Origin of the sequence: Halomonas fontilapidosi (genome assembly GCF_014192285.1) — a bacterium.
GTDB lineage: Bacteria > Pseudomonadota > Gammaproteobacteria > Pseudomonadales > Halomonadaceae > Halomonas > Halomonas fontilapidosi.
Genome location: NZ_JACHXQ010000010.1, coordinates 56439 through 112691, shown reverse-complemented (window position 1 = coordinate 112691; position 56253 = coordinate 56439). Strand labels below are relative to the sequence as shown.

General features: G+C 65.7%; 55 protein-coding genes (3 of these 55 only partly in view). 24 read left to right on the top strand and 31 right to left on the bottom strand.

Going from position 1 to position 56253, the window contains the following annotated elements; all coding sequences use genetic code 11:
- A protein-coding gene (locus FHR95_RS13990) for a sigma-54 interaction domain-containing protein (protein WP_221199338.1) crosses the window boundary here: on the bottom strand, positions 1-334 show its beginning. It extends 1046 nt beyond the left edge of the window; 334 of the gene's 1380 nt are visible here — the first part of the coding sequence; the start codon lies at positions 332-334; the stop codon falls past the left edge of the window.
- 227 nt (positions 335-561) lie between these two features.
- Positions 562-1695: a GNAT family N-acetyltransferase gene (locus FHR95_RS13985; protein WP_183314875.1), complete on the bottom strand. Its 1134-nt coding sequence runs from the start codon at positions 1693-1695 to the stop codon at positions 562-564.
- A 182-nt stretch (positions 1696-1877) separates the two neighbouring features.
- On the opposite strand from FHR95_RS13985, the gene FHR95_RS13980 reads away from it, so the two are divergent.
- From FHR95_RS13980 to FHR95_RS13960, 5 genes are all read left to right on the top strand, one after another.
- Positions 1878-3272, top strand: a complete 1395-nt coding sequence (locus tag FHR95_RS13980) for a coniferyl aldehyde dehydrogenase (protein ID WP_183314874.1) — start codon at positions 1878-1880, stop codon at positions 3270-3272.
- A 132-nt stretch (positions 3273-3404) separates the two neighbouring features.
- On the top strand, positions 3405-5291 hold the full coding sequence (gene edd, locus FHR95_RS13975) for a phosphogluconate dehydratase (protein ID WP_183314873.1): 1887 nt from the start codon (positions 3405-3407) through the stop codon (positions 5289-5291).
- Positions 5292-6260, top strand: coding sequence for a glucokinase (gene glk, locus FHR95_RS13970; RefSeq protein WP_183314872.1), 969 nt, complete (start codon positions 5292-5294; stop codon positions 6258-6260).
- A 40-nt stretch (positions 6261-6300) separates the two neighbouring features.
- Positions 6301-7245, top strand: a complete 945-nt coding sequence (locus tag FHR95_RS13965) for an aldose epimerase family protein (RefSeq protein ID WP_183314871.1) — start codon at positions 6301-6303, stop codon at positions 7243-7245.
- The gene (locus FHR95_RS13960; protein ID WP_183314870.1) at positions 7242-8225 is read left to right on the top strand and encodes a carbohydrate kinase family protein; all 984 of its coding nucleotides are present in this window, start codon (positions 7242-7244) and stop codon (positions 8223-8225) included. Before FHR95_RS13965 ends, FHR95_RS13960 begins: the two co-directional genes overlap by 4 nt.
- A 186-nt stretch (positions 8226-8411) precedes the next feature.
- On the opposite strand, the gene FHR95_RS13955 is transcribed toward FHR95_RS13960, so the two are convergent.
- From FHR95_RS13955 to zwf, 3 genes are read right to left on the bottom strand one after another with little or no spacing between them, the layout of a single operon-like run.
- On the bottom strand, positions 8412-9074 hold the full coding sequence (locus FHR95_RS13955; RefSeq protein WP_040184617.1) for a bifunctional 4-hydroxy-2-oxoglutarate aldolase/2-dehydro-3-deoxy-phosphogluconate aldolase: 663 nt from the start codon (positions 9072-9074) through the stop codon (positions 8412-8414).
- Positions 9075-9090: 16 nt separating this feature from the next.
- Positions 9091-9759 carry a 6-phosphogluconolactonase gene (pgl, locus tag FHR95_RS13950; RefSeq protein ID WP_183314869.1) on the bottom strand — a complete coding sequence of 223 codons (669 nt, stop codon included), beginning with the start codon at positions 9757-9759 and terminating at the stop codon, positions 9091-9093.
- 16 nt (positions 9760-9775) lie between these two features.
- Complete coding sequence (zwf, locus tag FHR95_RS13945; RefSeq protein WP_183314868.1) at positions 9776-11287, bottom strand: glucose-6-phosphate dehydrogenase; 1512 nt, start codon at positions 11285-11287, stop codon at positions 9776-9778.
- 229 nt (positions 11288-11516) lie between these two features.
- Here zwf and FHR95_RS13940 point away from each other — a divergent pair, with 229 nt between their 5' ends.
- The 4 genes from FHR95_RS13940 (at position 11517) to FHR95_RS13925 (ending at position 15598) form a co-directional block, all read left to right on the top strand.
- Positions 11517-12389, top strand: a complete 873-nt coding sequence (locus tag FHR95_RS13940) for a MurR/RpiR family transcriptional regulator (protein WP_040184614.1) — start codon at positions 11517-11519, stop codon at positions 12387-12389.
- A 73-nt stretch (positions 12390-12462) separates the two neighbouring features.
- Positions 12463-13317, top strand: a complete 855-nt coding sequence (locus FHR95_RS13935) for a putative selenate ABC transporter substrate-binding protein (RefSeq protein WP_183314867.1) — start codon at positions 12463-12465, stop codon at positions 13315-13317.
- Positions 13317-14078, top strand: coding sequence for an ATP-binding cassette domain-containing protein (locus FHR95_RS13930; RefSeq protein WP_183314866.1), 762 nt, complete (start codon positions 13317-13319; stop codon positions 14076-14078). The genes FHR95_RS13935 and FHR95_RS13930 overlap by 1 nt, the downstream gene beginning before the upstream one ends.
- Positions 14075-15598 carry an ABC transporter permease subunit gene (locus FHR95_RS13925; protein WP_343065221.1) on the top strand — a complete coding sequence of 508 codons (1524 nt, stop codon included), beginning with the start codon at positions 14075-14077 and terminating at the stop codon, positions 15596-15598. The genes FHR95_RS13930 and FHR95_RS13925 overlap by 4 nt, the downstream gene beginning before the upstream one ends.
- Before the next feature lie 33 nt (positions 15599-15631).
- Here the strand turns inward: FHR95_RS13925 and FHR95_RS13920 are convergent, their stop codons facing one another.
- From FHR95_RS13920 to FHR95_RS13890, 7 genes are all read right to left on the bottom strand, one after another.
- Entirely contained in the window at positions 15632-15994 is a 363-nt protein-coding gene (locus tag FHR95_RS13920; protein WP_183314865.1) for a RidA family protein, read from the bottom strand.
- Positions 15995-16042: 48 nt separating this feature from the next.
- Entirely contained in the window at positions 16043-16384 is a 342-nt protein-coding gene (locus FHR95_RS13915; RefSeq protein WP_183314864.1) for a TraR/DksA family transcriptional regulator, read from the bottom strand.
- 187 nt (positions 16385-16571) lie between these two features.
- Complete coding sequence (locus tag FHR95_RS13910; protein WP_183314863.1) at positions 16572-17426, bottom strand: universal stress protein; 855 nt, start codon at positions 17424-17426, stop codon at positions 16572-16574.
- Between the two features lie 64 nt (positions 17427-17490).
- The gene (locus tag FHR95_RS13905) at positions 17491-18981 is read right to left on the bottom strand and encodes a SulP family inorganic anion transporter (RefSeq protein ID WP_183314862.1); all 1491 of its coding nucleotides are present in this window, start codon (positions 18979-18981) and stop codon (positions 17491-17493) included.
- A gap of 416 nt (positions 18982-19397) precedes the next feature.
- Positions 19398-20201 carry a slipin family protein gene (locus tag FHR95_RS13900; protein WP_040184607.1) on the bottom strand — a complete coding sequence of 268 codons (804 nt, stop codon included), beginning with the start codon at positions 20199-20201 and terminating at the stop codon, positions 19398-19400.
- 63 nt (positions 20202-20264) lie between these two features.
- Positions 20265-21704 (bottom strand): NfeD family protein, encoded by a 1440-nt coding sequence (locus FHR95_RS13895; protein WP_183314861.1) that lies wholly within the window; start codon positions 21702-21704, stop codon positions 20265-20267.
- 228 nt (positions 21705-21932) lie between these two features.
- Positions 21933-22682, bottom strand: coding sequence for a c-type cytochrome (locus tag FHR95_RS13890; protein WP_183314860.1), 750 nt, complete (start codon positions 22680-22682; stop codon positions 21933-21935).
- A gap of 182 nt (positions 22683-22864) precedes the next feature.
- Between FHR95_RS13890 and FHR95_RS13885 the strand changes: the two genes are divergently transcribed.
- The 4 genes from FHR95_RS13885 to FHR95_RS13870 all read left to right on the top strand — a co-directional run bounded on the left by FHR95_RS13885 (position 22865) and on the right by FHR95_RS13870 (position 27617).
- A complete protein-coding gene (locus FHR95_RS13885; RefSeq protein WP_183314859.1) occupies positions 22865-23965 on the top strand; it encodes an aminoglycoside phosphotransferase family protein in 1101 nt (366 codons plus the stop codon).
- 66 nt (positions 23966-24031) lie between these two features.
- On the top strand, positions 24032-25270 hold the full coding sequence (locus FHR95_RS13880; RefSeq protein WP_183314858.1) for an ABC transporter substrate-binding protein: 1239 nt from the start codon (positions 24032-24034) through the stop codon (positions 25268-25270).
- A complete protein-coding gene (locus tag FHR95_RS13875; protein ID WP_246378603.1) occupies positions 25270-26985 on the top strand; it encodes an ABC transporter permease in 1716 nt (571 codons plus the stop codon). The genes FHR95_RS13880 and FHR95_RS13875 overlap by 1 nt, the downstream gene beginning before the upstream one ends.
- The gene (locus FHR95_RS13870; protein ID WP_183314857.1) at positions 26982-27617 is read left to right on the top strand and encodes an ATP-binding cassette domain-containing protein; all 636 of its coding nucleotides are present in this window, start codon (positions 26982-26984) and stop codon (positions 27615-27617) included. Before FHR95_RS13875 ends, FHR95_RS13870 begins: the two co-directional genes overlap by 4 nt.
- A 29-nt stretch (positions 27618-27646) precedes the next feature.
- Here FHR95_RS13870 and FHR95_RS13865 read toward each other — a convergent pair whose 3' ends face one another.
- On the bottom strand, positions 27647-28381 hold the full coding sequence (locus tag FHR95_RS13865; protein WP_183314856.1) for a C40 family peptidase: 735 nt from the start codon (positions 28379-28381) through the stop codon (positions 27647-27649).
- Positions 28382-28620: 239 nt separating this feature from the next.
- Here FHR95_RS13865 and FHR95_RS13860 point away from each other — a divergent pair, with 239 nt between their 5' ends.
- The 4 genes from FHR95_RS13860 to FHR95_RS13845 all read left to right on the top strand — a co-directional run bounded on the left by FHR95_RS13860 (position 28621) and on the right by FHR95_RS13845 (position 31128).
- A complete protein-coding gene (locus FHR95_RS13860; protein ID WP_040184600.1) occupies positions 28621-29313 on the top strand; it encodes a TIGR04283 family arsenosugar biosynthesis glycosyltransferase in 693 nt (230 codons plus the stop codon).
- Positions 29303-29950: a TIGR04282 family arsenosugar biosynthesis glycosyltransferase gene (locus tag FHR95_RS13855; protein WP_183314855.1), complete on the top strand. Its 648-nt coding sequence runs from the start codon at positions 29303-29305 to the stop codon at positions 29948-29950. The genes FHR95_RS13860 and FHR95_RS13855 overlap by 11 nt, the downstream gene beginning before the upstream one ends.
- A gap of 399 nt (positions 29951-30349) precedes the next feature.
- Positions 30350-30928, top strand: a complete 579-nt coding sequence (locus FHR95_RS13850; protein ID WP_183314854.1) for a sigma-70 family RNA polymerase sigma factor — start codon at positions 30350-30352, stop codon at positions 30926-30928.
- Entirely contained in the window at positions 30925-31128 is a 204-nt protein-coding gene (locus tag FHR95_RS13845; protein WP_040184597.1) for a zf-HC2 domain-containing protein, read from the top strand. Before FHR95_RS13850 ends, FHR95_RS13845 begins: the two co-directional genes overlap by 4 nt.
- A gap of 27 nt (positions 31129-31155) precedes the next feature.
- On the opposite strand, the gene FHR95_RS13840 is transcribed toward FHR95_RS13845, so the two are convergent.
- Positions 31156-31614: a DUF302 domain-containing protein gene (locus FHR95_RS13840; protein WP_183314853.1), complete on the bottom strand. Its 459-nt coding sequence runs from the start codon at positions 31612-31614 to the stop codon at positions 31156-31158.
- Positions 31615-31730: 116 nt separating this feature from the next.
- Positions 31731-31997 (bottom strand): hypothetical protein, encoded by a 267-nt coding sequence (locus tag FHR95_RS13835; protein WP_040184595.1) that lies wholly within the window; start codon positions 31995-31997, stop codon positions 31731-31733.
- A 139-nt stretch (positions 31998-32136) separates the two neighbouring features.
- Between FHR95_RS13835 and FHR95_RS13830 the strand changes: the two genes are divergently transcribed.
- On the top strand, positions 32137-32802 hold the full coding sequence (locus FHR95_RS13830) for a DUF3047 domain-containing protein (RefSeq protein ID WP_183314852.1): 666 nt from the start codon (positions 32137-32139) through the stop codon (positions 32800-32802).
- 22 nt (positions 32803-32824) lie between these two features.
- Here the strand turns inward: FHR95_RS13830 and FHR95_RS13825 are convergent, their stop codons facing one another.
- The 5 genes from FHR95_RS13825 to FHR95_RS13805 form a co-directional block, all read right to left on the bottom strand.
- Positions 32825-33187 carry a hypothetical protein gene (locus FHR95_RS13825; protein ID WP_040184593.1) on the bottom strand — a complete coding sequence of 121 codons (363 nt, stop codon included), beginning with the start codon at positions 33185-33187 and terminating at the stop codon, positions 32825-32827.
- 37 nt (positions 33188-33224) lie between these two features.
- Positions 33225-33710 carry a DUF302 domain-containing protein gene (locus tag FHR95_RS13820; RefSeq protein WP_183314851.1) on the bottom strand — a complete coding sequence of 162 codons (486 nt, stop codon included), beginning with the start codon at positions 33708-33710 and terminating at the stop codon, positions 33225-33227.
- The gene (locus FHR95_RS13815) at positions 33710-34285 is read right to left on the bottom strand and encodes a DinB family protein (RefSeq protein WP_052448639.1); all 576 of its coding nucleotides are present in this window, start codon (positions 34283-34285) and stop codon (positions 33710-33712) included. The genes FHR95_RS13820 and FHR95_RS13815 overlap by 1 nt, the downstream gene beginning before the upstream one ends.
- Before the next feature lie 129 nt (positions 34286-34414).
- Positions 34415-34702, bottom strand: coding sequence for a hypothetical protein (locus FHR95_RS13810; RefSeq protein ID WP_183314850.1), 288 nt, complete (start codon positions 34700-34702; stop codon positions 34415-34417).
- A 2-nt stretch (positions 34703-34704) separates the two neighbouring features.
- The gene (locus tag FHR95_RS13805) at positions 34705-37215 is read right to left on the bottom strand and encodes a PqqD family peptide modification chaperone (RefSeq protein ID WP_183314849.1); all 2511 of its coding nucleotides are present in this window, start codon (positions 37213-37215) and stop codon (positions 34705-34707) included.
- A gap of 157 nt (positions 37216-37372) precedes the next feature.
- On the opposite strand from FHR95_RS13805, the gene FHR95_RS13800 reads away from it, so the two are divergent.
- From FHR95_RS13800 to FHR95_RS13790, 3 genes are all read left to right on the top strand, one after another.
- Positions 37373-37963 (top strand): TetR/AcrR family transcriptional regulator, encoded by a 591-nt coding sequence (locus FHR95_RS13800; RefSeq protein WP_183314848.1) that lies wholly within the window; start codon positions 37373-37375, stop codon positions 37961-37963.
- An 82-nt stretch (positions 37964-38045) separates the two neighbouring features.
- Complete coding sequence (locus FHR95_RS13795; protein ID WP_183314847.1) at positions 38046-38621, top strand: carboxymuconolactone decarboxylase family protein; 576 nt, start codon at positions 38046-38048, stop codon at positions 38619-38621.
- Between the two features lie 158 nt (positions 38622-38779).
- A complete protein-coding gene (locus FHR95_RS13790) occupies positions 38780-39736 on the top strand; it encodes a sulfurtransferase (protein ID WP_183314846.1) in 957 nt (318 codons plus the stop codon).
- A gap of 80 nt (positions 39737-39816) precedes the next feature.
- Here the strand turns inward: FHR95_RS13790 and FHR95_RS13785 are convergent, their stop codons facing one another.
- The 11 genes from FHR95_RS13785 to doeA form a co-directional block, all read right to left on the bottom strand.
- Entirely contained in the window at positions 39817-40500 is a 684-nt protein-coding gene (locus FHR95_RS13785) for a haloacid dehalogenase type II (RefSeq protein WP_183314845.1), read from the bottom strand.
- 105 nt (positions 40501-40605) lie between these two features.
- Positions 40606-41598, bottom strand: coding sequence for a hydroxyectoine utilization dehydratase EutB (gene eutB / locus FHR95_RS13780; RefSeq protein ID WP_183314844.1), 993 nt, complete (start codon positions 41596-41598; stop codon positions 40606-40608).
- Between the two features lie 89 nt (positions 41599-41687).
- The gene (locus FHR95_RS13775; protein ID WP_183314843.1) at positions 41688-43115 is read right to left on the bottom strand and encodes an aspartate aminotransferase family protein; all 1428 of its coding nucleotides are present in this window, start codon (positions 43113-43115) and stop codon (positions 41688-41690) included.
- Positions 43116-43184: 69 nt separating this feature from the next.
- A complete protein-coding gene (locus tag FHR95_RS13770; protein ID WP_040184585.1) occupies positions 43185-44681 on the bottom strand; it encodes an NAD-dependent succinate-semialdehyde dehydrogenase in 1497 nt (498 codons plus the stop codon).
- Positions 44682-44930: 249 nt separating this feature from the next.
- On the bottom strand, positions 44931-47714 hold the full coding sequence (locus tag FHR95_RS13765) for an aminotransferase class I/II-fold pyridoxal phosphate-dependent enzyme (RefSeq protein WP_183314842.1): 2784 nt from the start codon (positions 47712-47714) through the stop codon (positions 44931-44933).
- A gap of 58 nt (positions 47715-47772) precedes the next feature.
- A complete protein-coding gene (locus FHR95_RS13760) occupies positions 47773-48771 on the bottom strand; it encodes a C45 family autoproteolytic acyltransferase/hydrolase (protein WP_246378600.1) in 999 nt (332 codons plus the stop codon).
- 47 nt (positions 48772-48818) lie between these two features.
- On the bottom strand, positions 48819-50291 hold the full coding sequence (locus FHR95_RS13755; protein ID WP_040184629.1) for a biotin carboxylase: 1473 nt from the start codon (positions 50289-50291) through the stop codon (positions 48819-48821).
- 149 nt (positions 50292-50440) lie between these two features.
- Positions 50441-51310, bottom strand: coding sequence for a carbon-nitrogen hydrolase family protein (locus tag FHR95_RS13750; RefSeq protein WP_179862011.1), 870 nt, complete (start codon positions 51308-51310; stop codon positions 50441-50443).
- A gap of 198 nt (positions 51311-51508) precedes the next feature.
- A complete protein-coding gene (locus FHR95_RS13745) occupies positions 51509-51982 on the bottom strand; it encodes an Lrp/AsnC family transcriptional regulator (RefSeq protein ID WP_040184582.1) in 474 nt (157 codons plus the stop codon).
- A 16-nt stretch (positions 51983-51998) separates the two neighbouring features.
- Positions 51999-53012, bottom strand: a complete 1014-nt coding sequence (gene doeB / locus FHR95_RS13740; RefSeq protein WP_183314841.1) for a N(2)-acetyl-L-2,4-diaminobutanoate deacetylase DoeB — start codon at positions 53010-53012, stop codon at positions 51999-52001.
- Positions 53013-53213: 201 nt separating this feature from the next.
- The gene (gene doeA / locus FHR95_RS13735) at positions 53214-54413 is read right to left on the bottom strand and encodes an ectoine hydrolase DoeA (protein WP_040184628.1); all 1200 of its coding nucleotides are present in this window, start codon (positions 54411-54413) and stop codon (positions 53214-53216) included.
- A gap of 259 nt (positions 54414-54672) precedes the next feature.
- On the opposite strand from doeA, the gene FHR95_RS13730 reads away from it, so the two are divergent.
- Positions 54673-55611 carry a 2-hydroxyacid dehydrogenase gene (locus tag FHR95_RS13730; RefSeq protein WP_183314840.1) on the top strand — a complete coding sequence of 313 codons (939 nt, stop codon included), beginning with the start codon at positions 54673-54675 and terminating at the stop codon, positions 55609-55611.
- A gap of 77 nt (positions 55612-55688) precedes the next feature.
- On the top strand, positions 55689-56253 hold the 5' portion of the coding sequence (locus FHR95_RS13725) for a nicotinamidase (RefSeq protein ID WP_040184579.1). The gene runs 2 nt beyond the window's last position; 565 of the gene's 567 nt are visible here — the first part of the coding sequence; the start codon lies at positions 55689-55691; the stop codon is cut by the window's right edge — 1 of its three bases falls inside, at position 56253.
- A protein-coding gene (locus FHR95_RS13720) for a nicotinate phosphoribosyltransferase (protein WP_183314839.1) crosses the window boundary here: on the top strand, positions 56252-56253 show a 2-nt sliver of it. 1345 nt of this gene lie beyond the right edge of the window; just 2 of its 1347 coding nucleotides fall inside the window; its start codon straddles the right edge of the window (only 2 of its three bases are visible, at positions 56252-56253); its stop codon lies beyond the right edge, outside the window. Before FHR95_RS13725 ends, FHR95_RS13720 begins: the two co-directional genes overlap by 4 nt.

Here is a 56253-nt window from a genome sequence, read left to right as displayed (position 1 = left end):
CGGCGAGGTCGATGGTCGGTGCCACCACGGCATGACACAGCGTGGCGACCAGTTGTCGCCTGCTGGCGTCCTCGACCGCATCGTCTGCCGCGACCACCATCCAGGGGCAGTGGCTCTCGAGCAGCATTGCCTCCAGCTGAGCTAGCCGGGCATCCGCCATGCCATCGAGCAGAACCAGTCCGACCCCGCACTCTCTGTCCTCCTCCAGGCGAGAGCTGAAAAGAGGCGGAGATAGTCGCCTTACTTTCCAGCCGATCGAGTCGATCTTGGCTTCCAACTGCTCTGCTGCTGCCGGATCCTCCGCCACCAGCCAGCAACGTTGCTTCATTTCCATGGCGACTCACCTCATCCCTGCGGCAGCGAGATAAATTCAACCTGCAGACGACCAGTTCCCCGACAACGGTAACCTGGAGCCGGGAACGAGACCTTTCAGGACGATCACTGCCACTCGCTGATCGTTGACTTGAATGTATCGAGCGAACGAAGTCACCGATTTGGTGCTGAAGTATGAGATACATACTGATTACATTCCTCAGGGAGAGTGTAGCAGTCGTCACTCGGTCAACTCCGGTAGGGCAGCGCCGCCTCGGCTGCCCGACAGTAGGCTTCGACGTGGGTACGCTCCTCGGCACAGAAGCGCGCCACGGCATCGCGAAGCCGCGGGTCGGCGATATGGTGCAGCGAGGTGAGCCGGCGTGGCGCGAACCCCCGCGCGAGCTTGTGTTCGCCCTGGGTCCCGGGATCGAAGAGCGTCAGGCCGCGCGCCAGGCAGTGCTCGATGCCTTGGTAGTAGCAGGCCTCGAAGTGCAGGCAGTCGGCCAGTACCTCGCTGCCCCAGTAACGCCCATAGAGGGTGCGTGCCCCCTGCAGACAGAGCGCGGCGGCCACCGGAACGCCGTCGCGACGGGCCTGGATCAGCAGCAGTGACTCGGGCAGGGTTCGGCGCAGGCGCTCGAAGAAGTCGAGGCCAAGGTAGCCATGGCGGCCGCGCTCGAGGTAGGTGATCTCGTAGCAGCGGAAGAAGTGCGCCATCGCCGCGGCGTCGATGGCCTCGCCCTCCAGGCGATGCAGGGTCAGCCTCTGCTCGGCCACCAGGCGCCGCTCGCGGCGAATTGCCTTGCGCCGCTTCGCGGTCAGGGCGGCCAGAAAACCCTCGAAGTCGCCAAAGCCGGCGTCGTGCCACTGAAACTGCACGCCGTGGCGGGCCAGCAGCAACGGACAGGCCGCCTGCCAGGCATCGACCTCGGCCGGTTCGGCGAACAGCAGGTGCCAGCTCGACAGCGCACTGGCCTCCCAGGCCTCGGCCAGCACTCGGCGCGCCGCCAGCGGATCGATATGTGGGGCCAGGGCCAGCCGCGGCCCGGGTGCCGGGGTGAAGGGGATCGCCGAGAGCCCTTTGGGATAGTAGCGACCTCCCGCGCGCTCCCAGGCATCGGCCCAGCCCCAGTCGAAGACGTATTCGCCGAAAGAGTGGTGCTTGTGGTAATGCGGCAGGATGCCGACCAGCGCCGCGTCCTGCCACAGGGTCAGGTGGCGCGGTACCCAGCCGGTAGCGGGACTCACCGCGCCGCTGGCTTCCAGGGCATGCAGGAACTCATGGCGCAGAAAGGGATGATCGTCGCCGACCAGGGCATTCCAGGCCGCGGCGGGTACCGCCTCGATGGCGGGCAGTTCGTGCAGCACGAGCGAGGTCATGGCGACTCCTGGGAAATGCCGGTATTCAAGGCGAGAGGCGCCGGGGCAGCCTGCCGACGGCTCAGCCCCGAACCCTGCCACCTATGCGACGGCTCCGATAGCTGACAAGCCGTTGGCAGAAGGCCTACATTGTGCCCAGTGCCCGAGTCCCCTTCCATCCTCATCGACACACGGAGACGTGCATGACCGATGCCCGCGCCCTGCAGGCGCGCCTTGACCGGCAGCGCCAGGCCTTCGCTGCCGAGCCTCTCCCCTCGGCGGCGATCCGTCGCGACCGCCTTGCCCGCCTGGCGCGCATGACTCGCCATCACCGCGAGGAGATCGCCCAGGCGATCCACCAGGACGTCGGCCACCGCGCCGAGGCCGAGACACGTCTGGCGGAGGTCGTGCCGCTGCTGCTGGCCATCCGCCACACCCGCCGCCACCTCAAGCGCTGGATGACGCCCCGCCGTGCCGCCGTGCCCTGGCGGCTGAAGCCGGGCCGCGCGCGCCTCTACCGCCAGCCGCTGGGGGTCGTGGGCATCATCGCCCCGGCCAACTACCCCTGGAGCCTGGCGTTGATGCCGGCGCTGGATGCGCTGGCCGCCGGCAACCGGGTGATGATCAAACCCAGCGAACAGACCCCCACCACCAGCGCCCTGCTGGCTGAACTGGTCGAACGCTATTTCGCGCCCGAGGAACTGCAGGTGGTCACCGGGGATGCCGACATCGGCAGAGCCTTCGCCGCCCTGTCCTTCGACCACCTGCTGTTCACCGGCAGCCCCCGGGTGGGCCGCAAGGTGGCCCAGGCCGCGGCCGCCAACCTCACGCCCGTCACCCTGGAGCTCGGCGGCAAGGCCCCGGCCATCGTCGCCGATGATGCCGACCTGACGCATGCCGCCCGGCGCATCGCCTTCGGCAAGTGGCTCAATGCCGGCCGGACCTGCATCGCGCCGGACCACGTGCTGATCGATGCGGCACGCCTGCCGGCCTTCATCGAGGCGATCCGCGGGGTGGTAAAGGACTTCTATCCCCACGGCACGGCCAGCGATGACTACTCGGCGGTGCCCGGCGACGCCACCCGCAGCCGCCTCGAGCGACTGCTCGACGAGGCGCGCGACCATGGCTGCCGGGTGATCGAGCTCGGCGAGCGCCTGGAACTCGGCCACGGTGCCAAGCTGCCGCCTACGCTGGTGATCGACCCCACCGCCAACCTGGCGATCATGCAGGAGGAGGTCTTCGGCCCCTGGCTGCCGGTGATCGGCGTGCGCGACTTCGATGCTGCCCTGGCCAAGGTCGCCGACGGCCCGAGCCCGCTGGCGCTCTACGCCTTTACCGATGACCCGGGCCGCCGCTGGCGACTGCTGGAGCAGACCCGCTCCGGGGGTGTGGTCTTCAATGACACCCTCTGGCACTACACGGTGCCTGCCCTGCCCTTCGGCGGCATCGGCGAGAGCGGCATGGGGGCCTATCACGGCGAGGCCGGTTTCCTGCGCTTCACTCACCAGCGCAGCGTCTTCCTGCAGGCACGTCATAACGCCGCGGGGCTGCTCGACCCGCCCTGGCGTCGCTGGTGGCTGCGCCTGCTGGGTCTCTGAGCCGGTCTTTCGGCAACATATTGGCGGTAATAAAACTACAAAAATTGCCGAATAACGGGTAGCATGGCCGGATAACCGGACATTTTATTGGTAAGTTTACAAGACAACCGACACTCGATTTCGAGGTGAGCCATGGCCAGCATGACCCCCGCCCTCAACCCCACCGTTGAAGACGTCACCCGCCGCATTCGGGAGCGCTCTGCCGAGCGTCGCGCCCTCTACGAGAGTCGCATGGCTGACCAGCACAAGCGCGGAGTGCACCGCGGCGAGCTCTCCTGCGGCAACCTGGCCCACGGCTTCGCGGCCTGCGGCGAGACCGACAAGAATTCGCTGAAGCTGATGAATTCGGCCAACCTCGGCATCATTTCGGCCTACAACGACATGCTCTCGGCCCACCAGCCGCTGGAAACCTTCCCCGAGACCATCAAGGCCGCCGCCCGCGCCATGGGCTCTACCGCCCAGTTTGCCGGCGGCGTGCCGGCCATGTGCGACGGCGTCACCCAGGGCCAACCGGGTATGGAGCTGTCGCTGTTCTCACGCGACGTCATCGCCATGGCCACCGCCGTGGGCCTCTCCCATAACATGTTCGACGCCGCGCTCTACCTCGGCGTGTGCGACAAGATCGTCCCGGGGCTGTTCATCGCCGCGGCCCGCTTCGGCCACCTGCCGGCGATGTTCGTGCCGGCGGGCCCGATGCCCAGCGGCCTGCCCAACAAGGAGAAGGCGCGCATCCGCCAGCTGTTCGCCGAGGGCAAGGCGAGCCGCGAGGACCTGCTGGAAGCGGAATCCGAGTCGTACCATAGCCCCGGCACCTGCACCTTCTACGGCACCGCCAACTCCAATCAGCTGATGATGGAGATGATGGGCCTGCACCTGCCGGGCACCTCCTTCGTCAACCCCGGCACCGAGATGCGCGAGGCGCTGACCCGCTACGCTACCGAGCAGGCGGTCCGCAACACCGAGCCCGGCGGCGACTACCGCCCCTTCTTCAAGCAGATCGACGAGCGCGCCATCGTCAACGCCATCGTCGGCCTGCTCGCCTCCGGAGGCTCGACTAACCATACGCTGCACCTGGTGGCCATGGCCGCCGCGGCGGGGTTGACCATCACCTGGGAGGACTTCACCGACCTCTCCGCGGTCACCCCGAGCCTGATGCAGGTCTATCCCAACGGCCAGGCCGACATCAACCACTTCCAGGCCGCCGGCGGGATGAGCTACCTGTTCCGCGAGCTGCTCGCGGCGGGCCTGATCCACGGCGATCTCCCCACGGTGTTCGGCACCGACCTGACTGCCTATACCCAGGAACCCTTCCTGGAGGAGGGCAAGCTGGTCTGGCGCGAGGGGCCGGCGCACAGCCTCGACAGCGAGGTATTGCGCGGCGTGACGGATCCCTTCGCGCCGACCGGCGGGCTCACCGTGGTCGACGGCAACCTCGGCCGCGGGGTGATCAAGGTCTCGGCGGTGAAGCCCGAGCATCGCGTGGTCGAGGCACCGATCCGCATCTTCGAGGACCAGAACGACCTCAAGGGCGCCTTCGAGGCCGGCGACCTGGACCGCGACGTGATCGCCGTGGTGCGCTTCCAGGGGCCCAAGGCCAACGGCATGCCGGAACTGCACAAGCTCACCCCCTACCTCGGCGTGCTTCAGGACCGCGGCTACCAGGTGGCGCTGGTCACCGACGGGCGCATGTCCGGCGCCTCGGGCAAGGTACCGGCGGCGATTCATATCAGCCCAGAAGCGCTGGACGGTGGACCGCTCGCCAAGCTGCGCGACGGCGACATCGTGCGCCTGGATGCCGACAGCGGCAGCCTCGAGGCCAAGGTCGATGCCCACGAATGGGCTGAGCGAGGGCTGCGCGTCGGCGAGCTGGACCACTATCACGTGGGCCTGGGGCGCGAGCTTTTCGGCGGCTTCCGTCACCTGGCGATGCGCGGCGAGGAGGGCGCCGGGGTGTTCGGCGGCTTCGAGGCCGACGACCTGGCGCGCCAGGAGGGCCAGATCCACGACGAGGACGCCTGAATGACGCGCCCTGCCCTGATCGGTGACATCGGGGGCACCAACGCCCGCTTCGCCCTGGTGACGCCGGATACCTTTGCGCCCCGCAACATCCAGAGCCTGCCCTGTGCCGACTACCCGGGCCTGGTCGAGGCGGTGCGCGACTACCTGGCCCGGGTCGGGGCGGTGGACGAGCACGCGCCCCGCGAGGCCTGCCTGGCCTTCGCCTGCCCGATCCGCGGTGACCGGGTGACCATGACCAACAACCACTGGACCTTCTCCCGAGAGGCGGTCCAGCAGACACTGGGGCTCGACCTCTTCAAGGTCATCAACGACTTCACCGCCCAGGCGCTGGGTGTGCCCCACGTGGCCGACGACGACCTGGTGCACGTGCAGCGCGGCGAGGCGGTCCCCCACGCCGCCCGGCTGGTGATCGGCCCGGGCACCGGGCTGGGCGTGGCCGGGCTGTTTCCCGGCCGACACGCCTGGATCCCGCTGGCCACCGAAGGCGGCCACGTGACCTTCGCACCCACCGACGAGCGCGAGCAGAACCTGCTGCGGCACTTCCGCAACCGCTACGGCCGTGTCTCGGTGGAGCGCATCCTCTGTGGCCAGGGGCTGCTCGACCTCTACCTGGCCCACTGCTCGCTGAAGGGCGCTCCGCCACGCCATGCCAGCCCTGCCGAGGTCACCCAGGCGGCGGCGGGCGGCGACCCCGTGGCGCGTGATACCCTGCTGCGGTTCCTGAAGATCCTCGGCGACGTCTGCGGGGATGCCGCGCTGACCCTGGGGGCCCGCGGCGGTGTCGCACTGTGCGGCGGCATCCTCCCGAGGCTGCTCGAGTGGCTCCCCGAGAGCCGCTTTCTCGAGGCCTTCACCGCCAAGGGCCGCATGAGCGCCTACACCGGGGCCATCCCGGTGCAGGTAGTCACCGCGCCCTGGACGGGCCTGCTGGGCGCCGCCGAGGCCCTGCACAATGAAGAGGTCGAGTAAATCGACGCAAGAGGTCGAGTACATCGACAGAGGAGATCGAATGATTCCCGAATCGCTTGCCCGGCTGGTCGAGGAGACTCGTGGCCAGCGCCGTGCCGAGTGGGCCGGCCGCGAGGTATGGCTGGCCAATGAGGCCTGGGGGCAGCTGGCGGTATCGCTGCAGGGGGCGCAAGTCCTGCACTATCTTCCGGCGCCCGAAGCCGCGTCAGCCGCGGGCGCTGCCCCGGCCGGAGACCCGGCAGCCAACGACATGCTGTCCGACGGCTGGCTGTGGGTCACCCCCACCCCTCAGGCCCTGCCGGGGGCCATCCGTGGCGGCATCCCGCTGTGCTGGCCCTGGTTCGCAGACGAGAACACCGCCGACGAGTCCACGGATCGCTCCGGCCCGATGCATGGCCCGGCGCGCAAGGCCCCGTGGCGGCTGGATGCCGTGGATGAGCACGAGGAGGGGGTGGAGCTGCACCTCTCCCCTGAGGAGCGCCTGCACGGCCAGCTGGTCCCGCGCGCGGTGATTCAGGCCAATGCCCGACGCCTACACGTGGAGCTGATCACCGAGCATGTCGGGGAGACACCAGTGAAGATCACCGGCGCGCTGCACAGCTACCTGGCGGTCGCCGATGCCTTCGCCTGCCGCGTGGAAGGCCTGACTGGCGCCACCTACCTGGACAAGCTGGCCGACTTCGCCGAGCGCGACCAGCAGGGCGAGCTGGGCGTGCGCGGCGCGCTGGACCGCATCTACCGCAGCAATGCCGAACTGTGTCTCGATGACGGCACCCGCCGCCTGAGGATCGCCCGCCAGGGCAGCGATTCCGCCGTGGTCTGGCATCCCGGCGAAGCGCCCCCCGGGGACACCTCGATCGAGGCCGCCCGCCACTTCCTGTGCGTCGAGTCGGCCAACACCCGGCTCGACCCGGTGTGGCTGGTCCCCGGCGCCCAGCACCTGCTGGGCACCACCCTGAGCCGTGAGGAGAGCGCAACTCCATGACCCCCGTGATCAGCTTCGGCGAGGCCCTCGTCGACCTGCTTTCCAGCCGCCTCGGCGACGTCCAGGACGGACCAGCGGACGCGCCGGAGACCTTCACCCCCTATGCCGGCGGCGCCCCCGCCAACGTGGCCGTGGCCTGCGCCCGACTGGGCGTGCCCAGCCGCTTCCTCGGCATGCTCGGCGAAGACCATTTCGGGGACTTCCTGGCCGCCGAGTTGGCCGCCCATGGTGTGGACACCTCCGGCGTGGTGCGTACCCGCGAGGCACGCACGGCACTCGCCTTCGTTTCCCGCGATGCCGACGGCGAGCGCACCTTCGATTTCTACCGGCCGCCGGCCGCGGACCTTCTCTATCGCCTCGAGCACCTGCCCGCGGGCGTGTTCGCCGACCCCGCCATCGTGCACTTCTGCAGCAACAGCCTGACTGAGCCGGAGATCGCCGAGACCACTATGGCCATGGCCGAAATGGCCCGCCGCGCCGGCTGCCTGGTGAGCGTGGATGCCAACCTGCGCCACAACCTCTGGGCAGGCGGGGCCGCCGACATCAGCCTGGTCACCCGGCTGCTCGACGCCGCCGACCTGCTCAAGCTCTCGACGGACGAGCTCGATGACCTGCGTGCCGACCACCCCCGGGAGGGCTGGCTGGCCGAACGCTTCGCCGCCGGGGTCAAGGTCGCGGTGATCACCGACGGTCCGGGCGAGGTGATGCTGAAGGGGGTCGGGCTGGACGAGCGAGTCACGCCGCCCCGGGTCGAGGCGGTGGACACCACGGCGGGCGGCGACGCATTCATCGGCGGCCTGCTGGCCGAGCTCGCCGCATTCACCGCCGACAAGGGCCTCGACGGCGACTGGCACCGGGACACGGCCTTCCTGCGCCGCGCCGTGGAGATCGCCAGTCGCTGCGGCGCCCACGCCGTAACGCGCCCCGGCGCCTACGCCGCCCTGCCGGACCGCGACGACCTGGCCAGGTTACGCAGCTGATCCCACGCCCGATGCGCCTCCGGCTCATCGGGCCTGCAGGTGCACATATTCCATGCCGTTGGCCCGCTAAGCGCCAGCGCACCGGGCGAACCCCTGTGCGAAGCATCAAAAAGCCCCGGCTTAGCCGGGGCAAGGACAGCAACCCACTGTCGGGAGATCACAGGGTTAGCGAAGCCGGCAGACTGGTCAGTGGTGAAAGCGCTCTGCCGCCTCACGGGCCAGCGAACGGATGGCGTCCCAGTCCTCGGCATCGATCAGCGACGTCGGCGTGAGCCAGGAGCCCCCCACGCACATCACGTTCTTGAGCGCCAGGTAGTCCTCGGCGTTGTTGATGCCGATCCCGCCGGTGGGACAGAAGCGCGCCTCGGGGATCGGGCCGGCGAAGGCCTTGAGGGCCTTGACGCCGCCGCTGGCCTCGGCGGGGAAGAACTTGAAGCGGCGATAGCCGTACTGCCAGCCGGTCATCAGCTCGGAGACGGTCGCCACGCCGGGCAGCATTGGCACCGGGCTGGAGACGCCGTAACGATAGAGCGCTTCGGTGGTGCCGGGGGTCACCACGAAGTCGGCGCCCACTTCCTCGGCCTGACGATACTGGGCCGGGGTCAGCACGGTACCCACGCCGATGCTGGCATGCGGCAGTGCTTCGTTGATGCGCTTGATCGCCTCCAGGGCGCAGTCGGTGCGCAGGGTGATCTCCAGCACGGTCAGGCCACCCTCGTAGAGGGCGCGAGCCAGGGGCACGGCATCCTCGATGCGCTGGATGGCCAGCACCGGGATCACCTCGGCCTTGAGGCAGATGCTGTCCAGTTCGGTGGTGCGGGTCGAGGGCAGCTGCTTGTCGATGGTCATGCTTGTCTCCAGAAACTCAAGGGGCCCAGTAGGTGGCCAGCGGGCAGGCCAGGAAGGCGCGGATCGGCAGTTCGCGAACGTCGTCACCGGACAACGCTCTGGCCAGCACGTCGCGCTTGTCGCCGCCGGTGATGTGCAGCACATGACGGCGGGCCTGGTGCAGGCGGTCGGCGCTCAGGGTGATACGTGGCTGGGGCTGGCTCGGCGTGCGCACCGCCAGCGCCGGGGCATCGGTGGCCAGCGCCAGCTCAAGCTCGCGGCTGTCGGGGAACAACGAGGCGGTATGGCCATCGCTCCCCATGCCGAGGATCACCACGCTGGCCGGCCAGGCCAGCCTGGCAACCCGCTCGGCCACGGCCGCCGCACCCTGCTCCGGTGTCGGGTCGTCGCTGGTCAGCGGCACGAAGCGGGCAGCGGACGCCGGACCCTGCAGCAGATGCTCGCGTACCAGGCGGGCATTGCTGTCGACAGCGTCCTCGGCCACCCAGCGCTCATCGGCCAGGGTCACCTGGACGCGCGCCCAGGGCAGCTCATAGGCCGCCAGCGCCGTGAAGAAAGGCACCGGTGTCGAGCCACCGGAGACCACCAGCAGGGCGTTTTCCTGATGGGTCAGGTCGACCCGCAGGGCCTCGGCCACGGCCTCGGCCAGCTGGATGGCCAGCTGATCGCGGGGGGAATCACTCATCTCGTCTCTCTCGCTCTCAATAGTCTTCATACCAGCTGCGGCCATCCTGGGTGATCATGGCGATCGACGCGACTGGCCCCCAGGAACCGGCCGGATAGCGCCGCGGCGGCTCGTCGCGGTCGGCCCAGGCGGCAATCAGGTTGTCGCACCACTGCCAGGCGTGCTCGACCTCGTCGCGGCGCACGAAGAGGTACTGCTGCCCCTTCATGACCTCGAGCAGCAGCCGTTCGTAGGCATCCGGAATGCGGGTCTTGGGGAAGGCGCTGTTGAAGTCGAGATGCAGCGGGCCGCGACGCAGGCGCATGCCCTTGTCCAGACCGCTGTCCTTGGTCAGCACCTCCAGTGCGATGCCCTCCTCCGGCTGCAGGCGGATCACCAGCTTGTTGGCAGCCAATCCCCGCTGGTCGGGGTCGAAGATATAGTGCGGCTGCTGACGGAAATGAATGATGATCTGCGAAAGCTTTTCCGGCATGCGCTTGCCGGTACGCAGGTAGAAGGGCACGCCGGCCCAGCGCCAGTTGGCCACGCCGGTCTTCATGGCCACGAAGGTCTCGGTGTGGCTGTCGGTATTGGCGCCCTCCTCCTCCAGGTAGCCCGGCACGGACTGGCCCTCCGAGGTGCCGGCCATATACTGGCCCCGCACCACGTCGCGGCCCAGCATGTCGTCGGTGAACGGCTTGAGCGCCTTGAGCACCTTGACCTTCTCGTCGCGGATGGCGTCGGCATCCAGGTTGGCCGGCGGATCCATGGCGATCAGGCAGACCAACTGCAGCAAGTGGTTCTGGACCATGTCGCGCAGCTGGCCGGCCTCGTCGAAGTAGCCCCAGCGCCCTTCGATGCCGACCTTCTCGGCCACGGTGATCTCCACGTGGGAGATGTGGTTCTGGTTCCACTGGGTGCCGAACAGCGGATTGGCGAAGCGCAGTGCGATGAGGTTCTGCACGGTCTCCTTGCCCAGGTAGTGGTCGATGCGATAGACCCGGGACTCGGGAAATACCGTACCGATGGCATCATTGATCTCGGCGGACGAATCGAGATCGAAGCCGATGGGCTTCTCGACCACCACACGGCTCTGCTCATCGAGGCTGCCGCTGGCGTCGAGGTGGCGGCAGATATCGCCATAGATCTTGGCGCCCACCGAGAGGTAGACCACCATGGGGCGTAACAGACCCTGCTGGCGCCACTCGCGGATGGCGCCATAGCCTTCGGGCTTTGTGAAATCGAGCTGCACGAAGTCGAGACGGGCCAGGAAACGTACCAGCGACTCTCGTTCGAGCTCCTCCGACTTGACGTGGGTCTTGAGCGCCTTCTCGACCTGCTTGCGGAAGCTCTCCAGGTCATACTCCTGGCGAGCCAGGCCCAGCAAGCGAGTGTTGGCGTCCAGCAGCCCCTCGCGATCAAGCTGGTAGAGAGCCGGATAGAGCTTGCGCTGGGCGAGGTCACCGAGAGCGCCGAACAGCGCCAGGTCGATTTCCGTGCTGCCGGCCTCGCTGGACGTGGTCTCGCCGGCTCGATTGCGTCGTGTCATATCCGTCTCATCTGGTTAACTTACTTAAAAAATAGCGCAAAGGAGCGCTTTGATGCAAGCAATGAAGGTAAGTTTACTACAAATAGAGTAACCACCAGCGCCCCTCCCTGCAGCTCCTTTGCGCGCGGTGCCGTATAACCAGCATAATGTAGTTAAATCACCACATCACCCGTGTTTCATCTTTCCGCGCCGCCGATGGCGCCCCGTCGTCACGGAGACTTCAACGCCCATGGTCCGACACGATCTGCTCGACCGCATCCGCCGGCAGCTCGATGAGCTCAACCGCTCCGAACGCAAGGTGGCCGACGTCATCCTGGCCGATCCGGCGTCGGCCACCAGCATGAGTATCGCCAGCCTGGCCCAGCTGGCGTCGGTCAGCGAGCCCACGGTCAACCGCTTCTGTCGCAGCTTCGATGCCAAGGGTTACCCGGATTTCAAGATCAAGCTGGCCCAGAGCCTGGCCGGCGGCACACCGTACGTCAGCCAGGCGGTGGAACCCGGTGACTCCGCCACCGAGTACACCAACAAGATTTTCGGCGCGACCATCGCCGCCCTGGACCTGGCCCGCCGCGAGGTGACCCCCGAACGCATCGAGCGCGTGGTCGACTATCTGATCCAGGCCAGGCAGCTGCATTTCTTCGGCCTGGGGGCCTCCGGGGCGGTGGCTCAGGATGCCCAGCACAAGTTCTTCCGCTTCAACCTGCCGGTCACCGCCTATGTCGACGTGCTGATGCAGCGCATGGTGGCGGCGGCCTGCCACACTGGCGATGTGGTGGTGGTGCTCTCCTGGACCGGTCGCACCCGGGACCTGGTCGATATCGCCCGGCTGGCGCGGGAGAACGGCGCCGTGGTGCTCGGCATCACCGCCCCGGATTCACCGCTGGCCGCCGAATGCACCGAGACCCTGGAAGTCGCCACGCCGGAAGACACCGACTACTACATGCCCATGACCTCGCGGATGATCCAGCTGGCGCTGATCGATGTCCTGGCCACCGGGGTGACCCTGCGCCGCGGGGAGGACTTCCTGCCCCATCTCAAGAAGATCAAGGACAGCCTGCAGGCGACACGCTACCCCCTGAGTGGCCGCGATGCCCCGCGCTGAGGCGCGAGCGGACTTGCCAGGCCGACGCCGAGCCACAACAATAGCCCGCCTGTCGTCCACTGCGGAGATCAACATGCGCTGGCTTGCCGTTTCCACCTCTGTCCTGGCCCTGTTCGCCCAGGGGGTAGCTGCCGATACCTTTCGCTTCACCGCCATTCCCGACGAAGACCAGTCGCGCCTGGTCGAGCGCTTCTCCAAGGTCGCCGACTACCTCGAGGAGCGCCTCGACGTCGAGGTGGAGTACGTGCCGGTCAAGTCCTATGGCGCCACGGTCACCGCCTTTCGCAACGACCAGGTCCAGCTGGCCTGGTTCGGCGGCCTCTCCGGCGTTCAGGCGCGACGCCTGGTGCCAGGCTCGGTGGCCGTGGCGCAGGGCAGCGAGGACGCCGAGTTCAAGAGCTACTTCATCGCCCACCGCTCCACCGGCCTCGAACGGGCAGAGGAGCTGCCCGCGGCCATCGAGGGCATGAGCCTGACCTTCGGCTCGCGCACCTCCACCTCCGGCCGACTGATGCCCGAACACTTCCTGCGTCAGCGCTTCGACGAGGCCCCCGACGCGCTCTTCTCGCGGGTCGGCTACTCCGGCGACCATTCGCGCACCATTGCTTTGGTAGAAGCCGGCACCTGGGACCTGGGCGCGGTCAACTACACGGTCTGGGAGGCCGCCGTGGAAGATGGCCGAGTCAATACCGACCAGGTCGAGGTGATCTGGGCCACGCCACCCTACCCGGATTACAACTGGACCCTGCGCGGCGACGTCGACGAGCAGTTCGGCGACGGCTTCACCGACAAGGTGCGCTCGGCGCTGCTCGAGATGGATGACCCCGAGCTGCTGGAAAGCTTCCCTCGCGAGGATTTCATCCCCGCTGACAACGCCCTCTATGCCCCCATCGAGGACGTCGCGGAAGAGCTTGGCCTGCTGCGCTGATGGCGGGCGAGCCATGTCGGCCGCTGGTCGCCTTCGAGGCCGAGGATCTTGGCCATGGTAACCAGGTGGTGCTGTCTCGACTGAGCCTCGCCCTCTATCCGGGTGAGCGCGTCGCCCTGCTCGGCCCCAGCGGGGCCGGCAAATCCACCCTGCTCGGCGCCCTGCGCCGACGACTGGACGACAGCGCCGCCTGGTGCCCCCAGCAGCACGGCCTGGTGCCTCAGCTGGCGGTCTATCACAACGTCTACATGGGGCGGCTGACCGAGCATTCGACGCTGGCCAACCTGTGGAACCTGGTGCGCCCGCTGGCCGGCCCCTGGCGCGAGGTCAGCGAGCTCTGCGATGCCCTGGGCCTGACCGGGCTGATGCGGCGCCCCGTCGGCCGGCTCTCCGGCGGTCAACGCCAGCGCGTCGCCATCGCCCGGGCGCTCTACCAGCAGCGTGAGCTGTTCCTCGGCGACGAGCCGGTGGCCAGCGTCGATCCCCACCAGGCGCTGCGCCTGCTGGCGCTGATCGAGGCGCGCCATGCTACCTTGGTGATCGCGCTCCATCAGCGCGAGCTGGCCCTCAGCCACTTCGACCGGGTATGGGGCCTGCGGGATGGCCGGCTGGTGATCGATGCGCCGACGCACGAACTGACCCTGGCGGATCTGGACGGCCTCTATCCCGATGCCGATGCTTCCGCCGAGACGCCCCGTGAGGACAGGTCCCTGCCAATGCCCGACCCGGAGGCGCTGCCCTGCGCGCGGGGGCGGCCGTGAGTGAAAGCCTGATCAGAAGGCCGCGCCACGGCCGACACTGGTGGCATGGCGACACGACCGGTCTGAGGCTGGCCCGCCACAGCCTGACATTGGTGGCGCTGGCGGTGGTGCTGGTGCCCTTCGCCGATCTGGCGGTGCTGACCCGCGACCCCTGGGCAGAGCTCGGGCGCATTGCGCAGGGGCTGGCCTGGCCCGCCTGGGGGAGGCTGGAGTCACCGCTGGAGGCGCTGGGCCTGACCGTGGCCGTGGCCCTCTGGGGCACGCTGGGTGGGATCGTGCTGGGCTTCCCGCTGGCCCTGCTGTTCGCCCACTCGCGGCTGGTCCGCGCCGGCTGCGCCTTCGTGCGAGCGATCCATGAGCTGTTCTGGGCACTGCTCTTCCTGCAGGTGTTCGGCCTCTCCGCCGCCACCGCCCTGATGGCCCTGGCGATACCCTATGCCGGCATCTTCGCCAAGGTCTATGCCGAGATCCTCGAGCAGATACCCGCCGCCCCCAGCGATGCCCTGCCACAAGGCGCCGGGCGGCTATCGCGCTTCCTCTATGCCGAACTGCCGCTGGCCTGGACCCGGCTCGCCGCCTACACACGCTATCGCTTCGAGTGCGCGCTGCGCGCCAGCGTGCTGCTGGGCTTCGTCGGCCTGCCGACGCTGGGCTTCCAGCTCGAGACCGCCTTCCGTGAGGGGCGCTACCATGAGGCCGGCGCCGTGCTGTGGCTGTTCTACCTGCTGATCGCCAGCCTGCCCTGGTGGGGCCACCGGCGGATGATCCCGCTGTTGGCACTCGGCGGCGCTCTGCTGCTGGGACCCTGGCCGGCGCTGGAGGGCGGCCTGCTGTGGCGCTTCGTCAGCCAGGACATCTGGCCGCCGGCGCTGCTCGAGGGCGACTGGCGCGGCCTGATCGCGTGGCTGGCCCGCATCCCCGACCTGGGCCCGGCCATCGGCAATACCCTGCTGCTCGGCCTACTGGGCAGCGTGGGGGCCCTGCTGGTCGCCCTGACGCTATGGCCGCTGGCCTGTCGCCACTTCGGCAATCCGGCGACCCGGCTGGCCGGGCGGGGCCTGCTGGTCTTTCTGCGCTCGACCCCCGAGCTGATGCTGGCGTTTTTCTTCCTGCTGCTGCTGGGGCCGTCGCTGCTGCCCGCCTGGCTGGCGCTGGCGCTGCACAACGGCGCGCTGATCGCCTTCCTGGTGGCGCGCCATGCGGATGCCATCACCCCCGGCATGCCGGGGATCAACGCCACGGGCCGGCTGGCCTATGAGCTGCTGCCACGGCTCTACCCGGGGATGCTGGCGCTGCTTTACTACCGCGCCGAGGTAATCCTGCGCGAGACGGCGATTCTGGGCATGCTGGGGGTGGCCACCCTGGGCTACTACATCGACGCGAACTTCGAGTACCTGATGTTCGACGTGGCCTTCTTCCTGCTGCTGGTCACCGCGGCCCTCAATATCGCCGTGGACGCCCTCTCACGACGGCTGCGGCCGCAGGAGACCGCCATCATCGATGACCCCTGCCAGCGCTAGCCGCTGACAGAAGGCATCGCGGCACCCTGCCGGCTAGCGGCCCGGCACCAGGGCGGTGACGGTGATCTCCACCTTCAACTCATCGGCGGGCATGGGCGCACAGACGCAGGTGCGGGCCGGCGCATGACCGGCCGGTACCCAGGCATCCCAGACGGCATTCATGGCGGCGAAGTCATGGCCGTCCTTGAGGTAGAGGGTCGCCGAGAGCAGATGCTCGCGGCTGGAACCAATCTCGGCGAGCAGCGCATCGAGGCGCTCGAGCATGCTCTCGGTCTGCTCGGTGATGTCGCCATGGCGGGCCTCGGGGCCGGCCACCTGGCCACACAGCCAGGCCATGCCATTGTGAATCACCGCGCGGCTCATGCGCGCCTCGGTGTCATGTCGCTCGATGCTCATCGTGGTCGCTCTCCATTGGTCAGGTTGCTGCCGCGTGACGCTCGGTCGTCACTCGGCACAATCGATACACTTCAGCACCAGGAGATCCCCTTCCAGGCGCCTGGCGCCGATCCACTCCCCACACTCGATGCACTCGCCATATTCGCCCTTCTCGATGCGCGCGAAGGCCCCGGTGATGCGGCGCAACGCCAGCTGGCGCCGCTGCTCCTCGGCCTTGGCCATGGCCTGCCCCTGCAGGGCATCCATGCGCGACAGCCGCCCCACCGAGGTCTGATCCAGCATCACGGTATCGCGGGAGTCACGGCTGGCATCGCTCTGCGCGAGCAGCTCGTCGCGCAGCGCGTGCAAGCGCCTCACCACGGCGTCCATCTCCAGCTCGGGATGGTTCATCAGCGCCTCCATTGCCGGGACTATCGGGTCAGCTGGCACGCCACCGTCAACGCAGGGCTGATATCCTGTGAGGCTTTAGGCCGCGTGCGGCTCCATCTTGCCACCGTGGGCCTGCGGCCGCACTCACGTCATGCCTGTCACGACACGCCGGCCCGGGGCCGGCGTCAAATGGCGCAGGCGATGGCAATCAGCGCAGCAGCAGCACGGGCCCGCTGGCCTTGCGCAGCATGGTGGTGGTGGTGCTGCCGACCAGCAGGTGGCGGATGCGCGAATGGCCATAGGCCCCCATCACCAGCAGGTCGATGCCGTTCTCCTCCTGGTAACCGCGCAGGGTCGCCTCCACTTCCCCGGCACGGATGGCGCCCTCGGCCTCGTGACCGGCGTCACGCAGCGTCTTCAGCGCCCAGTCGAGCTGGGAGCGGTTGTCGCCGGTCTCGGCGCCGACGATCACCACGTGTACGGGGATACCGTCGAACAGCGGACTCTGGGCCAGCATCTCCACCCCCTTGCGGGTGGTCTTGCTGCCGTCGAAGGCCAGCATCACCTTCTCGGGCTTCCGGTAGCTGTCGGGCACCATCAGGATCGGCCGGTGCAGGGTGCGCACCACTCGCTCGAGATTGGAGCCGAGGTGGTCGCTCGCCTTGTGGGCCGCTTCACCACGCTTGCCCACCACCAGCAGGCGGATTTCGTCGGCCAGCTCCTCGAGCGTCTCCACCAGGGTGCCGTTGCGCTGGCGCCCGGCCGGATCGTCCACGCCGTCCTCGACGGCTCGCTCCCGGGCCGCCTTGAGCATCAGCCGGCCCTGCTCCTGGGCCACCTTGGCGCGCTGCTCGTCCAGGTGGGAGAGCTCCTCGAGCAAGTGCTCGCGAGCCCCGAGCCCGATATTGCCGGAGAGATCCGCCTCCGCGGTCTGAGGGTGGTTGTCCACCACGTGCAGGAAGGTCAGCGGTGCCCCCAGCGCCTGGCTGGCCCAGGCGGCGTAGTCGCACACTCCTTCCGAGAACTTCGAGCCGTCGATGGCGGCCATCACCTGTTCTGTCATCATCGTGTCCTGAAACTGGCGTATCGGGTCATCTGTTCACGTTCTACATCATGCCTCGGGCAGGTCAATGGCCGCCCATCAGCTTCTCGACGGCCTCGGGGTCGTCATGCACCGCATAGCGATCGACAATCGTGGCGCTGGCCTCGTTGAGGCCGATCAGCTCCACTTCGGTGCCCTCGCGACGGAACTTGATCACCACCCGGTCCAGGGTCTGGACGGCGGTGATGTCCCAGAAATGGGCGCGCGACAGATCGATGGTCACTTTCTGCACCGTCTCCTTGAAGTCGAAGGCCTCGGCAAATCGCTCGGAGGAGGCGAAGAACACCTGGCCCACTACCGTGTAAATGCGACGACTGCCCTCCTCGGCCTCGTCGCTGCCGATATAGAGGATGTTGCCCACCTTGTTGGCAAAATTCATGGCGGCAATCAACACGCCGACAAAGACGCCGATCGCCAGGTTGTGCGTGCCCACGGTGACGGCCACGGTGGCCAGCATCACGACGTTGGTGCTCATCGGGTGCTTGCTGAGATCACGGATCGACTCCCAGCTGAAGGTACCGATGGAAACCATGATCATCACCGCCACCAGCGCGGCCATGGGAATCTGGGAAACCCAGTCGGACAGGAACACCACCATCAGCAGCAGCGCCACGCCGGCGATCAGGGTCGACAGGCGACGGCGACCGCCGGATTTGATGTTGATCACCGATTGGCCAATCATCGCGCAGCCCGCCATGCCGCCGATCAGGCCGGCGCCGATGTTGGCGATGCCCTGGCCCTTGCACTCGCGGTTCTTGTCGCTCTTGGTGTCGGTCAGGTCGTCGACGATGGTGGCGGTCATCATCGACTCCAGCAGCCCCACCACCGCCAGCATCAGCGAGTAGGGCAGGATGATCATCAGCGTCTCGAGGTTGAGCGGGACCTCAGGCCACAGGAAGACCGGCAGGCTGTCCGGTAACTCGCCCATGTCACCGACGCTGCGGATCTCCATGCCGGTCAGCATGTAGACCGCGGTGAGCGCCAGGATGCAGACCAGCGGCGATGGCAGCAGCTTGCCCACTACCGGCAGGTAGGGGAAGCCGTAGATGATGGCCAGGCCGGCCGCCGTCATGGCGTAGACGTGCCAGGTCACACCGGTGAGCTCGGGCAGCTGGGCCATGAAGATCAGGATCGCCAGGGCATTGACGAAGCCGGTGACCACCGAGCGCGAGACGAAACGCATCAGTTCGGCGAGCCTGAGATAGCCCGCGAGGATCTGGAAGACGCCGGTGAGCAGGGTGGCGGCCAGCAGGTACTGCAGGCCGTGCTCCTTGACCAGGGTGACCATCAGCAGCGCCATGGCCCCGGTGGCCGCCGAGATCATGCCCGAGCGCCCGCCGGCGAAGGCGATGATCACGCAGATGGCGAAGGAAGCGTAGAGGCCGACCTTGGGGTCGACTCCGGCGATGATCGAGAAGGCGATGGCCTCGGGGATCAATGCCAGGGCGACGACGATGCCCGAGAGCGTGTCGCCCTTGAGGTTGGAGAACCAACTCAGTTTCATTTTCTCGTACATGCTGCGGTCCAGTCAGGGGGGTGGGTGGGCCATGGGGCGTCGGGTCCTGCCATGCGCTGCCCTGCCCGGCGCCGCGCTGGGGGCGATCGCCGATGGCACATTCAGGAGAGGGCGGAAGCCGCCGGGTGGCGCGCAGAGGCGGCCGCGACATCAGCGTGATGTCGCGCGATGACGCACCGGTAACGGTGGTATCGCCAGGAAATAGGGAGGGTGCGCTAGGGCGGCGTGGCCAGCCCTGCCAGGGGAGTCATCATGTTCTGCGGGTTCCCATGCTCGGCATCGGTGGGGCGTCATCGGACGAACGTCGAATCAATGCACCCGACAAGAGCGCAGGAGTCTAGCAGAGATGCCAAGGCGCTGCATCCGGGCCGCCACGGCACGGAATGCCACGACCGGCTAGCCGTGGCGGGGCAGGATCAGGAAGCGTCGGCATCATCCGGCGCCGCCCCTCCGGTGCGGGCCCTGGCAGCGGGCGAGGCATTCATGTGCTTGAAGGCCTCCATGATGTCCATGGGCAGCGGGAAGACGATGGTGGAGGCGTTCTTGTTGCTCATGTCGCTCATGGTCTGCAGGTAGCGCAGCTGCAGCGCGGCGGAGTTCTCGGCCATCACGTTGGCCGCCTCGACCAGCTTCTTGGAGGCCTGCAGTTCGCCCTCGGCGTGGATCACCTTGGCACGCCGCTCACGCTCGGCCTCGGCCTGGCGGGCAATAGCACGGATCATGCTCTCATCGAGGTCGACGTGCTTGATCTCCACGTTGGCCACCTTGATGCCCCAGCTCTCCGCGGAACTGTCGATGATCTCTTGGATGTCATCGTTGAGCTTGTCACGTTCGGAGAGCATCTCGTCGAGGTCATGCTTGCCGAGCACCGAGCGTAGGGTGGTCTGGGCCAGCTGACTGGTGGCGTTGACGAAATTCTCCACCTGAATGATCGCCTTCTCCGGGTCCACCACCCGGAAGTAGAGGACCGCATTGACCTTGACGGTGACGTTGTCCTGGGAGATGACGTCCTGCTCCGGCACATCCATGGTGATCACCCGCAGGTCGACCACTTCCATCTTCTGGATGCCGGGAATGATGATCAGCAGGCCCGGCCCCTTTACCGACTGGAAGCGGCCGAGGAAGAACACCACCCCGCGCTTGTACTCGGGCAGGATGCGGATCGACGCCGCCAGCAGCAGGACCAGCAGGACGACCGGAACGAGATAGGAAATCAACATGGCTTGCTCTCCTTCAATGTGGCCGGCGTCGGAGTGCCCGGCGCCGGGAAACGTGCCGCGGCCTCAGGACGCTGAATCGAGTGGCTCCACTATCAGGGTCAGCCCCTCGACGGCGGTTACGCGCGCCGTCTGCCCGCGGCTCAGCGGCTGTGAGCTGCGCGCATTCCAGCGCTCGCCCATCAACCGCACATGCCCCTTGCCCTCGAAGTCCTCGAGGACCAAAGCCTCGCTGCCGACGAGTTCCTCCTGGCCGGTCCGCGGAGCGCGTCGACGCAGCCCGATGAAGCGGGTCATCACCCACAGCATCAGACCCGCCGCCAGCAGGGCGATGCCGCCGATCATCGGCAGCGAGATATTCAGGTTGTCCGCGTCCATCAGCATCACCGATCCGATCACGAAGGCGACGATGCCGCCTATCCCGAGAATGCCGAAACTGGGCATCAGTGCCTCGCCCACGATCAGCCCCAGCCCCACCAGAATCAGCGCCAGCCCAGCGTAGTTGACCGGCAGCACCTGGAAGGCGAACAGCGCCAGCAGCAGTGAGATGATGCCGATGGTCCCTGGCACTAGGCTGCCCGGATTAGACAGCTCGAAGATCAGCCCGTAGAAGCCGATGATCATCAGAAAATAGGCGACGTTGGGGTTGGTGATCACGGCCAGCAGCTTGGTACGCCAGTCCTGATCGAAGCGTTCGATGACCAGATCCGCGGTAGCCAGGGTGCGCTCGCCATCCTCCATCACCACCGTGCGTCCGTCGATCTGGGCCAGCAAGTCGTCCAGGTCAGTGGCCACCACATCGGTGACGTTCTGCTCCAGGGCCTCCCGGGCGGTGAGGTTGACCGCCTCCCGCACGGCTTGCTCCGCCCAGTCGGCGTTGCGGCCATGGCGCTCGGCAAGCGAGCGGATATAGGCCACCGCGTCCTCCAGCACCTTGCGCTCCATGGCCGTCTCGCCGCGGCGGGGCTCGTCTTCAGCCGCCTCGTCTGCGGCGTCCGCATCGGCGCCTTCCTCCCCGGCAGACTCGCTCTCACCTTCCGCTTCTTCTTCGCCGCCTAGCCCAGGCAGGCCACCACCCCCCATCTGCACCGGAGTGGCCGAGCCGAGATGGGTGGCCGGCGCCATGGCTGCCACATGGCTGGCATAGAGCAGATAGGTGCCGGCACTGGCGGCCCGAGCGCCCGAGGGGGAGACATAGATGGCGACAGGAACGGGGGAGGCAAGCATGGCACTGATCATCGAGCGCATCGAGGCATCGAGCCCGCCGGGGGTATCCATCTCCACCACGACCAGCTCAGCGTCGCGCTCCTCGGCGAGTTCCAGGCCCCGCTGAAAATAGTCGCTGATGGCCGGCCCGATGGCATCGTCGACCGTCATCACCAGGGCCGTGCGCTCGTCCTGTTGCGCCTGGACCTGCCAGGCCAGCAGCGCACCGAGCGTTAGACAGAGCAGGCTTGCCAGCATCAGGATGCGCCCGGCCATGCCCCTGCGATCTGGATTTATCATCTCGTGCTCGCCCTTCAGTGCCTGCTTTTGAGAACCTCATGGGGAAGAGTGGTTCAGTCATTACCGATATCAGCGTAGGCACTTGGCCGTGGGGCGGCAACAGCTGCCGCCGGTCGGAGGAAAGGAGATGCCCTCCGCGCAGACAGCTGGGCCCACCCACGGGTGGGCCCGAAAACCGAGGCGGAGGCGAGCCGAATAGGTAGGCGCGTTCAGCGCCGCAAGCCAGGCTCAGAGATCATGCGGTTCTCCGGCGACACGCTTCTGCACTTCCACCATGTAGGCCGCCAGAGAGGTCAGTTCCTCGCTGCCCCACTCGAGCGGCTCGGCCGCCATCGGCGCTACCATGCAGATCTGCACCATCTCGTCGGCGTGAACGTCCGACATGCCGAACTGGTTGGCAGCCATCGCCACCTGATGGGGGAAGGGCTGTTCGAAGGTCGGGTTGTAGCCCATGTCCTGACCGTCACTGCCGTGGCAGCTTGCGCAGGCGAGCCCATTGCTGCTCAAGGAGGTGTCGTAATAGAGTTCCTCGCCGCGGGCCAGCATCTCCTGGGGGTTATTGCCGGTTTCGCTGTAGGCCGGCGAATACCCCTCGGGCCTTGCCACCGCGGCGCTGTCGCCACCCTCGGCCTCACCTTCGGCTTCGCCTTCCGCTTCACCCTCTGCCTGGGCCTCGCCTTCTGCCTCGCCTTCTGCCTCGCCTTCTGCCTCGCCCTGCGCTTCTCCCTCAGCTTCGCCTTCCGCCTCACCTTCGGCCTGGCCTTCCGCCCCACCCTCGGCAGCGCCCTCTGCATGATTGCTGGCCAGCATCAGGGAAGCATCATCGGGTGAGCTAAAGCCGGCAACGGCGGCGTCATTGCTTGCCGATGCCTGAAACACGGCGCCCCCGGCCACCAGGGCGAGCAGCGGTGCCGTATACGCGAGTTGACGGTTCAGACGACCCAGGAGCCTGCGGCGTTTATCGTCGTGCTGTGACATGATTTCACCCCTTGTTGTGTTTGTGCCTCGTGAGAACGCTGACGCCATCTTCAACTGATCAGCGCTATCGCTGTGTCGCACTGCCCAGCTCGGCCTTACACGCGCAGCCCTCCAAGGCGATGTAAGGAATACCCAGCTAATGCGACCATCCCTCATCGCTGGCCTACACAACGAGGAGCATCATGCCGGAGACCGCCATTCCTACCGCCTCGCCACGGGCCCGACCGGATCTTTGCCAACCACTGGGCCAGGCGCTGCGTCGCGCTGGCCACGATGCAGACATACACGCCATGCACCCGATGGCCGATACGGGCCTGGCCCATCACCATGTGTGGCTCGAGCGGGAACAGATCGACTGGGTGGCGCGATTACCCAAGCAGAGCCAGATGCGACTCGATCCCGCCGCCAACCTCGCCTACCAGGCGGCCTGCTTCGAACGCGCCAGCCAGGGCGGCCATGCCCCCTCCCTGCACGGCATCCTCCCGCCCGACCGGATGCTGCCGCGTGGCGGGCTGCTGGTCAGTGCCATCCGGGGTCGCCCGGCGCGACTCCCGGGTGACCTGCCCGACATCGCCGAGGCGCTGGCCAGCTTCCATGTACTGGACGTGCCCGATGCCGAGGCGCGCCCGCCGCTTCTCTGCCCCGCCGACCCCTGGGCGGCGATGCTGGCGGAGGTCAGGGACCAGGCACGCTTTCTCGACCAGGCCGAACTGGATGTCGACGCCCGAGCGCTGATCGAGGCCGAGCTGGCCGCCCTGCCAGAACGGCTGCCTTCCGAGCGGGGCGCCGAGCCGCGGCTGATCAGCTTCGACGCCCATCCCGGTAACTTCCTGGTCACCGAATCAGGACGCGCGGTGCTGGTCGACCTGGAGAAATGTCGCTACGGCCTGGTGGGCTTCGACCTGGCCCACGCCAGCCTCTATACCTCGACGACCTGGGACCTCAAGAGCCGAACCGAGCTGCTGCCCGCCGAGGTGGCCGCCTTCTATCGCCATTGGAGTGCCGCCGTTGACTTCGACGGCGACCTCGACACCTTGCTGGCGTGCCGGCGGGCCATGTGGCTGTGGTCGCTGACCTGGTGCGCGAAGTGGCGAGCCAGTAACCTTCGCTCCCGGGACGCCGATGCCCGCGGTGAGGACTGGGCCGCCGAGCTGAGCGACGATGCCCTGGTCGCCCACGTGCGCGACCGGGTCGACCACTACCTTTCCGTGGCCGTGATCGAGCATGTCCGGGACCAGAACCGCCAGCTGGCACGCCTGCTCTCTCCCGGTACTCACGAGTGACCCTCGCTGCATGCCCGAGCGCGGACAACATCCCTCTCAACGTCTCCCTGACCCAAGGAACCTGCGATGCGCACCCTCTTTCCCCGGCTCGCCGCCCTTGTGCCGACGCTGCTGCTCCCCGCTACGGCCCTGCAGGCCGCACCCGCCCCGGCCGACTGGGAGGCCGTACTCGACGAGGCGCGTGGCCAGGCCGTCTACTGGTATGCCTGGGCCGGCGAGCAGCGCACTAACGACTATATCGACTGGGTGGCCGGGCAGGTCGAGGAGCAGTTCGATATTGCCCTCACCCATGTCAAGGTCGGCGACACCAGCGAGGCGGTCTCGCGGGTGCTGGCGGAAAAGCAGGCTGGCAACCATGACGACGGCAATGTCGACCTGATCTGGATCAATGGCGAAAACTTCGCCGCCATGAAGGCCAACGAGCTGCTGTTCGGCCCCTTCGCCGAGACCTTGCCGAACTTCGCGCTCACCCACCCCGAGCACAATCCCGAAGTGGTCACCGACTTTACCCTGCCCACCGAGGGCTACGAGTCCCCCTGGGGCCGGGCACAGATCACCTTCTACTATGATAGCCATGAGCTCCGCGGGGATAGCCAGGAGGTTGCAGCCCCCCCGCAGGATATCCATGCCTTGCTGGCATGGGCCGAGGCCAATCCCGGGCGTTTCACCTATCCGCGCATCCCCGACTTCACCGGCAGCACCTTCCTCAAGCAGGCCCTGATCGAGCTCACCGACGAGCACGAGGCACTCTACGCGCCGGTCGCGGAGAGCGACTTTGCCGCCATTACCGCACCGCTCTGGGACTACCTGGACGCTCTCCATCCCCACCTGTGGCGCAGCGGTCGGCAGTTCCCCGCAACCGGCCCCGAGATGCGCAGCCTGATGGGCAACGGTGAACTGGCGCTGGCCTTCACCTTCACCCCCTCGGAGCCGGCGGCGGCGGTCGCCGACTTCGAACTGCCGGAAAGCACCCGCAGCTACGTGCCGGAGAGCGGCACCCTGGGCAACGTGCACTTCGTGGCGATACCCTATAATTCGCCCCACAAGGCCGGCGCCATGGTGGTCGCCGACTTCCTGCTCTCGCCCGAGGCCCAGGCACACAAGCAGGATCTCGACGTCTGGGGAGATCGCACCGTGCTGGATCTGGCCCGCCTCGATGACCAGAGCCGCGACCTGTTTACCCTGGACGACAGCAACCCGGCAATGCTGCCGGCAGGGGCCCTGCAGAAGACGCTACCCGAACCGCACCCCAGCTGGATGACGGCCCTTCAGGACGCCTGGCAGGCCCGCTACATCGGCGACTGATGGCCACCGACCATCCCCGCGACGAGGGCTCGCTGATGCTGCGCCTGGCCCCGGTGTTGATCGTCATCCTGCTGGTCGCGCCAATCCTTGCCGGCCTGACCATGGCCCTGCTGCCGGCTTTTGGCTATCTGCCGGCGCTGGGCGGTGAGCGCCTATCCCTCGACCCCTGGCGAGCGCTGTTTGCCGAGCCCGGCATCTGGCGCTCGGCCGCCATCAGCCTGGCCAGCGGCCTGCTCGCCACCGCCATTTCGCTGGCGGTGGTGCTGCTCTTCCTGGCCGCCGCGAGCGGCAGTCGGCTCGACCGCTGGATCCGTCGGCTAGTCTCGCCGCTACTCTCCATTCCCCATGCTGCCGCGGCCTTCGGGCTGGCCTTTTTGATCGCCCCCTCGGGGCTCGTCGCGCGACTCGCCTCGCCGGGGCTGACCGGCTGGGAGCGTCCGCCGGACCTGCTGATCGTCCACGATCCCTGGGGGCTGTCGCTGATCGCCGGGCTGGTGATCAAGGAAATTCCCTTCCTGCTGCTGATGAGCCTGGCAGCCCTGCCCCAGCTCGACACCGAACGACGCGTCGCCATGGCGCGCTCGCTGGGCTACCGCCCGACGCTGGCCTGGTGGAAGGTGGTCGCGCCGTCGCTGTATCCGCTGATCCGCCTGCCGGTGTTCGCGGTGATCGCCTACGCCTCCTCAGTGGTGGATGTGGCGATGATCCTCGGCCCCACCTTGCCTCCTACGCTTGCCGTCTCGATCCTCACCTGGTTCAGCGACCCCGATCTCGAGACGCGTTTCCTGGCCTCGGCCGGGGCGATCCTGCAGCTCGGCGTCACCGCCACAGCGCTGATGATCTGGTGGGCACTGGAGCGGCTCGTGGCCAGGCTGATGCGTGGCTGGGTCATTCGCGGCGGGCGGCGGCGGGGCGAAGCCAGCCTGCATATCGCCGGCAAGCTGTGGGTTGTGCTGGTCACGGTGATCGCCTTCGCCGGCATCGCCGGCCTGGCGATCCACTCCGTGGCCGGTTTCTGGCGTTTTCCCGATCTCCTGCCAACAAGTGCGACGCTCGCACACTGGGCCCGGGCGCTGCCCGCGCTCGCCGGCCCGATCGCCTCGACGGCACTGGTCGCCGTAGCCTCAACACTCATCGCCGCAGCCCTGGCGCTGGCGGCATTGGAAAACGAGCAGCGCAGCGGCCGACACCCCTCACGGGCCCTGTGGCTGCTCTACCTGCCGCTGATCGTCCCGCAGATCGCTTTCCTGTTCGGCCTGGTGGTGGTCATGGAGCAGCTCGGTACCCGACCGACCCACGCTCTGGTCACCTTTGGCCACCTGCTGTTCGTGTTGCCCTACGTGTTTCTCTCGCTCTCCGAGGCCTATCGGCGCTTCGATCCACGCTGGTCGCGCCTAGCACTGACGCTGGGTGCCTCCCGCAACGGGGCCTTCTGGCGGGTACGCCTGCCGATGCTGCTGGCGCCGATTCTCACCGCCGTGGCCGTGGGGCTCGCGGTGAGTATCGGTCAGTACCTGCCCACCCAGCTGCTGGCGGGTGGACGGGTGACCACCGTGACCACCGAGGCGGTCTCGCTGGCCGCCGGCAATAACCGCCGGGTGATCGGGGTCTGGGCACTGGTCCAGGCCTGCCTGCCCCTGGTGGGATTCATTATCGCGATCGGCCTGCCGAAGCTGCTATGGTCGAATCGCCGTGGCATGCAGGGAGCCCCATGAACGCCACTCATCGCCTACAACTTCGTGACATCTGCATCAGCCTGGAAGGCCAAACCCTGGTCGAGCTGGATGCCGAGATCGGTCCCGGCGAGGTCCTCACCGTCATGGGCCCTTCCGGCTCGGGCAAGTCGACCCTGCTCGCCTATCTCGCCGGCTTCCTCGCTCCCGCCTTTCAGGCCCGCGGTCGGGTGCTACTCGACGGCCGCGACATCAGCGGTCTGCCGGCCGAACGTCGCGGCATCGGCCTGCTGTTCCAGGACCCACTGCTCTTCCCCCACCTCTCGGTGGCCGGCAACCTGCGCTTCGGCATGCCCAGGGCCGGCGCCAACAAGACCGCTCGCGTCGAGCAGGCCCTGGGCAACATCGGCCTCGCCGGCTTCGGTGCCCGCGACCCGGCGACCCTTTCGGGTGGTCAGAAGGCCCGGGTGGCGCTGATGCGGCTGCTGTTGTCGGCCCCCTGCGCGGTACTGCTCGACGAACCCTTCTCGAAGCTCGACACCCACCTGCGTCACGAGATGCGTCGGCTGGTCTTCGACCGTCTGCACGAGGCCGGCCTGCCCAGCTTGCTGGTGACTCACGACCGGGAAGACGCCGAGGAAGCCGGCGGACGGGTGATCGAGCTGGCTCACTGAGACGCTCCGGCCCCTGACCCTCCAGATGGTCAGGCCGAGTCCTCCCAGTGCAAGGCGTGAGGGTCGAAACCGCCGTGCAATTCGGGCTTGACGACCGCGAACCAAGGGGAAAGATCGAAATCCCGCGGGGTAAACAGGGTATGGTGGCGGCGCTGGAACACTTTCGCCTCTCCCGCGACGGGAATCGGCAGGATCGGATAGCGAATCGACTGGAAAGCCTCGGCGATCAGTGTCGAGCAAATCGCCCGGGTCGGATCACCGCTGCCCAGCCCGAGCATGTGTCGCCGCCAGGGAGTGGGCAGGGGCGGCAAGGGCAGCAGGTAGCGAGCCAGGTCGAGGATGTTACGCAGGTCATAACGGTGTCCCACTCGCCCACAGGCAAAAGCGATCAAGCGCTCGAGGTCCTGATGCCCCAGGCCTACCGGACGACAGATGCGCAGCGGGTAGCCCTCGAACTCCTCGAACCCCACTACCCGTACCCCTTCGGCCAGGTCCGCCTCCACAAAGTGGCCGCCATGAGTCGGGGCTGCGACGCCGGGGCAGGCGCCCTCGCCGACATAGAGCGCAGCATGCGACCAGGTGGACTGCGTCAGGTACTTGATCACCGTGCTGATCCTCGAGGAGCCCTCGACCAGCAGAACGTCACCAGGCTCAAGGCATGCCGGTACGCCCTCGTCGACGGGAAATGGAGGGCTGAGCCAGGGCCTGGGACAGGAGAGCCAACAACCGAGACCATAGCCGCAGCGCTCAAGCATATTGGACATCGAGGGGTCCCTCCGGCGACTCAGGAGATGGATGACACCAGGACCAGCCACCAGGCGTATAGCGGCCTCATGGCCTGCCCTTCTCTTGTCCCGGGTATCGGCGGCTCTGTGTCTCTGTCGTATCGTCTAATAATGCCTTACAGGCCAGACAGCCACTGCCGCCTTGTAAGGAGGCAGCGAACGGTCCGACTCAAGGCACCAGCGCGCCGAGATACGCATCGGCCAGGAGGACTTTCGGCATGGCGGACACAGCGAAGCTCAGCATCATCATTCCAACGCTGGATGAAGCAGCTACCATCGAAGCACTGCTAGCCCAGCTGTCGCCGTGGAACGCCCAGGGCGTGGAACTACTGGTCGTGGACGGGGGCAGCCTCGACGAGACAGTATCCCGAGCATCTTCCCTGGCCTCGCGCGTCATCGTCAGCGAGGCAGGAAGGGCCCGCCAGATGAATACGGGGGCTCGCGAGGCCCGCGCAGGCCATCTGCTGTTTCTGCATGCCGATACGCGACTCCCGCGGGACGCCGATCGATTGATTGCTTCGGCCCTCTCGAGTGAACACTGCTGGGGGCGTTTCGATGTCCGTCTGGAAGGGCGTCATCCGTTGCTGCCGATCATCGCCTGGGCCATGAACTTGCGCTCGCGCCTAACGGGCATCGCCACCGGCGACCAGGCAATTTTCATGACCCGCGAGGCCTTTGCCGCCGCGGGCGGCTTTCCCGACCAGCCGCTGATGGAGGACATCGAGATGTCGCGCCGGCTCAAGCACCAATCATCGCCGTCCTGCCTGCGCGCCAGGGTGACGAGCTCAGGAAGGCGTTGGGAGCGAGCGGGTGCCTGGCGGACCCTGCTGCTGATGTGGCAGTTGCGCTGGCGATATTGGCGGGGCACGCCGGCGGATGATCTGGCTCGAGCGTATCGCCATGTGCGCTGATGCCGGTGAGGATTTTCCCTTGGCGATACTGGCCAAGGCGCCGATTCCTGGCCAAGTGAAAACGCGTCTGATGCCGGCGCTGGGCGCTGAGGGGGCCTGCCGGCTTCATGAGCGGCTGGTGCGCCACACACTGGACATTGCTCTCGCGGCGATCTCCCCGCAACGCATCACCCTGTGGACGGCCCTGGACCATGGCCATCCGCTGTTCCAGGAACTGGCCGAGAAGCATGGTATCCGGCTTCGCGCCCAACCAGAAGGCGGTCTGGGAGAGCGCATGGTCCACGCCCTGGAGGCCATGGAGGCGCCAGGACTGCTGATCGGCAGCGACTGCCCGGCGCTCACCCCGGCCCTGCTCAAACGCTGCCAGGCTTCCCTGATGAACGCCGACGCCGTCTTCCTGCCGGTCGAGGACGGCGGCTATGCGCTGGTTGGTCTGCGCCGCGCCGACCGCCGCCTCTTCGCGGCCATCGACTGGGGCACGAATCGCGTCATGTCGCAGACGCGCGAGCGTCTCGCGATGCTGGGCTGGCGACTGGCCTGCCCCGCCCGCCTGTGGGATGTGGACAGGCCTGAGGACCTTGATCGGCTGGCGAAGCTTCCCAACCCGATGTTGATGTCGGAGGGGCGTTATCGATGACAGGAAAACACTGCCCAACCACATACGCTGCCATGGTCATGGATATCCCCGAATATTGAGTTTTCATGATAACTTGATGTGGTATTAATTCGCCTTTAACAACCGAGAAATGTCAATTATAACTCCCGAATTCAACGCTCACATTGGAGCAATAAAGACACCTGCCACACCCTAGCTATGACCTAACAAATATCAAAGATTCGGCATTTTCCTCAAGAAAAAATCGGCATAACCTTGACGGCATTGACGCGGGTATTAAAGAAAAAACCCCGTACCTCCTGTAAGAAAATCCTGCCAATCACGACACAACCTGGAGAGCCTGTACCCTGGCTGATACCAGCTGCTAAACTTGGCCTGAATCCGGCCCAAGCATCAGCACAGGGAACGAGGAACTCGCAGATGAGCGAAAAAGAAGAAAGACTACAACGACTTACGGCTGTGAGGCCACGTCTGGTCTCCTTCGCCCTCATGCACTTGCGTGATCGAAGCCAGGCTGAGGATGCCGTACAGGAGGCAATGATGTCCGCCATCGAAAAGAATGAAAGCTTCGCCGGACGTTCCGGCTACGAGACCTGGGTCTTCGGCATCCTCAAGTACAAGATCCTCGACGCCATGCGCGCCCAGAAGCGTCATGGGCGCTGGCAACCCCTCGAGGAGGAGGAAGGCGACGATGCCATCGACCGGCAGTTCCAGCAGAGTGGCCGCTGGCAGGCGAGTGCTCGACCCTCAAGCTGGGGAGAGCCCGAGGCAGCGTTCGAGACCGAACACTTCTGGCAGGTCTTCGATGCCTGCATGATCGCCCTGCCGGACAATGCCGCCAGGGTGTTCTCCCTACGCGAGCTGATGGGGCTCTCCACCGACGATATCTGCAAGGAGTTAGGGATCAAGGAGAACAACTGCTGGGTGATACTGCATCGCGCCCGCCTGCGCCTCAGGGCCTGCATCGAGCAAGGGTGGCTGAAGGAGGAAACCGCATGATGATGTGCAAGGAAGCGACCCGGTTGATGTCCCTCAAGCAGGACCGACCTCTCACCTTCCAGGAACGGGTGTCCCTGAGGTTACACCTCTCCATGTGCAGCGCTTGCCGAGAGTGCGACAGACAGTTCACGCTGCTTCATGAGGCCGGCAAGCGATTCGGCCCGGAGCATGACCCCGAGCAGGACGATGACGGGCGCTGAAGGCCCGTCAATTGCATTCTTCTGCTCTCACTGGCCGGCGGCAGCGCTTGCCACGCCCTCTAGCACACCGGCAACCTTGTCCAGTGGCAGGTCGCACTCTTCCAGGGCATGGCGCTCGGCCATATAATGCGGTGAATTCCACTCCAGCCTGACACCCTCGTCTGTCTCCCTCACCACCATCTTCTGTGGCAGATCCAGCGCCATACTTCCCTGACACTGCATCATCGGCGTTCCCACCTTTGGATTGCCGAAGATGAAGGTGCGGGTCATCGGCAATGATAGTCCCACGCCCTCTGCATTGGCGGTGTGATCGACCACACTCATGAGGGTCAGCCCTTTCTCCTCGATGGCGTCACGCAGCCGCTGCTCGACATGCATGATATCGTCGCTTGACTGCAGATACCTAACGCCATGCTCCTCCGCCTGCCCCATCAGCGGCATGGCCACAACGATAGTCATCGCCGTTCCGATCAGTGTCTTCCACATGGTACCTCCTCACGCTTTCAGCGGATGTCCCGTCAGGATGGCCGAGCCCCGGTCGCAAGGCAAGGAACCCGGACCTAAAGGATCAGGTCCGGGAATGATCGCCAAGCGGCTAAGGGTTAGCGCCACCAATAGCGCAGGGCTTCACGCGTCTGCTCCCATTTCTGCCAATCTTCATCTACGTGGCGATGTTGCCCATCACCACGCTGACTGAGCTCTCTTTTGCGTTGCTGCTCGGTGGGGCGCTGCGCCTTTTGGGATGCGCCTTTGATTTCCTCATGTAGCGCCTCGTGACGCTTCTCTCGAAATTCAGAATCCATCGCTATTAGGGGGCCGGCACTCAGCATTAGGGTCATCATGGTCAACGTTACGATTTGAATTTTCATGGCTACACCTCGTGACTATCAACTAATAGAAGACCTTTAACTAGGTCTTGAATCTTGGTGTATATAGGACCATGATCCTTACGATATATTCGGCTTAAAATAATCGCTATTCACGGAAGCTAATGGAGCAACCTATCCGATGAACCGCCCCTTTGTTCCCTGCTGTCTGATGGCACTGACAACCTTGGCCACAGGGCCGGGCATCGCAGCAGATGAGCTAACGTTCTCGCCAGATGATATCCACAATTGGCCGACGCGCAGCTTCGAGGGTGAAACCGAGTATCGGGTTGTCGAGCGAGAGGGCACTCGCGTCCTCCAGGCCAGCGCTCGTCAACAGGCCTCGGCGAAATATCTGGAGCGTGAGATCGACCTTCGCGACACGCCTTATCTGCACTGGTGCTGGCGGGTATCGGGAATTCATGAAGGTCTCGACGAGACGCAAAAATCGGGTGACGATTATCCCGCCAGGGTCTATGTGGCCCGCAAGACAGGCCTCCTCCCTTGGCAGGTCGAGTCGGTGAACTATGTCTGGGCCTCGAGCCAGCCAGCAGGGTCGGACTGGCCCAATGCCTTCACGTCACGCGCTCAGCTGCTGGCCCTGCAGAGTGGTGATGCGCATGTGGGCGAATGGGTGGCGGAAGTGCGCAATGTTCGCGAGGATTATCAGCGGCTCTTCGGGAGTCGGCCGGCACATATCGATGGCCTCGCCCTGATGAGCGATGGCGATAATGCTGATGTCGATGCCACGGCCTGGTTCACGCACCTAGCCTTCTCTACAAGTTCCGAACCGCCCGCCTGCCCCTGAACATGTTCGATGCGAGAGCTCGTCAGGTAAACAACAGATCACCGTAGCTCCATATGAGGGTCCCGACCACGATGGAGAGGTAACAGATGAAGGGAACGGCGCGCCAGAAACGCGTGACCAACCTTGCCGGACGGCTGGACGCGACCAGCCAGGAGGGGGTGCCAGATTCAAGACAGCGCAGCAAGTATTTGCGGTGGTACTCGACGCCGACAGAGAACAGCACCATCAAGCCACCGGACCGCTGAAACCAGTGTCCATCACCCGTCGACAGGCTGACGTAGGCCGAAAACAGCACCGGCAAAACTGCCATCATCATCAACAGCGCCTCGGCGAGCGTCGCCTCTCGTGAGGGAACCGGATGCGGCGCCGAGGGTTCACGAGACATGACAGCCTCCGAATTCATCGGTAGGGAGCGCGCGAGGCTACTTCGGCACCTCGGCAACGCGTTTTGCAATAGCGGCAAACAGGTCATCGAGTTCGCGCGCCACCGATTCCAGTTCTTGCCCGCCCGCGTCCATGTAGGGCGACAGCAGATGAGTCGGGGTCTTCCAGGCAAGGGTGGCGCTGCCGTCGTCATTTTCGGTGACATAGAAGCGCATGGGGGCTTCGATCATCGCCGGCACGCTAAGCCGCAGAATACGAACGGCAAAGTCATTGCGAAACACACCGACGACCCGATTGCCGGGAATGCTGATGCCGCGGTTCGCGGCGGCCTCGGTGGGCCCTGCCTCGGTGACCACGAACATGCCCTCGGCCTCGACGGCTTCTCGCAACGCCGCCAGCATTTCGTCGTAGGCCAGCGAAGTGGAAGCCACCTGCCACCCCTGGTCGGGCCAGCGCGGAGCAGCGGCCAACGGGGCTGCCAGGATCAGGGTCAGCAGCCATGTTGCCAATATCACGCGTTTCATCAGGCACTCCTCCGTGAGGACAGTGCCTGCTTCACGGACGTCCGCTGCCAGTGGCGAAGGGTGGAGGGATGTACCCCAAATGACTCGGGCAGATGGATGCCCGCCTGCTCAGCCAAGAGAGCAATGATCGCCATATGGTGAATGCTGTGGCTGGTCAGGAAGGCAAGTTCACGCTCCAGGCTGGAGGCCAGGGAGAGCCTTGTATCGTCCATGGGGTAGCCCAGGGTCAGCGCGTCCGGCGCAGGCCCACTAACCATTGACGTTAGCCGTGTCTCGAGCCCCGCCAGATGGCTTGCAGCGTGCTGTGGCCATTGCTCGAGAACCGCATCGCGCCGGCGATGCTCGTAGTCGATGAACTCTTCTCCGCGGTCGAGACCGTCGAGGAGCGCATCGTAATGGTCGATGATATGGCGCACGTGCTTGCCCAGCGTATGACGGCCGTATTCGCCGAACGCCTGTTGATAGATGTCGGGGGAAAGAGACCCGACCATGTCCCTCAACTGGGCAAGGGACAGCAGGTTCTCCTCGACGAGACGCGCCGTATCAGAAGACGGCTGGGGGTGGCGTGATGTCATGACGGGTATCCTGTGAGGTCCACTGTGGGTACGTCAGTGATGGCCGCAAGGCGGCGTATGGAAGACGGCCGGGGCCAGGCCGCCACCGAGGTGACGGACCTGGTTCCATGCAGACGGGCAGCGTCAGGCTTATCCCTCCGCTTCACCTTCGCCTTCCGCTTCGCCTTCGCCTTCGCCTTCTGCTTCTTCTTCTCCTTCGGCCTCACCTTCGGCTTCGGCACCACCCTCAGCATGGGCCTCGGCCAACATCAGGGGCGCCTCCTGGCCGTTGGTGTATCCAAGCTCGGTGGCGGTCTCACCGGCCACGGCCTGGAAGGCCGCTCCGCTGGCAACCAGAGCGAGTGCCGGTGCCGTATAGCCCAGCTGACGGCTAAGACGACTCAGCAGACTACGACGCTTCTCATCTTGCAGTGTCATGATCATGACCTCCTTGATACGCGATATTCGACATGCCTGGCATGTCGTCTGGCAGTGAAGTCGGCCTGGCGGCCGTCCTCTTCATCGGTGATGCCGAAGGCATCACCGCATGCACGTGCCGCGGTCACCCCCCTCACCATGGCGGGAGGATCGACCGCGGGAGCAGTGACTGTCTGCTTGACCAGCCACTCTGTCAGCGAAGCGGCATCCGGCGCATCCGGCCCAGTCTTTATGGCAAATGCGGCCAGGGTGGCGAGCCAATCACTCAGAACCGTCACGCTGTGGCCATCCAGCACCTGGTCATCGCCGGTCAGGCAATTCGGCAACAGGGCACCCAGCGCCTCCAGCATGGCGACCGGGGCAAGGGCCTGCTCGGTAGATGCTCCGGCCGGTAGCAGCATGCCGCGCAGAGCCACGGAACCGGGCAATTCGGTCGGCGCCTCGGTAGAGAACCCCGTCAGAGGGGCGTCCAGGGGTTTGGCGATCGCTGGATTCGAGAGGTCCAGACGCACGCCGCGGGTCAACAGCCCACCTGCTGCTTCCTGAAGTCGCGCCAGTAAGGCGTGGCTATCTGCCTCGTCAGGTAGCAGGCAGAGCACCCCGTCCCCGTGAGGCGTAATCCACAGCGCCGCATCGACCACCGGATGGCCGGGTGTCGCGGCTTTTTGAACCAGATGCGCCGTCAACGTCGGGCCTAACTGAGAAAGCGTCAACCGCGATGCCAGCAGACGGTCATCGCTGGCCAGGGCATAGCCACCAGACTCGCGAAGTACCGTCAGCCGCGGCAACCGGCTCGCCGCCTTATCATCAAGCGGTGACAACCGCGCGCCGAACCATGCCGTCAAGCGCGCCATGGCGGGGCCTTTGCCCACGTCCAACGCCCAGTGACGACCGTCCAGCTGGAGCCTCATGGGCCGCCCAGATGACGAAACGGGCGGCAGCACCTGAGCGTGGCGCTCATCTTCGCGCGGCAACGCTGCCGGTGAAGTCCCCTGCTGGCAGAGCAGCCCGGTACGGCACCAGTCATGCAGGGTATTCCAGACGTCACGACGCAGGGCCGAGCGCTCCACCGGCCCACCCGCGTCGCTGGTGGCGCGCGCCAGCTCATCGGCGATGGCAGCGGGGTCCAGCCCTTCGGTCGCCAGCAGCCAGGTTAGAGCCGCCGTATCGTTGGGTAGATAGTAGCGGCCGCTGCGCGTGTCATAGAGGGCGAGACGCTCCTCATCGACCAGTTCCGCCACATGACGCCGCTGCAGCTGCAGGGCGGGCAGGGAACGCCCCGCCAGCGCCTCGGCCAGCTGCAGGTCGGCCGGGGTGGGGAGCGTGAAATAGGGCAGATAACGCTCGGGGTCGGTGGCCGGGAGCAGCCGACGGAAGCCGCCGGCACGTGCCTGCTCGGCCTCGGCATCGGCGACCAACCGTGCGGCGTCATCCGCGCCCTCTGCGGCAACGTCCGCCTCGCCGGGAATGTCGACCAGCGAGACCATGTCATGCACCAGGCCGCCCTTGACCGCCTCTTCCACGCGTCCTCCCGTTTCCGGGGCGGCACAGATACCCAGCGACGGGCTGAGGTTGCACTCCAGGATCCACGGCTTGAGGGTGTCGTCCACCAGGCAGTCGAGTCCCAGCAGCTCGTAGCAGCCGCGCGGGTCGGCACCGGCCTCGGCTGTGCGATGTCGCATGGCATCCACGGCAGAGATCGTGGTCAGGGCCACCAGATCCTCGATGCGCGCGAAGAGGGCAGCATCGTCGTGTCCCTGGTCGCGCAGCCACTGGCGATAACGTTCCAGGTCGATGAACTCCACCGGCACCTCGGCGCGGCTGTTCAGCGCGTTGATGTCGGGGTTGGTCAGCTGGCTGTAGGGATTGTCGGCATCCTCGGGATCCCACGGCTCTGAGGCCAGTTTGGCGAAGCCCTGGCGGTAAAGATAGACGCGCAGCGGCGCAAGCGAGGTGATCAGCACGTAAAGCCGCAGGACATACTTGTGGCCGCGGATGGTATGCGGGTTAGCCAGATATTCCTGGACCAGCCTGTCCCTGGCGAGCGGCGCCGCTGCGGTATCCTTGAGCACCCTCACGCCCTTGCCCTTGGAGGCATTGGTCGGCTTGAGGATCCAGCGCTTATCGGGGGCGGCCTGCGCAGCCTCCTGGAGCGCATGGTAGTCGTCGGGCATCACATAGGCAGGGGGAAAGAACGCCAGCCGCCGGGCAAGCTCATGGTCGGGCCCATGGCTCTCGTGAATCCGCTCGCGAAGCGTGGCGAGGCTGTCGTGCAGGCGGCTCTTGACCGTGAGCGCCGCATTGCCCGGAAAGTGGTTCATCTTGCGCGTCGGCGAGACCCGCCGGAACTGAGCGGCATCCGGCATGCCGGTGATCCAGCCGGCGTCCCAGTCGTGCTCGTCGCCAAGCTGCCAGCCCAGAGGTTCCAGGGCCTCACGGAAGAACCGGTCCTGCTCGGCAGCCCGCTTGCCGCCCAGCCAAAACCGCCTTGTCGGCGAATGCTGCTCCGTCATGCTCGGAATCTCCTGTCGACCCTGTTGATCGTCGTGATGTAAATCATGGTGTCTGGGTACTCTGTCGACGCTGCGACACGCACCTTACAGCCATAGCAAGTGGCAGGTGATCTGTCGCCCCTTGAATTATGGAACGATCGATACTAAATTTCTCGGCATGACACGAGGACGCCCCATCGCCTATAGCCCGGACGAGGCTACCGACGCCGCCATGCGAGTCTTCTGGGCACGCGGCTACGAAAGCGCGTCGACCCGGGAGCTGCTCGAGGCCATGCGCCTCTCGCGCAGCAGCCTCTACCAGGCCTTCGGCAGCAAGGAGCAGCTGTTCCTGAAGGCCATCGGGCGCTATCGCGAGTCCCTGGTCAGGCGCCTCGAGCGTCAGCTGGACGCCGCCCCCTCAGCGATGAGCTTTCTGGAGGCGTTGTTCCGTGACACAACGCAGGAGGCCGGCAGCGACCGCGCCGCTCTGGGCTGCTTAATCTTCAACTCCGCCAGCGAGTTGGGTCAGCAGGATGGCCTGCCCTCGCAGCATGCCCGTCAGAGCATCGCCGCCATCACGGCAGTTTTCCAGCAGGCGGTGGAACGGGCTCAGGTAGAGGGTGAGATCGCCCCGGAGCGAGATCCATCCGTCCTCGCCAGTTATCTGACAATGGGCATGGCCGGGCTCAGGACCCTGTTGAAAAGCGGGGCGGACGCCGACCAGGCCGGTCAGACAGCAGCGCTGCTGCTGAATGGGCTGCGACGCTAAGCCTTTTTTACGTCATTTATGGAACGATCATTCCATAAATGACCAACGTGCAGCACCCACCACAACGAAGGAGACACGCACCATGTCCGCCGACTATCAAATGCAACTCCCCCCCCAGACCCTGGACAACGCCGATGCCAAGGCGAAGCCGCTGCTCGAGCAGGCCAATGCCAAGCTGGGTTTCGTGCCTAACATGTATGAGGGCATGGCCAAGGCACCGGGCGTCCTGGATACCTACCTGCACGGCTACGAGCTGTTCCGCGAGGATTCCGGCTTCACACCGCCCGAGCAGGAGGTGGTTTTCCTGACCATCAGTCGCCTTAACGGCTGCAGCTACTGCATGTCCGCCCACAGCATGCTGGGTGAGAAGATGTCCCAGGTGCCGGCCGAGGTGCTAGAGGCGATTCGCAACGACCAGCCGATTCCCGACGAGCGGCTGGCGGCGCTGGCCAAGTTCACCAAGGTGATGTTCGAGAGCCGGGGCAAGCCGACGCCGTCCGACGTCGAGGCGTTCCTGGATGCAGGTTTCGAGGAGCAGCTGGTACTGCAGATCGTGCTGGCCCTGGCCGTCAAGACGCTTTCCAACTATTCCAACCACATCAATCACCCAGAAGTGGATGAAGCCTTCGCCGGTCACGCCTGGAAACCGGCCGAGTAAGCCGGCGATGTTGGCGAAGACACTTGCCGAGAGCAGCACAGGGAGGTGCGGCTTAGCTCACTACGGAATAAAAAAAATAGTATTTATTCTTTGAAGGGTGTACCCAATCCGTTGCAGCATGGGCCCACACTGCATCTACCTGACGAAGAGATAGCCCCATGCGCACTCGACTCCTTCTGGCCGCTGGCACCCTGGCACTTGCCGGCCCGGCACATGCCCTACACCCCTCCCCTCTCGTCGATGCCGAATGGCTCGATAACCAACTCGGCAGCGATGATCTGGTCGTGCTTGACGTGCGTTCTGCCATCGATGACGGTGGCGATCGCGAGAGCTTCGAGGCCGCCCGCATCCCCGGCAGCCACTACAGCAGCTATACCGATGCCGGCTGGCGCGAGAGCCGCGACGGGGTCGCCGGCCTGATGCCCGCTGTGGAAGACCTGGAGAGCCTGATCGGCGGCTTGGGTATCGACAACGACGACACCGTGGTGGTGGTCTCGGCCGGCACCGGGCCCACCGACTTCGGCAGCGCGGCTCGCGTCTACTGGACCTTCAAGGCCCTGGGCCACGACGAGGTCTCGATCCTCAACGGCGGCTTCGCCGGCTGGGAGCAGCAGGGCTTCGAAATCGCCAGTGGCACGGCGAGCGCTCCCCAGACAGCCGATTTCTCGGCCACGCTGCAGGAGCATCTGCTGGCCACTACCCAGGAAGTGGAAGCGGCGCGAGAAGCCGATGAAACGCTGGTCGACGCCCGTCCACCGGCCTTTTTCAAAGGCCAAACCCAGTCCCCTGCCGCTCGCGTGCCGGGCACCATTCCCGGCTCGGTGAACCTGCCCCATGATGGCAGTCTCGAGGCACGCGACGGGGCCTACTACCTGCAGCCGGACTCGCTGAAGGCTCGTATCGACGAACTGGGCCTCGACCGAGAGGCGCCCACCGTGGCCTTCTGCAACACTGGTCACTGGGCCGCCAGCGGCTGGTTCCAGCTCAGCGAAGTCGGCGGACTGGACAACGTCACCATGTACGATGGCTCCATGGCTGCCTGGACTCAGGACGATGAGCGCCCCATCCAACTGGCCGACCGGGGCACCGTCAGCGTTGGCGAGCTGAGCGACTAACCTCGCCGCCTGCAGGTCCATCGCACAGCGCCCCGCGGCCGAAAACCGGTCGCGGGGCGCTTGCCGTCATGCTGGCGGAACTAGCCGAGTCGCTCGGCCAGGGCCTCGAGGTCGGCCACCGTGATATCCGGCTCGATCCCCCAGGGGTCGAAGGGCGCATCGGGGATACGGCGCACCCAGGCGGCATGCAGGCCGGCATGGCGGGCGCCGATGACGTCGAAGGCATTGCTGGAGACCAGCCAGGTGTCCCCGGGCTCGCTCTCGAGCCGATAGCGCAGGTGGGCATAGACCGCCGGATCGGGCTTGAAACGCTTGATCTCATCGACGCTGACCACTGACTCGAAGTGTTCGCGGATTCCCGCTTGCGTCAGCAGGCCCTCGACCGCTTCACGGCTACCGTTGGAGAAGGCCACGCAGCGGACTCCCGCTTCCGCAAGGCGAGTCAGGGCGGCTGATGCGTCCGGGAAGGCCGGCAGACGCGCATAGACACCCATCAGGTGCTCCTTGTCGGTTTCCGAGAAGCGGGTATGGAAGGCGCGGTCGGTAAACTCCAGCGCCTCGCGGGTGCAGTGGGAGAAGTCCGCGTAGGCGCCCATCAGCCCTCGGCGGAAGCTGTACTCCAGTTGCTTGTCGCGCCAGCGGCGCGAGAATTCCGGCGCCAGGTCCGAACGATCCTGCCCGGCGAGACGCTGCTCGAGTTCGGCGACGACGCCATGGGTATCGATCAGAGTGCCATACACGTCGAAGGCCAGTACCGTTGCCATCGCTTATCTCCTTCAATCGGTTGTCATTCTCAGCCTGGGTCAGCCGAGCCGTCGAGACAAGTCGTTGCACCGCGAAGAGGCTCAGCCGGAGAGGAGTCTCGAACCTCAATATCCCGCCATCACCCGGGCCCGATCAAGGGTCTCGAGCGAGACCGCATTGCCCGAGAGGATCAACGCCACGCGCTGTCCTCGAACGTCCAGACCATGCTCCTGCATGGCCGCCAGGCCCACGGCGGCGGCGCCTTCCACCAGCTGCTTCTCGTTCTCGAGGAGTTCGACCATGGCCTCGGCGATGGCGCGCTCGGAGACCTGAACATGGTCGTCCATCACCTTGCGCACCAGGGCGAAGGTACAGCGGTTGTCGCATCCGATGCCGCCGCCCAGGGAGTCTGCCAGGCTCTCGACCTCCTCGACCGCCACCGGATGGCCGGCCTTGAGGCTCTCCCACATGGCCGCGCCACGGGTCAGGCTCACACCGGTGACCCGGCAGGCGGGCCGAATCGCTTTAACGGCCGCGCCGATGCCGCCCAGCAGGCCACCGCCGGAGAGCCCGACAATGACCCGGTCCAGGTCCGGACAGTCCTCCATGAGTTCGAGGCCGATGGTGCCCTGCCCGGCCACGACCCTAGGGTCGTCGAAGGGCGGGATCAGAATCATGCCGCGCTCACGCACCAGCCGCTCGACCTCGGCGAACGCCTCGTCCTGGCTGGCGCCGATGCGTCGTACCTCGGCGCCCAGCGCCTCGATGGCGGCGACCTTGTTGGTCGGCACCAGCCGCGACAGGCAGATAACCGCCGGCACCTCCAGCCGCGCGGCGGCGTAAGCCACCGCGCGGCCGTGATTGCCGGTGGAGGCCGTCACCACCCCGGCTGCCAGCGCCTCACGGCCGCGCGCCTCGATCAGTGCGGCGAGCATATTGGCGGCGCCACGCAGCTTGAAGGCGCCGGTGGGCTGGCAGGTCTCGAGCTTGAGCCGGATGTCGGCATCGAAGCGCGTCGATAGTGCCATCGAGCGCACCAGTGGCGTGCGCACCGCCTCGTCGGCGATGCGCCGGCGCGCCTGGTAGATCGCCTCCAGGGAAAGACCGTGCTCGTGCATGTTCTCCTCCACGCCAACGACGTCGCCGCGGGAAGGCCCGCGGCGACGCAAATGGGTAAGGCCCCGAGGGGCCAGGAGCGGACAAGCCGTCAGGCGACCGTATCCGCCACCGCCTTGGTGGCCCCCTCGTGGACCAGTTCGTCGAGTACCGTATCCACGGCGCGACGGGTCCGCGCGACGATCTCGTCGACCTCCTCGCGGTTGGTGGTCAGCGGCGGTGCGAAGCCCAGGATGTCGCCCTGGGGCATGGCGCGGGCAATCAGGTTCTCCTGCATCGCCGCCGCGGCGATGCGCGGCCCCACCTTGAGCGCCGGGTCAAAGGCCGCGCGACGGCTCGGGTCGGCGGCGAACTCCAGGGCCGCCAGCATGCCCACGCCGCGCACGTTGCCGACAATGGGATGGTCAGCGAAGGCGGCCTGCATCTGCTGCTGCAGATAGCCGCCGGTCTCGGCGGCATTGCGGGTCAACCCCTCGCGCTCGATGATCGCCAGGTTGGCCAGGCCGGCGGCACAGCCCAGGGCATGGCCGGAGTAGGTCCAGCCGTGGCCGATCGGCCCATACTCGCCGGTGCCCTGCTCCAGCACCTGCCACACGCGGTCGCCGACGATCACCCCGGAGAGCGGCTGGTAGGCACTGGTCAGGCCCTTGGCCACGGTGATCAGGTCGGGTTTGATGCCATAGAAGTGGCTGCCGAAGTCGGCGCCGATGCGCCCGAAGCCGCAGACCACCTCGTCGGCGATCAGCAGCACGTCGTACTTGGCCAGCACCGCCTGGATCGCCTCCCAGTAGCCTTCCGGCGGCGGCACAATGCCCCCGGTGCCGAGCACCGGCTCGCCGATGAAGGCAGCCACGGTCTCCGGCCCCTCGGCGAGGATCATCTCCTCGAGCCTGGTGGCGCAGTGCTTCGAGAATTCGCGCTCGCTCATGCCCTCGAGTTCCGCGGCGCGCTGGTAGTAGAACGGCGCCTCGGTGTGGCGGATGGTGTCGATGGGCAGGTCGAAGTGGTCATGAAACGCCTTGAGGCCGGTCAAGGAGCCCGAGGCGATGCCGGAGCCGTGGTAGCCACGCATCCGCGAGATGACCTTCTTCTTTTTCGGCAGCCCACGCACGTTGTTGTAGTAGCGCACGATCTTGAGCTGGGTCTCGTTGGCATCACTGCCGGACATGCCGTAGTAGACCTTGGACATGCCGGGGCCGGCGAGCTCGAGGATCTTCTCGGACAGGGCGATCTGCGGCTCGTTGGCGTGTCCCACATAGGTGTGGTAGTAGGACATCTCCAGGGCTTGCTCGTAGATGGCCTCGGCCATCTCGGTGCGGCCGTAGCCAATGTTGACACAGTAGAGACCGGCAAAGCCGTCGATGAACTCGCGGCCATCCCTGTCGACGATATGGATGCCCTTGCCGCCGGTGATCACGCGGCCCGGCGCGTCGCCATGGGCGAAATCGCGCAGGTGGGTGGAGGCGTGGAAGGTCACCTTGCGGTCGCGAGCGATCAGGTCCTGGTGCTGCTGGTTCATCGTGTTCTCTCTTCTCTCGTGCTCCCCGGCATCCCGCCGGGGAGAAGGTTCATCAATGGGGTCGGGCCATCAGCTCCCGGACACGGAGCCGAGGGCACCCAGGCAGTAGTACTTCGTCTCCAGGTACTCGTCGATGCCGGTCACCCCGCCCTCGCGGCCGAGGCCGGAGTGCTTGACGCCGCCGAAGGGCACGGGCGGGCCGGTCATCTTCACCGAGTTCACCGAGACCATGCCGAACTCCAGCGCGCGCATGATCTTCCAGATGCGACGAATATCATGGGTGTAGATATAGGCCGCCAGTCCGTACTCGGTGTCGTTGGCCATCTCGATGACCTGGTCATCGTCGGCGTAGGCGGTGATGCCGGCCACCGGCGCAAAGCTCTCCTCGTGCCAGATCTTCATATCGTGGGTCACATTGGTGAGCAGCACCGGCATGAAGAAGTTCTCGCCCGGCGCCTGGCTCTGATCGCCGGCCACCAAAGTGGCGCCCTTGGAGATGGCGTCGTCGACAATGGCCGCGGCCTTCTCTACCGCCTGGCGATGGATCAGCGGCCCCAGATCGATCTCGCTCTCCAGGCCGTTGCCCACGGTCAGCGCCGCCATGCGCTCGGCAAAGTGCTCGACGAAGGCGTCATGGATCGACTCATGGACCAGGATGCGGTCCGCCGCGAGGCAGTCCTGGCCGGCGGTCTGGAACTTGGCCGCCACGGCGGCAAAGGCCGCCTCCTTGGGGTCCATGTCCGGGCCGACGATAAAAGGCGCGTTGCCACCCAGTTCCAGCGAGACGCGCTTGACGGTGTTGGCACACTGCTCCAGGAGCAGTCGGCCGACCCGCGTGGAGCCGGTGAAGGAGAGCGCCTTGACCCGGTCCTCGGCACACAGGATCTTCGAGACCTCGGCAGGCTCGCCCAGCACCACGTTGAACACGCCGGCCGGGATGCCGGCACGCTCGGCGAGCTCCGCCAGCGCCAGCGCCGAGAACGGCGTCTCGCCGGCCGGCTTGACGATCACCGTGCAACCAGCCGCCATGGCCGCGGCGGCCTTACGGGTGATCATCGCCAGCGGGAAGTTCCAGGGAGTGATCAGCGCGGCAATGCCCACCGGCTCCTTGATGGTGCCCAGTGCCGCATTGGGGATGTGGCTGGGAATGGTCTCGCCGAAGGTGCGTTTGCCCTCCTCGGCGAACCAGCGGACGAAGCTCGCCCCGTACTCCACCTCGCCACGGGCGTCGGGCAACGGCTTACCCTGCTCGAGGGTCATCAGGGTGGCGAGGTCCTCGCGGTGGGCCTGCAAGAGGTCGTACCAGGCCAGCAGGCGCTCGCAGCGCTCGTCGGCACGCAGCGCGCGCCAATGCACGAAGGCAGTCTCGGCGGCATCCACGGCTGCGGTGATCTGGTGGGCTTCCAGCCAGGGAATGTGCCCCAGTGCTTCGCCGGTGGCCGGATCGAACACCGCCTCCTCGCGACCGCCCTCGCCATGGGTCCACTTGCCGTCGACATAGGCATACTGGCGGAACAGGCGTAGATCACTGAGTTTGCTGGACAGAATCTTGCTGGACGGTGTCATGCTGTAGCTCCCCTGACGCACCGGCGCAGATCAGCGCCGGCGATGTTCCGGCGCGGATCTGGGCGCCGAGAAAAAGGACAAAAGGCCGGGCCGCCAGCGATCACATTCCGTGGCGGCTCGATGGTGTCAGGGTACGGGTTTTGACGGGACGGGACTTTTTGTTACCCACGAAAAGCGGCACAGGATTTTTTGTCCTGTGCCGAAAATGTGCGGTTTTTTCTGTGGAGCACGGGGATCAGGCGGGAAGCGTCAGCCCGCTGCCGGGTTGCGCAGTGCCTCCTCGGTGAACACCAGGAGGCCGAGTTCCGGGCGATAGCCATGGATCTCGGTGACATCCAGGGCCTGGAGGAAGTAGAGAATCTCCTCGCTGACCACCTGCCCCGGGACCAGCACGGGAAAGCCCGGCGGATAGGGAATCACGAAGCTTGCCGACACCACGTCGCGGCCGGTGCGCATCTGGGCCTGGAGCTCGCCATTGTCGAAGCGCAGATACTCGGTGTTCTCGTCATCGTAGCTGAGGAAGTAGGCACAGCGGATATCGCCCTCCGGGGTATTGCCGTCGGCGTCGGGCCGGAAGGCTGAATGAAAGCGGCTGAAGTCCGGCAGCGGCGGCAGCTCCTTGGTCAGCGAGTGGACCCGGTTCTCGATGATCTTGCGTTCCGGGCGACTGCTCTCCTCCCAGCGATACTCGAACTCCTTGGCCAGCTTGATCAGCACGTCGAGCAAGTAGGCGATGGAACCGCGGGTGGTGCCGATGTTGGTCATGAATAGCACGGTATTGCGCGAGGTCTTGTTGATCTGGATGCCGTACTTGTTCATCAGGTATTCGTTCTTGAAGGTATCGCCATCGATGCCGGTGGCGCCGATGGCGATAGTGATGCGGCTGGGGTCGACGACGAACTCATCGTTGGCCCAGGCCTCCTCCATCTTGTTCCAGCCGGTAACCGGATCATAGAAGGTCTCGACCCCCGACTGCCGATACTCCAGCGGTACCATGTCCTTGTTGACCAGCACCCGGAAGTACTTCTGCAGCAGCGGATGGGAATAGAGCTGCTCGCGCAGCGAGAGTGCCGCCTCGACCTGGGCGTGCACCAGCTCGAAGCCTTCCATCTCGGCCTGCATGCGCCCCACGTCCAGCGAGGCGATGATCTGGTAGTTGGGCGAGGTCGAGGTATGGGTCATGTAGGCCTCGTGGAAGGGTGCCTCGACCTTCTGGCGATAGTCCTGGTCCCAGACGTGGATCATCGACCCCTGGCGCAGCGAGGTCAGGGTCTTGTGGGTGGAATGGGTGGCATAGGCCCGGATGCGCACCGCGTCGGGGTCGGGCAGCAGCGGCCGGTCGAGCCAGGTGGCATCGTCGTCGGGGTCGAGGGCGTCGAACTCCGCCTTCCAGGCAGCATACTCCTCGCGATAGGCCTCGCTGCGGTAGCGGTCGCGCAGGGTACGCGCGGCATGCATGGCGGTACGCGGGCGATAGGTGGGATTGAAGCCGGCGAAGGCGAACCACGCCTCATCCCACAGGAAGACTAGGTCGGGCTTGATCGCCAGGCACTCCTCCATCACTCGGCGCACGTTGTAGACCACGCCGTCGAAGGTGCAGTTGGTCAGCAACAGCAGCTTGACCTTGTGCAGCTGGCCCGAACGCTTGTACCCAAGCAGCGTCTTCTTGATCTCCTTGAGCGGCACCGCCCCGTACATGGAGTAGTCGTCTAGCGGGTAGGAATCCAGATAGCTGACGTGGGCGCCGGCCAGCACCATGCCGTAGTGGTGGGACTTGTGGCAGTCGCGGTCGATCAGCACGATATCTCGGGGCTTGATCAGCGCCTGCACGACGATCTTGTTGGCGGTGGAGGTGCCGTTGGTGACGAAGAAGCTCTGCCGCGCACCGAAGGCCCGGGCGGCGTACTCCTGAGCCTTCTTGATCGGTCCGTAGGGCTGCAGCAGTGAATCCAGCCCGCCGGAGGTGGCCGAGGTCTCGGCAAGGAAGATATTGATGCCGTAGAAGTCGATCATCTGTCCGGCCCAGTGGGAGCGGGTGATCGACTTGCCCCGCGAGATGGGCATGGCATGGAAAACCCCGGTGGGCTTCTTGCTGTACTCGCGCAGGGCATCGAAGAAGGGGGTGCGATAGCGGTTGTCGATGGCACGCAGGATGGTGTGGTGCTGCTCGATGTAGTCCGTCTCGCGGTAGAAGATGCGATTGAAGTGACGGATATCGCGGCTGGCCGTGGCCTCCACGTCGCCGCTGGTGACCAGGAACTGGTCGATCTCGGGGCGCAGCTCATGGATCATGGTGCTCAGCAAGATGCTGCGCTCGGCCTCGGTCTGGTTCTCGAGCGACTTCTCCGAGAGGCCCTCCAGGTAGCTGCGCAGGGCGCTGAGGTTGTACTTCGACTTGTAGGGGAACTCGTAGCGGATCAGGCAGGCCTGGATGTTGGGATTGACCAGCACCGCGATCAGCGCGTCCTCGAAGCTGCGCACCGTGACCACGTCGTAGACGAAGCGGTCCTCGGGGCGACGCATGTTGTGGAAGGCCTCGCGGACCACTTCCTCTTCCGGCGCCGAGAGGTTGTCGACGATCAGCAGCTCGAAGTAGGGCTGGGCCGAGCTATTCGACGCCGGGTGGCCACGGCGCAGCTGCGCCAGGGCATCGAGGGTCTCGAGGTCCTCGGCATCGGCGTCGGTCTCGCTGAGGTCGACGTGGCGCCGCCGGTAGGACTCACTGATCAGCGCTCGAACGAGGCGCTTGACGACCTTCTCCAGCAGCCCGTACTCCCCACGATCGAACAGCGACCAGAGATGGCGGAAGTCCTCCTTGGAGGGGAAGGCGTGGTAGTCCTCGATGATCTCGAGCCGCGTCAGCTTGATGTCGATGGCCTTGACCAGGTTCTTGGCACGGCTATCGTCTTGCAGGCGCACCAGCTGTCCGAGGTCGCGCTTGAGCGCATTCCAGGTGTCGGCACGCAGCTGGGAGATCTTGTGGTAGAAGCCCAGGGCGGTATAGGGCGTCTCTGTGTGACTGGTCTCTTGCATGGCAACACCTATCCTTGCTTGTTATTGGCGAAGAGCGGCGACCGACCGACGAGTCCGATCACCCGCTATACAACCCGCGTGTGCCGTAGCGCACGGTGATCCGCTCCTCGGGAAAGTCATCGAAACTCATGTTCAGGTTCATGCCGGGCCAGTGAAACTGGGCGCGCCCCGACCGAGGGCGATACACCGCGGTATAGACGGTGCCTAGGCCGCGCCGGTAGTCATGGCGAAACAGCGGCGGGGACGAGAAGGCCTCGATAAGACGCTCCTCGGAAGTGGCCTCGTCGTCCACCAGGATCGACAGCTGACGCTCGCGGATCAGCGTCTCCGAAGCCAGGGCATGGGCGTACCACTCGATCTTCTTCTGGTGGTTGGTGGCCACCGGCACGCGGCGGATACTGGCGCGGCGATCCGGACCGATCATTGCCGTCACGTAACGACCGGCAGCGTCGGCCACGGTGATGTTGTAGGCCATATGGGTGGGCACCCGGGCCAGCACCTCGGCTGCCTCGGGCACCGTGTCGCAGAACTCCAGCAGGTAGCGCAGGATGATCGGCGCGCCAAAGCCTACCCCCACCGCCTTGCGACCGCCGAAGGCCAGCGACACGGCGAGCCCACGATCGTTCATCCCGTCGAGCACGCCCCACAGGCAGTCGGACATGGCGATCACCCGCCGTTCGTTCCATTGCGTGTAGAGAATCGTGCCCTCACACAGCTCCGGCGGGTAATCGTAGTTGCGCGCCAGCACCGTAGAGGTCGGACTGGCCAGCACCGCCTGGGAACAGCCCGTGATGTAGGGTGGCGGCTGGTAGAGGCTCAGGAAACGCGCCGCCAGGTCACCGCCACCGGCCAGGCCGCACAGCGCGCGATAGGTCGGCAGCAGCTCCGGCATGTGCTGACGCAAGGCGTTATAGCAGGCAAGGTATCCCGGCCGCTCACGCTCACCCTCGCTGAGGTACCACTGCTCATAGGCCGGCCAGTGGTACTCGAACAGTGCCTGCCACCGGGCGCCCGCCGTTTCCTCGCGTATGGTGCGAAAATCGAGCATCTTTTCCATGTCGGCCGCCGGCACCTCCCGAGGTGAAGGGGAAAGGTTCCCGGAGCTCACAGGATCTTGAAGTTGCCGCCGCCAACGGCATGGCTCACCGCGACTTCCTCCACGACCGGATCCTGCAGTGACTGGCCGGCATATTGGCCACGAATGCCGTCGATCCACGCCTTGGCGCGCTCGGTGAGCTGGAAGTCGTCATCCATCAAGCGCCCACGGGTGATCAGGATACCCAGATCCGCCCCCTCGTAGCGGAAGTCACCCGCCCCGCTGATGCGCAGGAAGAAGCCCTCGTTATCGTTCTCGGCGGCATGCGGATGATAGCTGTAGTGGTCGTAGCTGATGCTGCCGTCACCGGCCATCTTCCAGACCCCGGTGCGCGGTGCCTTGGTAAGTAGATCGACGCTCTCGTCGGTGTGCTTGATCACCAGCTGGCTCCAGCTGTCGACGCTCTCGGGGTGCGACCAGCGTTCGTTGATCTCGTTGATGTCGAGGTCGAAGTCGACGTCGGAGAACTCCAACAGGTGAAAGAGGAACAGCGGGATGTCGGAGTGGGCAAAGGCGGCCACGTTAGTCAGCGAGCTGGCCCCGGTCACCCGCGGGTTGAGCTCGCCCAGGTAGACCTCGCCGTTGTCCATGTCGATCAGGAAGTCGAGCTCGAAGTAGCCACGGTAGCCTTCCTCGCGCAGTGCCTCACCAAACTGGAAGGTATACTCGCGCGCCTTGTCGCGGATCGACTGGTCGAAGGCACCGGCGAACATCTCGTTGCCGCACCAGCCGCCCTTGTAGGGAGTCAGCGTCTTGAAGCCCACCAGCTCGGTCATCAGCGGTCCTACCACGGTACCACAGCGGGTGGCACAGGCTTCGATGGCCGATCCACGACAGTTGATGCGCTTCATGATCTTGACCTCGGACTCGGCCTCGATCTCCTCAGCGTGCTTGTAGTAGTCGTCCTCGCTGGCGATGAAGAAGGTGGTATGGCCCGAGTCGCCGAAGGCGGTCTGCACCACCAGGTCGTCGCCGAGGTCCTTGCTCACCTCGCACAGCTCCTGATAGCTGCCCACCTTGGCCAGCACGTTGGGCACGCTGGGCACCCCCGCCTTGTTGCCGATGCGCACGGTCTCGATCTTGTTGTCCATGCGATTTCTCAGCGCCGCCGGCGGGAAGGCCACGCGCAGGCCGAGCTGCTTGCAGACCTCTTCGGTGTGCTCATCGAACATCAGGAAGGCGGCAACGCCGGCATTCTCGCCGTCCGCCCGCGACTGGATGAAGTCGATCACCTCCTTGTGCTCAAGGAGGTAGTTGTTGATGTCCTCAATGCTCTCGAAGTCGCGGGGAAACTTCTCCTTGGGCACGAAGACATTGCGCTGCTGACCCTCGAAGCAGTCGATATAGTTGATGTGGCGGAAGTTACCCACCCAGTCGCCGATCCCCAGCAGATTGAAGTTGGTGGCCGAGATGAAGTAGATCGGCTCCTTGTTGTTGAGAAAGTGGCGGCGGACATCGGCAATGGTTGTTATTTTGCTCATCGTGGTCGCTCCATCGGTGACGGGTGAGGCGCCGGGCGCCTGGTGCGCGGCAGGGGCCGCAGGCGGGTTGCGGAACAGGCGGCGCAGCATTCGAATCAGTGGCTCCAGCATGGAATCTCCTCTTCACTGCACCGCCCGCGGGCGAAGGATCAATATTCCTCGATGTCGGCGCGCAGCGGCTTCTGCAGCGGGCCGAGCGTATCGAGGAAGGGGGACGAGCCGTTTTCGCTGCGGTAGAGCGGGAAGTCGACGGACCGGTCACGAAAGCTCTTGAGTGGCTGGCCAAGGCCGCGCAGGCCGGTCTCGCGTTCGCGACGCACGCGGTGCAGGTCGACCTCGATGGGCATGACCTCTTCGCCGGTACCGGCCTGGTGAATGACGTCACCGGAGGGGCCGACCACGATCGACCGACCGTTGCCGAGGGCGCCAGCGCCGTTGATATCGAAGAAAAAGCACTGATTGACCGCCGCATTGGTACGGGCAATGGACAACTCGATATCGCGGTCGATGGTGTCGGTCATGGTCGGGTGCAGGATCACCTCGGCCCCCATGGCGGCCAGCGTACGGGTGGTCTCGGGGAACCACATGTCGTAGCAGATCGAGACGCCGAAACGCGCCACGTTGGGCACGTCAAACGTCACGAATTCGCTGCCGCTTTCCACGCCGGCCTCGTACGGACGGAAGGGGAACATCTTGCGGTAGCGGGCCACTACCTGGCCGTGGGGATTGATCACCGAGAGGGTATTGAAGACACCGTCGTCGGTCTGCTCGAACATCGAGCCCGGGATCAGCCAGATGCGATGCTGCTCGGCGATCTGGCAGAACAGGGCCTCGGTGCTGCTGGGCATCGCCTGGGCGTGGTGCGGCGAGGCCCCCATGGGCATCAGTTCGCTGAACAGGACCATCTGCACCTGAGGGAAACGGCTCATCAGCACGTCGATCCGGTGGCGCATGGCCTCGGTGTTGTCACCATGGTGCAGAGCGTGCATCTGCACACCGGCAATCGTGAAATAGGACATCGTGGTCTCTCTACGTCAGGCGATCTCGGAAACTTCCAGGGCGCTGTCGACTATCGATCAGACATGACCGGCACCATCGGGAGCATGCCGGCGGGATCGCCCGGCCGGGTGAGCAACGGCCCACCCACTGTCATCAGCTTATGCCACAAGGGCGGAGGTGACATCAACGCTGAAATTTCGCTCGATCGGAAAAGGGGATCAGGCCAGGTCTTCTGGCGAAACGCCGGGGACCGGACATTTTACCGCCTTGGTGACGATATAGGTGAAGTAACGTTCGATGCCGGCCTCTCCGGTCAGCCAGGCATCCATCCGCCGCTGATAGGCATCGATGGAGTCGGCCTCGAACTTGATCAGATAGTCGACGCCACCGCCCACGGCCACGCACTCGGTGACCTCGGGGGTAGCATGAACCAGCGCCTCGAAGCGAGCAAAGCTCTCGGCATTGTGGGCCTTGAGCTCGATCTGCACCCACACTGGCGTGCGGCGCACCAGCGCCGCGGTATTGATACGAGCACTGTAGCCCTCGATGATGCCGGCCTTCTCCAGTCGGCGAACCCGCTCCCAGCAGGGGCTGACCGAGAGGTTGATCGCCTCGGCCAGCTTGGACTTGGTGATGCGGCCATCCCGGGAGAGGATTTCGAGGATCTTCAGATCATAGCGGTCGAGTTTCATGGGTATCCCGGCATCGTCAGCCCAGCGAGTCGACCACATCGGCAATCACCGCGATGGTGTCACCCATGTTAACCAGCGCCGGATGACGGCGTGCCGCCAGCACGCCGCTGCGTCCGGCACAATAGTCCACCGGCGCGGTGCCGCTGCGCGTCTGATCATAGACCCGGGCCACCACATCGCCCTTCTCGACCGGCTCGCCCAAGGCGAAACAGAGCTCCAGCACGCCAGAGTGCTCGCTCTGCACATAGCAACTGGCATCGGGCATGTCGAGATAGACCTGGGGCTCGGCTGGCATTTCCACCTCGCCGACCATCAGTCCATAGTGGATCAGGAAATTGCGCACGCCACGCTCGGTGATCGCCATGCTGTCCGGCGTGGAAGTGCCGCCGCCACCGAGTTCGGTGGCCACGAAGATCTTGCCCTGACTCTCTACCGCGGTGTCGAACAGTGCCGCGGCGTCGAGTTCGAACATCATCATGGCATAGGGCGCAGCGAAGGCCTTGGTGCCCTCGAGGGCCTGTCGCTGCTGCTCCGGGTCGTCCAGCACGTGGGAGGCGCCGAAGGGGATGATGTCCAACGTTCGCCCGCCTGAGTGCAGGTCGAGCACCACGTCACTCATCGGCACCATCACGCGGGTGAAGTAGTCGGCGATCTTCTCGGTCACGCTGCCGTCCGGATGACCGGGGAAGCTGCGGTTGAGGTTGCCGCCGTCGAGGCCGGAGGTACGCTTGCCGGCCATCACCGCGGGCTGGTTCATGCACGGCACGATGATCACCCGGCCGCGAACATCCTCAGCGGACAGCGAGCTCGATAGCTTGAGCAGCGAGGTGATGCCCTCGTACTCGTCACCGTGATTGCCGCCGGTGAGCAGCGCCGTCGGCCCCTCGCCGTTCTTGACCACGGTGACGGGGATCATCACCGCTCCCCAGGCAGAATCATCCACGGAGATCGGCAGCTTGAGGAAACCGTGCTGGACGCCGTCGACGTCGAAGTCGACGGTGGCGGAAATGGGGCTGGGACGCTTGGTCATGGTGTACAACTCCTTGTTCTCATATGGCATCGGCGTGGTGGCCCTGATGCCACTCGGGGCTGATCTGGCGGCAGATCTTCGAGGGGGCGCTGTGAACCCATCCCTGGGCGCTACCGACGCCATCCCTGGCGTAGGACCCCCTCTCCGATCTGCCCCCAGCGCCCCTCGTTGTTCATTGCAGCAATCTTGGATTCTGTTTGTTCAGCGCACGAAGAGCTGGCGAGGGAAGTCGGCCAGGGTCTCGCAGCCGGTCTCGGTGATCAGGATGCTCTCGGTGATCTCCAGGCCCCAGTCGTCTTCCCACAGGCCCGGCATGAAGTGGAAGGTCATGCCGGGCTGCAGGATGGTCTCGTCCGAGGGACGCAGGCTCATGGTGCGCTCGCCCCAGTCCGGGGGATAGCTGATGCCGATGGGATAGCCACAGCGCGCACCGCCGCGGTCGAAGCCGTACTTGTCCATGGCCGCACCCAGCGCCATGGCGATGTCTGCGGTGCGATTGCCCGGCTTGGCGACCGCCAGGCCATTCTCGATGCCCTCGAGCAGTGCCGATTCGGCGCGCACGAACTCCTGGGGCGGCCTGCCCAGGAAGACGGTGCGCGACATCGGCGCATGGTAGCGCTTGAAGACCCCGGCGATCTCGAAGAAGGTCCCCTCACCCTCGCGAAACGGCGTGTCGTCCCAGGTCAGGTGCGGGGCGGCAGCGTCACTGCCGGTGGGCAGCATGGGCACGATGGCCGGATAGTCGCCGCCAAAGACCTTGCCGTGCTCATCTTTCCAGCCTTCGATGCCGACCCGGTAGATCTCCGACACCAGCTTGCTCTTGGGCAGGCCCGGCTCGATCACTTCCAGGATTCGTGTGTGCATGCCCTCGACGATCTTGGCCGCTACGCGCATGTACTCGACTTCCTGGGGCGACTTGACCGCGCGACACCAGTTGACCAGCGAGTTGGCGTCCATGAAGCGCGCATGGGGCAGTTCGCGGAGCAGGCTCTGGTAGGCCTTGGCCGAGAAATAGTAGTTGTCCATCTCCATGCCCACCACGCCCTCGTGCCACCCGCGGTCGGGCAGGATCGTCTGAGCGAGGTAGTCCATGGGGTGCATATCCGGATTCTGCACGTAGTAATCCGGGTAGTAGGTGATGTTGTCCGGATCGATCCAGCAGGTGCGCAGGGCCCCGTTGGCGTCCATCCGGCGGCCATACCACACCGGCTCACCCTCCAGGCCCACCAGCACGCACTGATGGACATAGAAGGACCAGCCGTCGTAGCCGGTCAACCAGGCCATGTTGGAGGGGTCGCTGACGATCAGCACGTCGATACCACGGCTGGCCATCTCGGCACGCACCTTCCACAAGCGGGTCGCATATTCCTCACGAGTGAAGGGCAGGGAAACCTGGATCATGAAGCCACTCGCCATCGCATCATCAAGTAAATCGGCCCTCTCTGCGGCGAGAGGGCCGGACCGGGGGTAACCTTCACTGCCGTATGGCGATCGGCGCTGTGCCGGGCCAGGCGGCAACGGGGGTCGCGTTGCTCGATCCGCGACTCGAGGTTACTGCTAACCCATGGTAGGCGGTCAAGCATTTCCTGATGTGCCATGAGGCTTGTCGATGGGCAGCCCCGCTCCCATGATGACGCATGGTCATTCAGGAGGAGGAGCCATGAAGGTTCTCGTACATAGCGACGACGCCGAGCAGTGGCGTGAGGCCTTGGCCGAACGCCTGCCGGATGCCGAGGTGTTCACCAGCAGTGCCCCGGCCGAGAAACGCCGCGAGGCGGACTATCTGGCGGTGTGGAAGCCGTCCGCCGACCTGCTCCGCGAACCCGAGCGACTCAAGGGTATCGTCAATCTCGGTGCCGGCGTCGATGCCCTGCTGAGCAATCCCGGTCTGCCCCGGGACGTGCCGATTGTCAAACTGCGCGACGCCGGCATGGCCGAGCTGATCGGCGACTACGTGCGCTACGGCATCCTGCACTTCCAGCGTGACTTCGACCGCTATCGCCGCCAGCAGGCACGCCGCGAATGGCGCGAGCATTCGGTGGTCGACAAGGGCGACTGGCCGGTGGGCGTGCTGGGCCTCGGCGCGATCGGCGCGAAGGTCGCCGCCATGATTGCCGCCGACGGCTTCCCGGTGCATGGCTGGAGCCGCTCGGCCAAGTCGCTGGACGACATCCATTGTCACCATGGCGAGGACGGCCTCGGCGAGGTGCTGGACCAGGCCATGAGCCTGGTATTGCTGCTGCCGGATACGTCCGCGACGCGCCATATCATCGATACGGACACCCTGGCGCGGCTGCCCGAGGGGGCCAGCCTGATCAACCCGGGGCGTGGCACCCTGATCGACGAGGCCGCACTGCTCAACGCCCTGGGCCCGGATGAAGATCGTGAGGGCCGGCTGCGCGGGGCGCTGCTCGACGCCTTCCCCACGGAACCCCTGCCCGACGAGAGTCCGCTATGGTCGCACCCGCGGGTCTGGGTCACCCCCCACATGGCCGGCCCGACCCCTCTGGGCGAGGCGCTGGACCAGGTGGCCGAGGCACTGCAGGCCTTCGAGGCAGGGGCCCCCCTCGAGACCATCGACCCCGAGGCCGGTTATTGACCCCCACCCTTCAACAAGCGACGGGGAGGCCTTACGCTGAAAGAGACGATACCCAACGACCTCCAGGAAGGTGCGCAATGACCACAACAGTGAACTATGGCTCACGCGACGTGCTGCTCGTCGTCGATATGCAGAACGACTTCTGCGAAGGCGGCGCACTGGGCGTCGAGGGCGGCGCGGCGCTGGTGCCCGGCATCAATGCCGAGATCGAGGCGGCCCGCGCTGCCGGCGCCATGGTGGTTGCCTCGCGGGACTGGCACCCCGTCGACCACGTCAGTTTCACGCATCGCGGCGGCCCCTGGCCGGTTCACTGCGTGCAGGACACACCGGGCGCCGCCTTCCATCCCGACCTGACCCTTCCCGAGGATGTCATTCGCGTCAGCAAGGCCACCGCCTTCAATGCCGATGCTTACTCCGCCTTCGACGGCACGGGACTCGGCGGCTACCTGCAGGAGAAGGGTATCGAGCGGGTGATCGTCTGCGGCCTGGCGCTGGATGTCTGTGTCCATGCCACGGTACTGGCGGCCAGTCGGGAAGGCTTCACCACCTTGTTGCTGGAGGCGCTATCCGCCGCGGTCGACCCCGAAGCCATCGAGGCGTGCCACCGTGACTTCGAGGAAGCCGGAGTCGAGGTGCGTACAT

Coding starts and splice junctions, on each gene's coding strand:
- FHR95_RS13985 (WP_183314875.1), bottom strand. CDS start 1,695: ATGACCTCGCTCGTGCTGCACGAACTGCCCGCCATCGAGGCGGTACCC.
- FHR95_RS13980 (WP_183314874.1), top strand. CDS start 1,878: ATGACCGATGCCCGCGCCCTGCAGGCGCGCCTTGACCGGCAGCGCCAG.
- edd (WP_183314873.1), top strand. CDS start 3,405: ATGGCCAGCATGACCCCCGCCCTCAACCCCACCGTTGAAGACGTCACC.
- glk (WP_183314872.1), top strand. CDS start 5,292: ATGACGCGCCCTGCCCTGATCGGTGACATCGGGGGCACCAACGCCCGC.
- FHR95_RS13965 (WP_183314871.1), top strand. CDS start 6,301: ATGATTCCCGAATCGCTTGCCCGGCTGGTCGAGGAGACTCGTGGCCAG.
- FHR95_RS13960 (WP_183314870.1), top strand. CDS start 7,242: ATGACCCCCGTGATCAGCTTCGGCGAGGCCCTCGTCGACCTGCTTTCC.
- FHR95_RS13955 (WP_040184617.1), bottom strand. CDS start 9,074: ATGACCATCGACAAGCAGCTGCCCTCGACCCGCACCACCGAACTGGAC.
- pgl (WP_183314869.1), bottom strand. CDS start 9,759: ATGAGTGATTCCCCCCGCGATCAGCTGGCCATCCAGCTGGCCGAGGCC.
- zwf (WP_183314868.1), bottom strand. CDS start 11,287: ATGACACGACGCAATCGAGCCGGCGAGACCACGTCCAGCGAGGCCGGC.
- FHR95_RS13940 (WP_040184614.1), top strand. CDS start 11,517: ATGGTCCGACACGATCTGCTCGACCGCATCCGCCGGCAGCTCGATGAG.
- FHR95_RS13935 (WP_183314867.1), top strand. CDS start 12,463: ATGCGCTGGCTTGCCGTTTCCACCTCTGTCCTGGCCCTGTTCGCCCAG.
- FHR95_RS13930 (WP_183314866.1), top strand. CDS start 13,317: ATGGCGGGCGAGCCATGTCGGCCGCTGGTCGCCTTCGAGGCCGAGGAT.
- FHR95_RS13920 (WP_183314865.1), bottom strand. CDS start 15,994: ATGAGCATCGAGCGACATGACACCGAGGCGCGCATGAGCCGCGCGGTG.
- FHR95_RS13915 (WP_183314864.1), bottom strand. CDS start 16,384: ATGAACCATCCCGAGCTGGAGATGGACGCCGTGGTGAGGCGCTTGCAC.
- FHR95_RS13910 (WP_183314863.1), bottom strand. CDS start 17,426: ATGACAGAACAGGTGATGGCCGCCATCGACGGCTCGAAGTTCTCGGAA.
- FHR95_RS13905 (WP_183314862.1), bottom strand. CDS start 18,981: ATGTACGAGAAAATGAAACTGAGTTGGTTCTCCAACCTCAAGGGCGAC.
- FHR95_RS13900 (WP_040184607.1), bottom strand. CDS start 20,201: ATGTTGATTTCCTATCTCGTTCCGGTCGTCCTGCTGGTCCTGCTGCTG.
- FHR95_RS13895 (WP_183314861.1), bottom strand. CDS start 21,704: ATGATAAATCCAGATCGCAGGGGCATGGCCGGGCGCATCCTGATGCTG.
- FHR95_RS13890 (WP_183314860.1), bottom strand. CDS start 22,682: ATGTCACAGCACGACGATAAACGCCGCAGGCTCCTGGGTCGTCTGAAC.
- FHR95_RS13885 (WP_183314859.1), top strand. CDS start 22,865: ATGCCGGAGACCGCCATTCCTACCGCCTCGCCACGGGCCCGACCGGAT.
- FHR95_RS13880 (WP_183314858.1), top strand. CDS start 24,032: ATGCGCACCCTCTTTCCCCGGCTCGCCGCCCTTGTGCCGACGCTGCTG.
- FHR95_RS13875 (WP_246378603.1), top strand. CDS start 25,270: ATGGCCACCGACCATCCCCGCGACGAGGGCTCGCTGATGCTGCGCCTG.
- FHR95_RS13870 (WP_183314857.1), top strand. CDS start 26,982: ATGAACGCCACTCATCGCCTACAACTTCGTGACATCTGCATCAGCCTG.
- FHR95_RS13865 (WP_183314856.1), bottom strand. CDS start 28,381: ATGTCCAATATGCTTGAGCGCTGCGGCTATGGTCTCGGTTGTTGGCTC.
- FHR95_RS13860 (WP_040184600.1), top strand. CDS start 28,621: ATGGCGGACACAGCGAAGCTCAGCATCATCATTCCAACGCTGGATGAA.
- FHR95_RS13855 (WP_183314855.1), top strand. CDS start 29,303: ATGTGCGCTGATGCCGGTGAGGATTTTCCCTTGGCGATACTGGCCAAG.
- FHR95_RS13850 (WP_183314854.1), top strand. CDS start 30,350: ATGAGCGAAAAAGAAGAAAGACTACAACGACTTACGGCTGTGAGGCCA.
- FHR95_RS13845 (WP_040184597.1), top strand. CDS start 30,925: ATGATGATGTGCAAGGAAGCGACCCGGTTGATGTCCCTCAAGCAGGAC.
- FHR95_RS13840 (WP_183314853.1), bottom strand. CDS start 31,614: ATGTGGAAGACACTGATCGGAACGGCGATGACTATCGTTGTGGCCATG.
- FHR95_RS13835 (WP_040184595.1), bottom strand. CDS start 31,997: ATGAAAATTCAAATCGTAACGTTGACCATGATGACCCTAATGCTGAGT.
- FHR95_RS13830 (WP_183314852.1), top strand. CDS start 32,137: ATGAACCGCCCCTTTGTTCCCTGCTGTCTGATGGCACTGACAACCTTG.
- FHR95_RS13825 (WP_040184593.1), bottom strand. CDS start 33,187: ATGTCTCGTGAACCCTCGGCGCCGCATCCGGTTCCCTCACGAGAGGCG.
- FHR95_RS13820 (WP_183314851.1), bottom strand. CDS start 33,710: ATGAAACGCGTGATATTGGCAACATGGCTGCTGACCCTGATCCTGGCA.
- FHR95_RS13815 (WP_052448639.1), bottom strand. CDS start 34,285: ATGACATCACGCCACCCCCAGCCGTCTTCTGATACGGCGCGTCTCGTC.
- FHR95_RS13810 (WP_183314850.1), bottom strand. CDS start 34,702: ATGACACTGCAAGATGAGAAGCGTCGTAGTCTGCTGAGTCGTCTTAGC.
- FHR95_RS13805 (WP_183314849.1), bottom strand. CDS start 37,215: ATGACGGAGCAGCATTCGCCGACAAGGCGGTTTTGGCTGGGCGGCAAG.
- FHR95_RS13800 (WP_183314848.1), top strand. CDS start 37,373: ATGACACGAGGACGCCCCATCGCCTATAGCCCGGACGAGGCTACCGAC.
- FHR95_RS13795 (WP_183314847.1), top strand. CDS start 38,046: ATGTCCGCCGACTATCAAATGCAACTCCCCCCCCAGACCCTGGACAAC.
- FHR95_RS13790 (WP_183314846.1), top strand. CDS start 38,780: ATGCGCACTCGACTCCTTCTGGCCGCTGGCACCCTGGCACTTGCCGGC.
- FHR95_RS13785 (WP_183314845.1), bottom strand. CDS start 40,500: ATGGCAACGGTACTGGCCTTCGACGTGTATGGCACTCTGATCGATACC.
- eutB (WP_183314844.1), bottom strand. CDS start 41,598: ATGCACGAGCACGGTCTTTCCCTGGAGGCGATCTACCAGGCGCGCCGG.
- FHR95_RS13775 (WP_183314843.1), bottom strand. CDS start 43,115: ATGAACCAGCAGCACCAGGACCTGATCGCTCGCGACCGCAAGGTGACC.
- FHR95_RS13770 (WP_040184585.1), bottom strand. CDS start 44,681: ATGACACCGTCCAGCAAGATTCTGTCCAGCAAACTCAGTGATCTACGC.
- FHR95_RS13765 (WP_183314842.1), bottom strand. CDS start 47,714: ATGCAAGAGACCAGTCACACAGAGACGCCCTATACCGCCCTGGGCTTC.
- FHR95_RS13760 (WP_246378600.1), bottom strand. CDS start 48,771: ATGGAAAAGATGCTCGATTTTCGCACCATACGCGAGGAAACGGCGGGC.
- FHR95_RS13755 (WP_040184629.1), bottom strand. CDS start 50,291: ATGAGCAAAATAACAACCATTGCCGATGTCCGCCGCCACTTTCTCAAC.
- FHR95_RS13750 (WP_179862011.1), bottom strand. CDS start 51,310: ATGTCCTATTTCACGATTGCCGGTGTGCAGATGCACGCTCTGCACCAT.
- FHR95_RS13745 (WP_040184582.1), bottom strand. CDS start 51,982: ATGAAACTCGACCGCTATGATCTGAAGATCCTCGAAATCCTCTCCCGG.
- doeB (WP_183314841.1), bottom strand. CDS start 53,012: ATGACCAAGCGTCCCAGCCCCATTTCCGCCACCGTCGACTTCGACGTC.
- doeA (WP_040184628.1), bottom strand. CDS start 54,413: ATGATCCAGGTTTCCCTGCCCTTCACTCGTGAGGAATATGCGACCCGC.
- FHR95_RS13730 (WP_183314840.1), top strand. CDS start 54,673: ATGAAGGTTCTCGTACATAGCGACGACGCCGAGCAGTGGCGTGAGGCC.